44 protein-coding genes (2 of these 44 cut by a window edge) are annotated in these 57,671 nt (G+C 66.9%); 23 read left to right on the plus strand and 21 right to left on the minus strand.

Features of this window, described 5'->3' with window-relative positions:
- Both LPB04_RS18980 and LPB04_RS18985 read left to right on the plus strand, forming a co-directional pair.
- Positions 1–1,193: the 3' portion of a putative bifunctional diguanylate cyclase/phosphodiesterase gene (locus LPB04_RS18980; protein ID WP_193686043.1), read on the plus strand. Its footprint begins 544 nt before the window's first position; only the last 1,193 of its 1,737 coding nucleotides appear in the window; its start codon lies beyond the left edge, outside the window; it ends in the stop codon at positions 1,191–1,193.
- The gene (locus LPB04_RS18985; RefSeq protein WP_227496482.1) at positions 1,190–2,683 is read left to right on the plus strand and encodes an HDOD domain-containing protein; all 1,494 of its coding nucleotides are present in this window, start codon (positions 1,190–1,192) and stop codon (positions 2,681–2,683) included. Before LPB04_RS18980 ends, LPB04_RS18985 begins: the two co-directional genes overlap by 4 nt.
- A 149-nt stretch (positions 2,684–2,832) precedes the next feature.
- Here LPB04_RS18985 and aroC read toward each other — a convergent pair whose 3' ends face one another.
- Positions 2,833–3,924: a chorismate synthase gene (gene aroC, locus LPB04_RS18990; protein WP_193686044.1), complete on the minus strand. Its 1,092-nt coding sequence runs from the start codon at positions 3,922–3,924 to the stop codon at positions 2,833–2,835.
- A gap of 212 nt (positions 3,925–4,136) precedes the next feature.
- On the opposite strand from aroC, the gene LPB04_RS18995 reads away from it, so the two are divergent.
- Positions 4,137–6,386, plus strand: coding sequence for a GGDEF/EAL domain-containing response regulator (locus tag LPB04_RS18995; protein ID WP_193686045.1), 2,250 nt, complete (start codon positions 4,137–4,139; stop codon positions 6,384–6,386).
- Positions 6,387–6,434: 48 nt separating this feature from the next.
- On the opposite strand, the gene LPB04_RS19000 is transcribed toward LPB04_RS18995, so the two are convergent.
- Positions 6,435–6,887: a CBS domain-containing protein gene (locus tag LPB04_RS19000; RefSeq protein WP_193686046.1), complete on the minus strand. Its 453-nt coding sequence runs from the start codon at positions 6,885–6,887 to the stop codon at positions 6,435–6,437.
- A 182-nt stretch (positions 6,888–7,069) separates the two neighbouring features.
- On the opposite strand from LPB04_RS19000, the gene LPB04_RS19005 reads away from it, so the two are divergent.
- The 3 genes from LPB04_RS19005 to LPB04_RS19015 are packed head-to-tail and all read left to right on the plus strand — an operon-like array spanning position 7,070 to position 9,490.
- Complete coding sequence (locus LPB04_RS19005) at positions 7,070–8,380, plus strand: O-acetylhomoserine aminocarboxypropyltransferase (RefSeq protein WP_193686047.1); 1,311 nt, start codon at positions 7,070–7,072, stop codon at positions 8,378–8,380.
- Position 8,381: 1 nt separating this feature from the next.
- Entirely contained in the window at positions 8,382–9,203 is an 822-nt protein-coding gene (locus tag LPB04_RS19010; protein WP_193686048.1) for an alpha/beta fold hydrolase, read from the plus strand.
- On the plus strand, positions 9,200–9,490 hold the full coding sequence (locus LPB04_RS19015) for a DUF962 domain-containing protein (protein WP_193686049.1): 291 nt from the start codon (positions 9,200–9,202) through the stop codon (positions 9,488–9,490). The genes LPB04_RS19010 and LPB04_RS19015 overlap by 4 nt, the downstream gene beginning before the upstream one ends.
- An 88-nt stretch (positions 9,491–9,578) precedes the next feature.
- Here the strand turns inward: LPB04_RS19015 and LPB04_RS19020 are convergent, their stop codons facing one another.
- On the minus strand, positions 9,579–10,952 hold the full coding sequence (locus LPB04_RS19020; protein WP_227496483.1) for a YihY family inner membrane protein: 1,374 nt from the start codon (positions 10,950–10,952) through the stop codon (positions 9,579–9,581).
- Between the two features lie 74 nt (positions 10,953–11,026).
- Between LPB04_RS19020 and wrbA the strand changes: the two genes are divergently transcribed.
- From wrbA to LPB04_RS19060, 8 genes are all read left to right on the plus strand, one after another.
- Positions 11,027–11,650 (plus strand): NAD(P)H:quinone oxidoreductase, encoded by a 624-nt coding sequence (gene wrbA, locus LPB04_RS19025; protein WP_193686050.1) that lies wholly within the window; start codon positions 11,027–11,029, stop codon positions 11,648–11,650.
- The gene (locus LPB04_RS19030; protein ID WP_193686051.1) at positions 11,650–12,048 is read left to right on the plus strand and encodes a DUF2069 domain-containing protein; all 399 of its coding nucleotides are present in this window, start codon (positions 11,650–11,652) and stop codon (positions 12,046–12,048) included. Before wrbA ends, LPB04_RS19030 begins: the two co-directional genes overlap by 1 nt.
- A complete protein-coding gene (locus LPB04_RS19035; protein WP_193686052.1) occupies positions 12,041–13,450 on the plus strand; it encodes an FAD-binding oxidoreductase in 1,410 nt (469 codons plus the stop codon). The genes LPB04_RS19030 and LPB04_RS19035 overlap by 8 nt, the downstream gene beginning before the upstream one ends.
- Positions 13,451–13,461: 11 nt before the next feature.
- Complete coding sequence (locus LPB04_RS19040) at positions 13,462–13,899, plus strand: DUF4124 domain-containing protein (RefSeq protein WP_193686053.1); 438 nt, start codon at positions 13,462–13,464, stop codon at positions 13,897–13,899.
- Entirely contained in the window at positions 13,887–16,436 is a 2,550-nt protein-coding gene (locus tag LPB04_RS19045) for an FtsX-like permease family protein (protein WP_193686054.1), read from the plus strand. The genes LPB04_RS19040 and LPB04_RS19045 overlap by 13 nt, the downstream gene beginning before the upstream one ends.
- Positions 16,436–17,500: a lipocalin-like domain-containing protein gene (locus tag LPB04_RS19050; protein ID WP_193686055.1), complete on the plus strand. Its 1,065-nt coding sequence runs from the start codon at positions 16,436–16,438 to the stop codon at positions 17,498–17,500. The genes LPB04_RS19045 and LPB04_RS19050 overlap by 1 nt, the downstream gene beginning before the upstream one ends.
- A 43-nt stretch (positions 17,501–17,543) precedes the next feature.
- Entirely contained in the window at positions 17,544–19,382 is a 1,839-nt protein-coding gene (locus LPB04_RS19055; protein WP_193686056.1) for an ABC transporter transmembrane domain-containing protein, read from the plus strand.
- Positions 19,383–19,497: 115 nt separating this feature from the next.
- Positions 19,498–21,525 carry a methyl-accepting chemotaxis protein gene (locus LPB04_RS19060; protein ID WP_193686057.1) on the plus strand — a complete coding sequence of 676 codons (2,028 nt, stop codon included), beginning with the start codon at positions 19,498–19,500 and terminating at the stop codon, positions 21,523–21,525.
- Positions 21,526–21,570: 45 nt separating this feature from the next.
- Here LPB04_RS19060 and LPB04_RS19065 read toward each other — a convergent pair whose 3' ends face one another.
- The 5 genes from LPB04_RS19065 to LPB04_RS19085 are packed head-to-tail and all read right to left on the minus strand — an operon-like array spanning position 21,571 to position 27,218.
- On the minus strand, positions 21,571–22,455 hold the full coding sequence (locus LPB04_RS19065) for a lysylphosphatidylglycerol synthase transmembrane domain-containing protein (protein WP_193686058.1): 885 nt from the start codon (positions 22,453–22,455) through the stop codon (positions 21,571–21,573).
- Entirely contained in the window at positions 22,448–23,377 is a 930-nt protein-coding gene (locus LPB04_RS19070) for a glycosyltransferase family 2 protein (protein WP_193686059.1), read from the minus strand. Before LPB04_RS19070 ends, LPB04_RS19065 begins: the two co-directional genes overlap by 8 nt.
- Positions 23,378–24,850: a glycosyltransferase family 39 protein gene (locus tag LPB04_RS19075; protein WP_193686060.1), complete on the minus strand. Its 1,473-nt coding sequence runs from the start codon at positions 24,848–24,850 to the stop codon at positions 23,378–23,380.
- Positions 24,851–24,852: 2 nt separating this feature from the next.
- Positions 24,853–25,854 (minus strand): NAD-dependent epimerase/dehydratase family protein, encoded by a 1,002-nt coding sequence (locus LPB04_RS19080; protein WP_193686061.1) that lies wholly within the window; start codon positions 25,852–25,854, stop codon positions 24,853–24,855.
- Positions 25,851–27,218 carry a UDP-glucose dehydrogenase family protein gene (locus tag LPB04_RS19085; RefSeq protein WP_193689090.1) on the minus strand — a complete coding sequence of 456 codons (1,368 nt, stop codon included), beginning with the start codon at positions 27,216–27,218 and terminating at the stop codon, positions 25,851–25,853. The genes LPB04_RS19080 and LPB04_RS19085 overlap by 4 nt, the downstream gene beginning before the upstream one ends.
- A gap of 204 nt (positions 27,219–27,422) precedes the next feature.
- Here LPB04_RS19085 and LPB04_RS19090 point away from each other — a divergent pair, with 204 nt between their 5' ends.
- From LPB04_RS19090 to LPB04_RS19120, 7 genes are all read left to right on the plus strand, one after another.
- On the plus strand, positions 27,423–28,505 hold the full coding sequence (locus LPB04_RS19090) for a threonine aldolase family protein (protein WP_193686062.1): 1,083 nt from the start codon (positions 27,423–27,425) through the stop codon (positions 28,503–28,505).
- Positions 28,506–28,528: 23 nt separating this feature from the next.
- A complete protein-coding gene (gene thyA, locus LPB04_RS19095) occupies positions 28,529–29,323 on the plus strand; it encodes a thymidylate synthase (protein ID WP_193686063.1) in 795 nt (264 codons plus the stop codon).
- A gap of 118 nt (positions 29,324–29,441) precedes the next feature.
- Entirely contained in the window at positions 29,442–35,381 is a 5,940-nt protein-coding gene (locus tag LPB04_RS19100; RefSeq protein WP_193686064.1) for a DUF3320 domain-containing protein, read from the plus strand.
- A gap of 19 nt (positions 35,382–35,400) precedes the next feature.
- Positions 35,401–36,072 carry an MOSC domain-containing protein gene (locus LPB04_RS19105; protein ID WP_193686065.1) on the plus strand — a complete coding sequence of 224 codons (672 nt, stop codon included), beginning with the start codon at positions 35,401–35,403 and terminating at the stop codon, positions 36,070–36,072.
- Positions 36,073–36,220: 148 nt separating this feature from the next.
- The gene (locus LPB04_RS19110; protein ID WP_193686066.1) at positions 36,221–36,715 is read left to right on the plus strand and encodes a dihydrofolate reductase; all 495 of its coding nucleotides are present in this window, start codon (positions 36,221–36,223) and stop codon (positions 36,713–36,715) included.
- A complete protein-coding gene (locus LPB04_RS19115) occupies positions 36,712–37,335 on the plus strand; it encodes a DUF4337 domain-containing protein (protein WP_193686067.1) in 624 nt (207 codons plus the stop codon). The genes LPB04_RS19110 and LPB04_RS19115 overlap by 4 nt, the downstream gene beginning before the upstream one ends.
- Before the next feature lie 181 nt (positions 37,336–37,516).
- Complete coding sequence (locus LPB04_RS19120) at positions 37,517–39,772, plus strand: arginine/lysine/ornithine decarboxylase (protein ID WP_193686068.1); 2,256 nt, start codon at positions 37,517–37,519, stop codon at positions 39,770–39,772.
- Between the two features lie 66 nt (positions 39,773–39,838).
- Here the strand turns inward: LPB04_RS19120 and LPB04_RS19125 are convergent, their stop codons facing one another.
- From LPB04_RS19125 to LPB04_RS19145, 5 genes are all read right to left on the minus strand, one after another.
- Positions 39,839–40,501: a cation transporter gene (locus LPB04_RS19125; RefSeq protein WP_193686069.1), complete on the minus strand. Its 663-nt coding sequence runs from the start codon at positions 40,499–40,501 to the stop codon at positions 39,839–39,841.
- Positions 40,502–40,516: 15 nt separating this feature from the next.
- The gene (gene dcd / locus LPB04_RS19130; RefSeq protein WP_193686070.1) at positions 40,517–41,083 is read right to left on the minus strand and encodes a dCTP deaminase; all 567 of its coding nucleotides are present in this window, start codon (positions 41,081–41,083) and stop codon (positions 40,517–40,519) included.
- A 65-nt stretch (positions 41,084–41,148) separates the two neighbouring features.
- Entirely contained in the window at positions 41,149–41,982 is an 834-nt protein-coding gene (locus LPB04_RS19135; RefSeq protein ID WP_193686071.1) for an alpha/beta fold hydrolase, read from the minus strand.
- Between the two features lie 75 nt (positions 41,983–42,057).
- Positions 42,058–42,918, minus strand: coding sequence for a dioxygenase family protein (locus tag LPB04_RS24315; protein ID WP_193686072.1), 861 nt, complete (start codon positions 42,916–42,918; stop codon positions 42,058–42,060).
- Between the two features lie 15 nt (positions 42,919–42,933).
- Positions 42,934–43,452: a Spy/CpxP family protein refolding chaperone gene (locus tag LPB04_RS19145; RefSeq protein WP_227496484.1), complete on the minus strand. Its 519-nt coding sequence runs from the start codon at positions 43,450–43,452 to the stop codon at positions 42,934–42,936.
- A 183-nt stretch (positions 43,453–43,635) separates the two neighbouring features.
- Here LPB04_RS19145 and LPB04_RS19150 point away from each other — a divergent pair, with 183 nt between their 5' ends.
- Both LPB04_RS19150 and LPB04_RS19155 read left to right on the plus strand, forming a co-directional pair.
- Positions 43,636–44,325, plus strand: coding sequence for a response regulator transcription factor (locus LPB04_RS19150; protein WP_193686073.1), 690 nt, complete (start codon positions 43,636–43,638; stop codon positions 44,323–44,325).
- 11 nt (positions 44,326–44,336) lie between these two features.
- On the plus strand, positions 44,337–45,848 hold the full coding sequence (locus LPB04_RS19155; RefSeq protein ID WP_227496485.1) for a sensor histidine kinase: 1,512 nt from the start codon (positions 44,337–44,339) through the stop codon (positions 45,846–45,848).
- Here the strand turns inward: LPB04_RS19155 and LPB04_RS19160 are convergent.
- From LPB04_RS19160 to LPB04_RS19195, 8 genes are all read right to left on the minus strand, one after another.
- Positions 45,772–48,117: a DNA internalization-related competence protein ComEC/Rec2 gene (locus tag LPB04_RS19160; protein ID WP_193686074.1), complete on the minus strand. Its 2,346-nt coding sequence runs from the start codon at positions 48,115–48,117 to the stop codon at positions 45,772–45,774. The genes LPB04_RS19155 and LPB04_RS19160 overlap by 77 nt on opposite strands.
- A gap of 29 nt (positions 48,118–48,146) precedes the next feature.
- Entirely contained in the window at positions 48,147–49,877 is a 1,731-nt protein-coding gene (locus LPB04_RS19165; RefSeq protein ID WP_193686075.1) for a T6SS immunity protein Tli4 family protein, read from the minus strand.
- Positions 49,874–51,613 carry an esterase/lipase family protein gene (locus LPB04_RS19170; RefSeq protein WP_193686076.1) on the minus strand — a complete coding sequence of 580 codons (1,740 nt, stop codon included), beginning with the start codon at positions 51,611–51,613 and terminating at the stop codon, positions 49,874–49,876. The genes LPB04_RS19165 and LPB04_RS19170 overlap by 4 nt, the downstream gene beginning before the upstream one ends.
- 23 nt (positions 51,614–51,636) lie before the next feature.
- Complete coding sequence (locus tag LPB04_RS19175) at positions 51,637–54,405, minus strand: type VI secretion system Vgr family protein (RefSeq protein WP_193686077.1); 2,769 nt, start codon at positions 54,403–54,405, stop codon at positions 51,637–51,639.
- A gap of 182 nt (positions 54,406–54,587) precedes the next feature.
- Positions 54,588–55,391 carry a TatD family hydrolase gene (locus LPB04_RS19180; protein ID WP_193686078.1) on the minus strand — a complete coding sequence of 268 codons (804 nt, stop codon included), beginning with the start codon at positions 55,389–55,391 and terminating at the stop codon, positions 54,588–54,590.
- A gap of 9 nt (positions 55,392–55,400) precedes the next feature.
- Positions 55,401–56,123 carry a lipoprotein-releasing ABC transporter ATP-binding protein LolD gene (lolD, locus tag LPB04_RS19185; protein ID WP_227496486.1) on the minus strand — a complete coding sequence of 241 codons (723 nt, stop codon included), beginning with the start codon at positions 56,121–56,123 and terminating at the stop codon, positions 55,401–55,403.
- A complete protein-coding gene (locus tag LPB04_RS19190; RefSeq protein ID WP_193686079.1) occupies positions 56,116–57,393 on the minus strand; it encodes a lipoprotein-releasing ABC transporter permease subunit in 1,278 nt (425 codons plus the stop codon). Before LPB04_RS19190 ends, lolD begins: the two co-directional genes overlap by 8 nt.
- 10 nt (positions 57,394–57,403) lie before the next feature.
- Positions 57,404–57,671 carry the final stretch of a lipoprotein-releasing ABC transporter permease subunit gene (locus tag LPB04_RS19195; protein ID WP_193686080.1) on the minus strand. 1,001 nt of this gene lie beyond the right edge of the window, so only the last 268 of its 1,269 coding nucleotides appear in the window; its start codon lies beyond the right edge, outside the window; it ends in the stop codon at positions 57,404–57,406.

The following is a 57,671-nucleotide window of genomic DNA, read 5'->3' on the forward strand; positions in this document are numbered from 1 at the left end:
AGGTCAACGACGCGCTCGGCCACGCGATCGGCGACGCCGTGCTGCGCCAGGCCGCCGCGCGCCTGCGCCGGGCGATGCGCGACAGCGATACGCTGGCGCGCGTGGGCGGCGACGAATTCGTCGTGATCCTGCCCGGCACCGCCAGCGAGGCGCAAATCAAGCTGGTCACGGGACGCCTGCTGGCGACCCTGCAGTCGCCCTTCGAGCATGAGGGCCACACAATCCACCTCGGCGCCTCGGTCGGCGTCGCGCTCTATCCGCAGCATGCCGAGGACGACCACGGCCTGCTGGCGCTGGCCGACGCCGCCCTGTCGCGCGCCAAGGAAACCGGCAAGGGCCGCGCCGTGGTCTACAGCGCGCGCGAACAGGGTCCGCCGCAGCACGACATCTCGCTCGAGGCGGCCATGTTCTCGGCGGTGCGCGAAGGCGAATTCCTGCTCTACTACCAGCCGATCGTCGACGCCCGCACGCGTTCGATCGAAGGCTTCGAGACGCTGATGCGCTGGAAGCACCCGACGCTGGGCATGGTGCCGCCGGTGCGCTTCATCCCGATCGCCGAGACCAATGGCCTGATCAACCTGCTCGGCGCCTGGGCCCTGAAGTCGGCCTGCGCCCAGATCCTGCAGTTCGAGGAAGCGGCCAAGCGCGAGCTCTACATCTCGGTCAACATCAGCCCGCGCCAGTTCAGGAACGACAAGTTCCTCGGCGTGCTGGACGAGGCACTGGCCCTGTCCGGCATGCCGGGCAAGAAGCTCGTGCTCGAAATCACCGAGGGCACGCTGATGGTCGACCCGCTGCACGCGGAAACCATCCTCACCAAAATGGCCGAGCGCGGCGCGCGCATCGCGATCGACGACTTCGGCACCGGCTACTCTTCCCTGGCCTACCTGAAGCGCTTCCCGATCTCGGTGCTGAAGGTGGACCGCGCCTTCGTGAAGGACCTGCCGGACGCGCAGAAGGAGGCGGCGATCTGCAGCGCCGTGCTCGACATGGCGCGCCACCTCGACCTGTCGGTGGTGGCCGAAGGCGTCGAAACCGAGGAGCAGCTGGGCTGGCTCTCGGCACGCGACTGCCGCTACATCCAGGGTTATCTCACCGGCAAACCGATGCCGGCGCACGTGGCCCTCGCCGCCCTGCAGGACAACCATTACACGGCATTGCTGCCGCCAGATCTCCGGGCCAGTACACCATGACGCCACTTATGAATGAACGCGCGCCAGCAGCCGACGCCACCCTTGCCCTGCTGTGGGAGCGTATCCGCCGCCAGGGCGACATGCCCGGCTTCACGCGCGCCATCAATGCCATCCTGGCGTCGATGCGCGGCGAGGACGAGCGCGAATTCTCGATGACGCAGACCGTGCTGTCGGACCCGGTCCTGACGCAGAAGGTACTCAGGCTCGCCAACAGCGGCATGTACTCGGCCTTCGGCCAGCGCATCAACACGGTCTCGAAGGCGGTGCTGGTGCTCGGCACCGAGGCGATCGGCCATCTGGCGCTTGGTCTGAAGCTGATCGAGGAACTGGCGAAGAGCACGCCCGATTCGGCGCATGCACACGTCGAGATGGAAAAGGCCGTGCTGGCCGGGATGGTGGCCCAGCAGGTGGCCGCCAGCGCCGCCACGCGCGACCCCGAGGAAGCCGTGGTCTGCTCGATCCTGCATTCGCTGGGCCGGATGATGGTGACCTTCTACATGCCGGAGCGCTGGGCGCGCATGCGCGAGATCGCCGGCGCCGGCTGCGAGGACAATGCGGCGCAGGCAGTTCTCGGGCTGCCGCTCGAGGCACTGGGCCGCGCCACCGCCGAACACTGGGGCCTGCCGCGCAACCTGGTGGCGGGCATGCGTACGCTCGAGCCGGGCGAACGCGCCGAAGGCTTCGGCCATGACGACTGGCTCGCTGCCCTCGGCACCATGTCGACGCGCTGCGCAAACTCGCTCTGGAACGACGACGAGGCGGGCGCCACCCAGGTGGCCGAGCTGGCGCAAGCCTTCGCGCCGATGCTGGGCGTGGAGCCGGAACGGATGCTCGTTGCGATCGCCAAGGCGAAGCGCGAAGTGCAGGCCGACCTGACCATTGCGCCGCTCGCCAAGCCCCAGGAAACGCAGGCCCGCGTCGAGCAGGTGGCGCGCAAGCGCGAAGCCGGCAACCGGATCCTGATGAGCGGCGCGGCCGACATGCGCGACGCGGGTGTCGCCGTCAATCCGGGCCAGATGATGTCGATGGCGCTCGAGACCATCTTCCAGGGCCTGTCGTTTACGCGCGCCTTTGCTTTTCTGCGCAACCGGCGCGAGGGAAAATACCTGGCGCGCATGGGCTTCGGCTCGGCTGCCCGTGCCCTGATGCCGAACCTGAGTTTCGACGATGCCTATGGCGCCGACGTGTTCCATGCCGCGCTCACCAGCGACCGCGTGATCTTCATCGAGAATGCGCGCGACGAGAAATTCGCCGCCAAGCTGCCCGGCTGGTGGCGCGGCACCCTGTCCGAAGCGCGCTGCTTCGTCGTGATCCCGCTGTGCCTGAACGGCCAGCCCGTGGGCTTCATCTATGGCGACTGGGACGACACCTTCCCGTCGATCAGCCTGAGCCAGACGGAGTTTTCGCTGCTGAACGACCTGCGCTCGCTGGTCGTGCGCGCGATCGAGCGCCGCACGCAGTCCGAACTGGCGGCGGCCGGCAAGGCCTGATCAATTGCAGGGGTCCTCGAGGCCAATGGCCTCGAGGACGGATTCACCGGGCTGCGCCCACGCGTGAATGTCGCACTGTGTCGGCTTCGCTTGAGGAAAGACCCGCCAACGCGACGCCGGCGTCACGCGTGGGCATGCCCACCCTACGATCAGATCCGCGGCGTATCGACGTGCACGTCGCCGCACTGCGCACGGTGCATCAGCGCGTGGTCGATCAGCACCAGCGCCAGCATCGCTTCGGCGATCGGCGTCGCGCGGATGCCCACGCAGGGGTCGTGGCGGCCGAAGGTTTCGACCATGGCCGGCGCGCCCGTCTTGTCGATCGAACGGCGCGGCACGCGGATCGAGGAAGTCGGCTTGATCGCCAGCGAGACCGTGATGTCCTGCCCGGTCGAGATCCCGCCCAGCACCCCGCCGGCCTGGTTGCCCACAAAACCCTCGGGCGTGAGTTCGTCGCCGTGCTCGGAACCCTTCTGCACGACCGCATTGAAGCCGGCGCCGATCTCGACGCCCTTGACCGCGTTAATCCCCATCATCGCGTAGGCGATGTCGGCGTCGAGCTTGTCGTAGATCGGCTGGCCGAAGCCGACCGGCACGCCGGTTGCGACGACGTCGATGCGCGCGCCGATCGAGTCGCCGGCACGGCGCAGGTCGTCCATGTAGGCTTCCATCCGCGCCAGCAGCGCGGCATCATCGGTGGCGGCGAAGAAGGGATTGTTCGGCACATGCTCCCAGCCGCCGAACGGGATCTCGATCTCGCCCAGTTGGCGCATGCAGCCGGCGAATCCGATGCCGTAGCGCTCGCGCAGCCATTTCTTGGCGACGGCGCCGGCGCCGACCACGGGCGCCGTCAGGCGCGCCGATGAACGGCCGCCGCCGCGCGGATCGCGCACGCCGTACTTGTGCCAGTAGGTGTAGTCGGCGTGGCCGGGACGGAAGGTATCGGCGATGTTGCCGTAGTCCTTGCTGCGCTGGTCTTCGTTCTGGATCAGCAGCGCGATCGGGGTGCCGGTGGTGACGCCTTCATACACGCCCGACAGGATCTGCACCCGGTCCGCTTCCTGGCGCTGGGTCACGTGGCGCGAGGTACCGGGCTTGCGGCGGTCGAGATCGGACTGGATGTCCGCTTCGCTGAGAAGCATGCCCGGCGGACAGCCATCGATGACGCAGCCGATCGCGGGACCGTGCGATTCGCCGAAGGTGGTGACTGAGAAGAGCTTGCCGAAGGAATTACCAGACATATGCGTATGCGGAAGGGTGCGAAAAAGACCATTCTACCAGTCCGCGCAACGATCGGCCGACGCCCCGCTTTTTCCTCCGACAATCCGTATTATGTTTCCCCGTAGATATAAATTTTTGCTTCGAGCAACAATATTTGAGCGCCGCGTTCGGTAATGTCCGCTATACTCCGTGGGTATGAACCGCCGAGCCTAATCTTGGAGACGCAACAATAATGCCCGCATCGATGTCGCCCGGGGTCGCGTTCGACGCGCACGACGACCTGATCTTCCTGGATGAGGCGCCGCTTCCGCACCAGCATGCAGGCCGGGCCGGCACGCCCGGCTGGCGCATCCTCGTCGTCGACGACGACGCCGACGTCCACTCGACCACGACCTTCGCGCTGGCCGGCCTGGAAGTGCAGGACCGCCCGCTCGAATTCCTGCACGCCTTCTCGGCGAGCGAGGCGCGCGCCCTGCTGGCGCGCGAACCCGATATCGCCGTGATCCTGCTCGACGTCGTCATGGAGCAACCCGATGCCGGCCTGCACCTGGTACGCCACGTGCGCGAGACGCTCGGCATGCTGGACGTCCGCATCATCCTGCGCACCGGCCAGCCGGGCTACACGCCCGAGATGGAAGCGATCCGCGACCTCGACATCAACGACTACCGCACCAAGTCCGAGCTCACCCGCACCAAGCTGTACACGACCGTGGCCGCCGCCGTGCGCGCCTACCAGCAGCTGCACGCGCTGGGTGTCGGCCGCGTGGGGCTGGAGCGCATCGTCCACGCCGGCACCGAGCTGATGCGCCTGCACGGCGCGCGCGACGTCGCCCGTTCGGTGCTGCAGCAGGCGGCCGCCCTGCTCGGCCAGGAAGCGAACGGCGTGCTGTGCGCGCGCGACGCCAGGGGCTTGCGCGTGCTCGGCGGCGCCGGCAGCGGGCTCGATCTCGAGCAGCGCATCCTCGACGCCCAGCACCATGCTCCCTTCAGCGGCGCCGTCAACCGCGCCCTGGCCGAGCGCCGTCCCGAATTCACGCCCACCTGCCTGGCGCTCTACTTCCCCGGCAAATCCGGGCGCGACTTCGCCGCCGCCATCCCGCTCGCACAACCGGTCAGCGACGGCAACAAGCGCCTGCTGCACGTATTCGCCAGCGTGGTGTCGGTCAGCCTCGACAACCTGGAACTGGTCGGGCGCCTGAACAACGCGGCCTTCTTCGATCCGCTGACCAGCCTGCCGAACCGCACGCAGCTGGTCGAGGACCTCGACGCCGCGGTGGCGAACGAAGGCGGATCCGAGGCCACGCTGACCCTGGTCGACCTCGATCATTTCGCCGAAACCAACGACGCCCTCGGCCACCAGTTCGGCGACCAGCTGCTGGTCACCGTCGCGCAGCGCCTGCAGACGCAGCTCGACCCGCGCCTGAAAGTCGCGCGCATCGGCGGCGACATCTTCGCGGTGCTGGGGATGGGAAGCCTGAACACCCCGGAAGCGATCCACGCCCTGTTCCGCGCGCCCTTCTCGATCGACGGCCAGGACGTGCAGATTTCAAGCACCCTCGGCCTGGTGCGCCTGGAAGAACACGACGGCAGCGGCGCCGACGCCCTGAAGGATGCGGACATCGCCCTGAAGCGCGCGAAGTCGCAGCAGCGCGGCGGCCACTTCTATTTTTCGCGCAGCATGGGTGTCGAGATCCGCGAGCGGGTACGCCTGATGCACGCCCTGCGCAGCGGCGTCCAGCGCAAGGAACTCTTCCTCGCCTACCAGCCGCAGGTCGACCTGGGGACCGGGCGCCCCTTCGGCGCCGAAGCGCTGCTGCGCTGGCGGCTGGAGGACGGCACGATGATCCCGCCGGACCGCTTCATCCCGATCGCCGAATACTCGGGCCTCATCGTCGAGATCGGCGCCTGGGTGCTGCGCGAAGCCTGCGCCGAACTGATGCGCCTGCGCGCCGCCGGCTACCTCGATTTCACGATGTCGGTGAACGTGTCGCAGGCCCAGTTCCGCCATCCGCAATTCGTCGAGGTGCTGCGCCGCGCGCTGGAAGACAGCGGCGCCCCGCCCGAATTCATCGAACTCGAAATCACCGAATCGATGGCGATGGAAGAACCGCAGTTGCTGGCCGAGATGCTGGCCCAGGTCAAGCGCACCGGGGTGTCGATCGCGATCGACGATTTCGGCACCGGTTTCTCGTCGCTGTCGCACCTGCAGCGCCTGAAAGTCGACCGCCTCAAAATCGACCGCGCCTTCGTCACCGAGATCACGGGTTCCGCACGCGGCAGCAGCATCGCCGCGATGATCATCCAGCTCGGGCGCAACCTGGGCTTGTCGGTGATCGCGGAAGGGGTCGAGGACGAGCGCCAGGCGCAGATCCTGCACGCGCTGGGCTGCCCGCTGGCGCAGGGCTACCTGTTCTCGCGGCCCTTGTCGCCGCAGGGATTACTCGAGTGGCTGGGCGCGCAGGGCGTCGGCGACGCCGCGTGACCTCATGCGCATGGTGGGCTCAGGGCGCCCACCATGCAAATGCGCGGCTTAATCCTCGGCCGCCTGCTCCGCCGGCCAATCGCGGATATACGCCTTCAGCATCCGGTTCTCGAAACTCTGCGCCTCCAGCACCGCGCGCGCGACGTCGTAGAACGAGATCACGCCCAGCAGCGTCTTGGCGTCCATCACCGGCAGGTAGCGCGCATGCTTCTCCAGCATCATGCGCCGCACTTCGTTCACCTCGGTTTCAGGGGTGACCGTGATCGGCGCCTCGTCCATGTGCTTGCGCACGGTGCCGGCGCCGAGTGCGCCGCCGTTGGCGTGCAGTACCTTGATCACTTCGCGGAAAGTCAGCATGCCGACGAGGTCGCCATACTCCATGACCACCAGGGAACCAATGTCCTTTTCCGACATCGTATTGACGGCGTCGGCGAGCAGGGTTTCGGGAGTCACCGTATAAAGGATGTTGCCCTTCACCTGCAGGATTTCTGAGACTTTCATATTAGCCACCCCGGCTTCTGTTGGAATATTCACTAGTCGATTTCTTTGTCTAAGGCATAACACGAATGTAGCCTAAGCCTAGCAGAAAATCCAGTTACGCGAGGGAGAAGCCGCGCTCAGCCTTGCGGCGCCCGTAAAGAATGTTACGATTCCGCCCATAATTATTTCTAAACGAGACGATCATGAGCGGTCCACACTACCCGGGCTTCGATACCCTGTCGCTGCACGCGGGCGCGGCAATCGACCCGGCGACCGGCGCGCGCGCCACGCCGATCCACTTCACTTCCTCCTTCGCCTTCCGCGATTCCGACCACGCGGCGTCCCTGTTCAACATGGAACGCAGCGGCCACGTCTATTCGCGCATCTCGAACCCGACCAATGCGGTGCTGGAAGAGCGCATCGCGGCCCTGGAGGGCGGCGTGGCCGGCATCGCCACCGCCAGCGGCCAGGCCGCGATGTTCCTCGGCCTCTCCACCATCGCCGGCGCCGGCTCGCATATCGTGGCCTCGCGCGCCCTCTACGGCGGTTCGCACAACCTGCTGGCCTATACCCTGAAGCGCTTCGGCATCGAGACGAGCTTCGTCGACCCGCGCGACCTCGACGCCTGGCGCGCCGCGATCCGCCCGGAGACGAAGGTCCTGTTCGGCGAAACCCTGGGCAACCCGGGCCTGGACGTGCTCGACATCCCGCGCATCGCCGCGCTGGCCCACGAGCACGACCTGCCGCTGATGGTCGACTCGACGTTTACGACGCCGTATCTGCTGCGCCCCTTCGACCTGGGCGCGGACCTTGTCTTCCACTCGGCCACCAAATTCCTGTGCGGCCACGGCACCGCGATCGGCGGCCTGCTGGTCGACGGCGGCACCTTCGACTGGCAGGCTGCGCACGACCGGAGCGGCCGCTTCGCCGAACTGTGCACCCCCTACGAGGGCTTCCACGGCATGGTGTTCGCCGAAGAGTCGACCGTCGGCGCCTTTGCCCTGCGCGCGCGGCGCGAAGGCCTGCGCGACTTCGGCGCGGCCATGAGCCCGCACAACGCCTTCGCCATCCTGCAGGGGATCGAGACGCTCGGCCTGCGCATGGACCGCCACGTGGCGAACACGCGGCGCGTGATCGAATTCCTGTTGTCCAATTCTGCGGTCGAATCGGTGTCCTATCCTGAACTCGACAGCCACCCGGACCACCAGCTGGCGCGCACCCTGCTGCCGAAAGGCTGCGGCGCCGTGTTCACCTTCAACCTGAAGGGCGATCGGGCCGCCGGCCGCCGTTTCGTCGACAGCCTGAAGGTCTTCTCGCACCTGGCCAATGTCGGCGACGCCAAGTCCCTCGTCATCCATCCCGCCTCGACCACCCACTTCCGCGTACCCGTCGACCAGCTGGCGGCGTCGGGCATCACCGAGGGCACGATGCGCCTGTCGGTCGGCCTGGAAGATGCGGACGACCTGATCGAAGACTTGGCACGCGCGCTCAAGGCCGCGCAGAAAGGAGCCTGAGATGAAGCTCGATATCAAGGGCAAGCCGGCCTACGCCTACACCGGCGGCAAGGCTTTCGATGCGATGCTGCCGACCGTCGTCTTCATCCACGGCGCCCAGAACGACCATTCGGTCTGGGGCCTGCAGTCGCGCTGGTTCGCGCATCACGGCTATGGCGTAGTGGCGGTCGACCTGCCAGGCCATGGCCGCAGCAGCGGTCCGGCACTGGCCAGCGTCGAGGAGATGGCCGACTGGCTGCTGGCGCTGCTCGATGCGCTGGGGGTGCGCAAGCCGCTGCTGGTCGGCCACAGCATGGGTTCGCTCATCGCGCTGGAAGCCGCGCACCGCGCACCCGGCAAGGTGCGCGCACTGGCCATGCTCGGCACGACTTACCCGATGAAGGTATCGGACGCCCTGCTGGCAACGGCGCGCGACGACGAGGACACGGCGATCGACATGGTCAACATCTGGTCGCACTCGAGCATCGCACACAAGCCCTCGAGCCCGGCGCCCGGCTTTTCCGTGATGGGCGGTGCGCGCCGGCTGATGCAGCGCATGTCGGCCCTGAATCCGGCCCGGCTTTTCTACACCGATTTCTCCGCTTGTAACGCCTACGCCAACGGCGAGGCGGCGGCTGCCGCGGTACGCTGCCCGACGCTCTTCATTTTCGGGAAAAAGGACATGATGACGCCGGCGCGCTCGACCAGGCTGCTGACGGGCGCGATCGCGCACGGCAAGGTGGTACAGGTCGACGCCGGCCATTCGCTCATGAGCGAACAGCCCGATGCCGTGCTCGACGCGCTCGACGCGTTCGCGCTGTCGCTCGAGGAGCAGAGAACATGAGCTTTGCCGAGTTCTATCCGTTTTACCTGACCCAGCACGCGGACCGCCGCTGCCGGCGCACGCATTTCATCGGCAGCACGGGGGCCTTGCTGGCCATCGCGGCGGCGCTCGTGACCGGCAATGCGTGGTGGGTGCTGGCGGCCCTCGTGTTCGGCTATGGCGGGGCCTGGATCGGGCATTTCTTCTATGAGCACAACCGGCCGGCGACGTTTGCGCAGCCGTGGCTGTCGTTCAGGGCGGATTGGGTGATGTACTGGCAGATGCTGACGGGGAAGCTCAGTTTCTAGCCGAGACAGTCGCGTAACGTAGGGTGGGCACTTGTGCCCACGCGGATCGCACGTTCGGCCGCATTCCGCGTGGGCTCGAGAGCCCACCCTACGGTGCGCGGCCGTTATCGGCGAAATAGGAACTGATCGGCTGCTCCAGCCCCTGCCCCACCGCCGCCTCCACCTGCCGCGCCAGCGCCCCGGCATCGAGCGACAAATTCGACCCTTCCACCTGCTGCGCATTCGGCGCCAGCGCGGCTTTGGCGCCGCCGAACACGAACAGGCGGTAGACATCGGCCACGCGCAGCTTGTCCGGGTCGGCCAGCAGTACCCAGTCGTCGGCCCCGGCGCGGTCGACGCCGCGCCAGCGGGGCTGGGCCGGCACCTCGGGCTGCACCCGCCCGACCCAGCCGGCCGCCACCATCTGCTCGAGCAGCAGGCTCAGTTCGTCGTAGCCGATCCGGGTGTGCAGCCGGATCGCGCTCGACGACACCAGCGCCGACCCGGTCGCGTGGGCGCCGCCGTGCAGCACCTTCAGCACGGCCATCGCATCGACAAAGGCGCCGCCCGGCGCCGGCACATGCCACCAGCGCTCGTATTTCACGACCGGCAAGGCGGCGGCCACCACCGCGCCCAGCAGCGTGATCAGCCAGGACAGGTACATCCACACCAGGAACAGCGGCAGCGCGGCCAGGGCGCCGTAGATGATGGCGTAGGTCGGGAACTGGCGGATGAATAAAGCGAACAGGCGCTTCGCCAGTTCGAAGGCGATCGCCGCGCCGAGCGCGCCCCAGAGCGCGTCGCGCCAGTTGACGTAGCGGTTCGGCACCGTGACGTACAGCAGGGTATACGCGCCGGTGGTGAGCGCGATCGAGGCCAGCGTCGACAGCACGCTGCCGAGCATCGGCACCGCCCTGGTCACGCCGCCGGTGACCATGAACAGTTGGGCCGTGAGCGAGATCGAGAGGCCGAACAGCAAGGGGCCGAGGGTGATCAGGGCCCAGTAGGTCAGCATGCGCTGCATCAGCGGCCGCGGGCGGCGCACGCGCCAGATCTGGTTGAAGACGCGCTCGATCATGCCCATCATCGCCGTCGTCGTGAACAGCAGCACGACCGCGCCCAGCGCCGAGAGGCCCTTGGCCTTGTCGGCAAACTGGGTCAGGTTGGCGATGATCGTGTTCGAAATCGCCTTCGGCATCAGGGCCTGGGCGAAGTAGGTTTCCAATGCCGTGCGGAGCTGACCGAAGATCGGAAACGTGGTAAAAATGGCCAGTACGATCGTCAGCAGCGGGACCAGGGCCAGCGTCGTGGTAAAGGTGAGACTGCCCGCCACCTGGGGCAGCATCTCCTCGCGCAGGCGGCGCCGCGCGAAGCGCACCAGGTCCAGCACTTCGGCCAGCGTCAGCCCGCGGACGCGCTCGAAGCCGTCGCTGAACATCTCGTTCGTCGAGCGCGAAATTGCATGAACCGTCTTGGATAGCATGTTGTCGTTTTAGATTCGTCCTGAGCGCATTGTCGTGGCCAATGCGTAGAGCAAAGCATTCTATAATACCAACGATGAACCCGACCTCCCTGACTATTCTCGTTTTGTACTACTCGCGCCATGGCGCCACCCGCAAGCTGGCCGAGCTGATCGCCCAGGGCGTCGAAAGCGTCCCGGGCGTGGAGGCCCGCCTGCGCACCGTGCCGGCCATCTCGACGGTGGCCGAGGCGACCGCGCCCAGCATCCCGCTGGACGGGGCGCCGTATGTCGAATTATCCGACCTGGCCGAGTGCGCGGGACTGGCCCTGGGTTCGCCCACGCGCTTCGGCAACATGGCTTCGGCGATGAAATACTTCCTCGACGGTACGGCCGCCGAATGGCTGGCCGGCACCCTGTCCGGCAAGCCGGCGGTCGTGTTCGCGTCCACCGGCAGCCTGCACGGCGGCCAGGAGGCCACCCTGCTGTCGATGATGATTCCGCTGCTGCACCACGGCATGCTCGTCATGGGCCTGCCCTATACCCATCCCGAACTGATGACCACGTCCAGCGGCGGCAGCCCCTACGGCGCCACCCACTGGGCCGGCATCGACGGCGACAAGCAGGTCACGGAAGACGAAAAACGCCTGGCCGTCGCGCTCGGGCGCCGCCTGGCCGAAGCGGCCGCCAAATTGCACACACCACCCCACGGACCACGCTGATGCAAACCCAAAAGCTCTTTCATGGCGGTGCCATCGCCAGCCTGATCTGGCTGATCTGCTGGCTGGTGGCCTGGGAAATCTGGGTCGCCCCGCTGCACCCCGGCGGCTCGCTGCTGGCCTTGAAGGCCTTGCCGCTGCTGGTGCCGCTGCGCGGCGTCATCAAGCGCGACCTGTACACGCTGCAGTGGTCGTCGATGGTGATCCTGATTTATTTTGCCGAAGGCGCGGTGCGCGCCTGGAGCGATGCGAGCGAACTCTCGCGCATGATGGCCCTGGGCGAGGTGGCGCTGGTCTGCGTCTTTTTTGCCTGCGCCCTGCTCTACCTGCGTCCGTATAAAAAGGCGGCGCAGCGCATGGCCAAGGAATTGCTGGACAAGGTAAAAGTACCGCATGACTGAGGATTTCCTCGGACGCTGCCGCGCAATCGTCGGCGCGTCCCGGGTGCTGTCGGAACAGATCGACATGGCGCCCTACCTCACCGACTGGCGCGGCCGCTTCACCGGCCGTGCACGGGCCGTGCTGCTGCCCGCAAGCGTCGACGAGGTAGCGCAACTGGTGGCCGCCTGCGCGCACGCACGCGTGCCCATCGTGCCGCAGGGCGGGCGCACCGGCCTGGTGCTGGGCAGCGTGCCCGACGCCAGCGGCACGGCCGTCGTCCTCTCGCTGCGGCGCATGAGCCGCATCCTCGAACTCGACACCACCAACCGCACCATCACCGTCGAGGCGGGCGCGATCCTGCAGCAGATCCAGGAAGCGGCCGGCCGCGCCGGCTTGTTGTTCCCGCTTTCGCTGGCGGCCGAAGGCAGCTGCACGATCGGCGGCAACCTGTCGACGAATGCCGGCGGCACCGCCGTCCTGCGCTATGGGAACACGCGCGACCTGTGCCTGGGCCTGCAGGTGGTCACCCCGGGCGGCGAGATCTGGGACGGCCTGCGCGGGCTGAGGAAGGACAATACCGGCTACGCGCTGCGCGAACTCTTCATCGGCGCCGAAGGCACGCTCGGCGTCATCACGGCGGCTGTCCTGAAACTCTATCCGCAGCCGAAGGCGTCCACCACGGCCCTGGTGGCGATGGATTCGCCGGAACGCGCGTTGTCGCTGCTGTCGCTGATGCAGGACCAGTGCGGCTCGAACCTCACCGCCTACGAGCTGATGTCGGATTTCTGCCTGCAACTCGTTTCCGAACACTTCCCGCACCTGCCGCGCCCCTTCGTCCGCAGCCATGCTCAATACGCGCTGCTGGAAGTGTCGAGCAGCGAGTCGGAAGAACACGCGGTCGCCCTGCTGGAAGGCGCGATCGAAGCTGCGCTCGAAGGGGGCTTGGCCGACGATGCCGTCGTCGCCACCTCGCTCGCCCAGTCGAGCGGCCTGTGGCAGCTGCGCGAACACATCCCCCTGGCCCAGGCCAGCGCCGGCAAGAACATCAAGCACGACGTCTCGCTGCCGATCTCGCAGATCGCCGCTTTCATTGCCGCGACCGATGCCCAGCTGGCGCACGCCTTCCCCGGCTGCCAGGTGGTCTGCTTCGGCCACCTGGGCGACGGCAACCTGCACTACAACGTCGCACCATCGAACGGGGTCTCGCACGAGGCCTTCCTCGGCAACCAGGACGCCATCAACCGTATCGTGCACGACAGCGTGGCCCGCCACGATGGCTCGATCTCGGCCGAACACGGGATCGGCGCCCTCAAGCGCGACGAGCTGCAACGCTACAAAGACCCCGTCGAACTGAACATGATGCGTGCCATCAAAGGCGCGCTCGACCCGCTCGGCATCATGAACCCTGGCAAAATTTTGTGAGGGAGAAAGCGATGCGAAGGGTGTGGGCGGTGTTCGGTTGGTTCATGCTGGCGCAGGCAGCGGCGGCGCAACCGGTCTATAAATGCACGCTGGACGGCAAGGTGAGCTATGCCGAGCATCCCTGCGCGATTGGCCGGACGACCGAGCTGGCTGTGCCGCCCGCCCCCTCGGGCGCCGAGGCTGCGGCCGCCCTGGAGCGCGACAAGGCGCGCCTGGCCGCGCTGCAGAAGGAGCGCTCGACGCTGGAAGCGCGCGCGGAACGCGAGGAGCGCGGACAGCAACGCGCCGCGCGCGCAGCGGCGGCCACGCGCCAGAAATGCGAACGCCTGCGCCTGCAGGCCAGGTGGGCCGAGGAAGATGCCGCCCGCGCAGGCAAGGCGACATCGGCCGCGGCGCGCCTGAAGGCACGGCGGCAAGCGGAGGCGCTGGCGGTTCAATGTCCGGCCTGAACGTCCTGTCCCGCTGGCTGCTGGTCGGCGAATGGCGCGCCCACCCGCTGCGCGCCGTGCTGGCCGTGGCCGCGATCGCGGTCGGGGTGGCGATGGGTTTTGCGATCCACCTGATCAACGCCGCCGCCTTCAATGAATTTTCAAGCGCGATCAAGAGCCTGTCCGGCCAGGCGGACGTCCAGGTCGCCGGGCGCGAGGCCCTGTTCGACGAAGCCATCTATCCCCTGCTCGCGCAATATGAGGGCGTCGCCCTCGCCTCCCCGGTGCTCGAACTCCAGGCCGCGATCCCGAACGTCAAGGGCTCGCTGCGCATCGTCGGCATCGACCCGCTGCGCGCCGGCTATATCGCGCCCGACCTGCTGGGCGTGCCGGCCGAGGGACGCGGCAGCGACCTGCTGGCCGACGACGCGGTCTTCCTGTCGCCTGCCGCGCAGGGCTGGCTGAACCTGCGTGCCGGCGCGGCGCTGACCGTACGCGCCGGCACCGCGGACCTCCACCTGCGCGTGGCCGGCCCCGTGCAGCGTGCCCGGCCCGGCCAGCGCTTCGGCGTGATGGACATCGGCGCCCTGCAGTGGCGCTTTGGCCAGCTCGGCAAACTCTCGCGCGTGGATCTGAAACTGCGCGCCGGCGTCAACCGCGCGCAATTCGAGGCGGGCCTGAAGAGCGACCTGGAACGGCGCTTCCCGGGGCGCTTTCGCGTCCAGCAGCCGAACGACAGCGATCAGGAAAGCCGCAACAATAACCTCAGCCGCGCCTACCGCGTGAACCTCACCGTGCTGGCCCTGGTGGCGCTGTTCACCGGCGCCTTCCTCGTGTTCTCGACCCAGGCTTTATCGGTGATGCGCCGGCGCAGCCAGTTCGCGCTGCTGCGCGTGCTCGGCGTGGAGCGCGGCCAGCTGCTGCGGCAGGTGCTGGTCGAGGGCGCCAGCCTGGGCGTGATCGGCGCGCTGCTCGGGGTTGCCGCCGGCTATGCGCTGGCGGCGCTGGCCCTGCGCTTCTTCGGCGGCGACCTCGGCGCCGGCTACTTCCCAGGGGTCAAGCCGCAAGTCGTCTTCACGCCGGTCGCCGCCTGCGTCTTCTTCGCGCTGGGCCTGGGCGTGGCCCTGCTGGGCTGCCTGGCGCCGGCCCTGGAGGCGGCGCGCGCCAGGCCGGCCGTGGCCCTGAAAGCGGGCAACGAGGAGGCGGCCCTGTCGCACCTGGCGCGCGTCTGGCCATCCATGATCTGCCTGGCGCTGGCGGGCCTGTTCGCCTTCGCGCCGCCCGTGTTCGAGCTGCCCCTGTTCGGCTATTTCGCGATTGCCCTGCTGCTGATCGGCGGCATCGGACTGATGCCGCGCCTGGCCTCGGCGAGCTTCCGCCTGCTCGCGCGTCCGCTGCTGCGCATGCCGAACCCGCCGCCGGTGCTGGCGCTGACGCTGGCGCGCCTGGCGAACGCGCCCGGCCAGGCCTCGATCGCCCTGGGCGGCATCCTGGCCAGCTTCAGCCTGATGGTGGCGATGGGGATCATGGTCGCCAGTTTCCGGATCTCGGTCGACGACTGGATGCGCCACATCCTGCCGGCCGACCTGTATGTGCGCAGCAGCGCCGGCGGCAGCTCGGGCTTCTTCGGCAAGCCGGAGCAGGATGCGATCACGCGCGCCGCCGGCGGCAATCAGGTGCAGTTCCTGCGTACGCGCCCGATCTCGCTGGCGGCCGACCGTCCGGACGTGATCCTGATCGCGCGCGACATCGATCCGCTCGATCCGGGCCGTTTGCTGTTCCTGGTCGGTTCCTCGCTCCCGGTGCCGGCAGGTGCGCGGCCGGCCTGGGTCTCGGAAGCGATGCTCGACCTGTACGGCGTGCAGGTCGGCCAGACCCTGGCGCTGCCGCTGGGCGGGCGTCCTTCGCCCTTCTTCGTTGCCGGCGTCTGGCGCGACTATGCCAACCAGTCCGGCTCGATCGTCGTGCGCCTGGCCGACTACCGCGCACTGACCGGTGCGCTGGAAGTGACCGACGCCGCCATCTACGCCGGCAGCGCAGCGAACACGAACCGGATCGAAGGCGCGCTGCGCCGGCTGCCTTTCGGCCCGGCCCTGCAGCTGGCCCGCCCTGGCGAAATCCGCGCCGCCAGCCTGCAGATCTTCGACCGCAGCTTCGCCGTGACCTACCTGCTGGAAGCGATCGCCATCGTCATCGGCCTGTCGGGCGTGGCCGCGACCTTCTCGGCGCAGACGCTGGCGCGGGCGCGCGAATTCGGCATGCTGCGCCACGTCGGCGTGACGCGCGGCCAGGTGCTCGGCATCCTGGCCTGCGAAGGGGGACTGCTGACGACACTCGGCGTGGCCTGCGGTTTCGCGCTGGGCCTCGTGATCAGCCTGATCCTCGTATTCGTCGTCAACCCGCAGTCCTTCCACTGGACCATGGGCCTGCACCTGCCCTGGGGTTTATTGGGAATCGTCGCCGCCGTGCTGGTCGCGGCCTCGGTCGGCACCGCGCTGGTGTCGGGACGCTATGCATTGTCGGGCGGCCCGGTGCGCGCCGTGAGGGAGGATTGGTGATGCGCCTGCTGTTCGCTTTGCTGTTGTTCTGCGCCGGCCTGGCCGGGGCTGCCCCGCCTTCGTTCGCGCCCGTCAAACCGGGCATGGCGCTGGCTTTTCCGCGCGACTTCGGCGCCCATCCGGATTTTCGCACCGAGTGGTGGTATGTGACGGGATGGCTGACCACGGCCGCCGGCAAGCCGCTCGGCTTCCAGGTCACCTTCTTCCGCAGCCGCACCGAACACGATCCGGCCAATCCGAGCGCCTTCGCGCCGCACCAGCTGGTGATTGGCCATGCGGCGCTGTCGGATCCGGCGCTCGGCCATCTCGTGCACGACCAGCGCAGCGCGCGCGAGGGGTTCGGCCTGGCCTGGGCCAAACCGGGAGATCTCGACCTCAAACTCGACGACTGGCGCATGACGCGCGGGCCCGACGGCAACTACCGCGTCACCCTGAAATCGTCGGAACTGAGCCTCGAGCTGACGCTGGCGCCGGCCCAGCCGCCGCTGCTGCAGGGCGACGCCGGCTATTCGCGCAAGGGCCCGGCGGCTAAGCATGCGAGCTATTACTACAGCCTGCCGCAGCTGAAGGTGACCGGCATCGCGGGACGCGCCGGGGCCGCCGGACCGGTGACGGGCAGCGCCTGGTTCGACCACGAATGGTCGAGCGAAGCGCTGCAGCCCGAGGCGCAGGGCTGGGACTGGATCGGCGCCAACCTCGACGACGGCTCGGCGCTGATGGCTTTCCAGATACGGTCGAAGGACGGTGGTAAACTATGGGCGCACGCGGCGCTGCGCGGCCCCGACGGAAAAGTCGTCCGCTACACGCCCGACCAGGTGGCGTTCGCGCCGCAGACGCGCTGGAAGTCGCCGCGCACGAATGCCGAATATCCGGTCGCAACCACGATCACGACCGGCGCCACGCGCTGGCGCATCCTGCCCCTGCAGCCGGACCAGGAGCTCGATTCGCGCCGCTCGACGGGCGCCGTCTACTGGGAGGGAGCGGTCACGCTCGAACGGGACGGCGTGCCGGCCGGACGCGGCTACCTCGAAATGACGGGCTATGCGCGGCAGATGAAACTTTGAGCCACACGACAAAATCACAAGCAGAACAACAACAAGCGACACGATGACCCAGCGTTCACCCAGTTCCAGCACAAACACCAGCGCCAGCGCCGACACCGCCACGCCACGCAAGGGCAGCCTCGCCGCGCTCAAGGGTTTGCTTCCGTTCCTGCTCCCGTATCGCCGCCAGTTCGTCCTGGCCGGCATCGCCCTGCTGTTCGCGGCCGGCGCCACGCTGGCCATTCCCGCCGCGTTCAAGCAGATGATCGACCTCGGCTTCGGCGCCCAGGCCGGCGCCCACAGCATCAAGCACGTCGACGCCACCTTCCTCGCCCTGTTCGGCGTGGCCGCGGTGCTGGGCGTGGCGACCGCGGCGCGCTTCTACATGGTGTCCTGGCTCGGCGAACGGGTCACGGCCGACATCCGCAGCGCCGTCTACCGCCACGTGGTGCACCAGAGCCCGGAATTTTTCGAGACCACGCAGACCGGCGAAGTGTTGTCGCGCCTGACCACCGACACTACGCTGATCCAGGCCGTGGTCGGCACCAGCATCTCGCTCGCCCTTCGGAACACCCTGCTCTTCGTCGGCGGCCTGGTGATGCTGTTCGTGACCAGCGCCAAGCTGACTGCCATCATCCTGGCCCTGCTGGTGCTTGTCATCGTGCCGATCGTGCTGTTCGGGCGGCGCGTGCGCAAGCTCTCGCGCGATTCGCAGGACCGCATCGCCGACGCCTCGGCGCTGGCCGGCGAGATCCTGAACGCGATGCCGACGGTGCAGGCGTTCACCCACGAGAAAATCGAGGCCGAGCGCTTCGGCAGCTCGGTGGAAGGCGCGTTTGCAGCCGCCATGCAGCGCATCCGCGCGCGCTCCCTGCTCACCATGCTGGCCATCGTGCTGGTATTCGGCACCATCGTCTTCGTGCTGTGGCTGGGCGCGCATGCGGTGCTGGAAGGGACCATGACCGGCGGCGACCTCGGCCAGTTCATCCTGTACGCCTCGATCGTGGCCGGTTCGATCGGCGCGCTGGCCGAAGTGATGGGCGAAGCGCAGCGCGCCGCCGGCGCCACCGAACGCCTGCTGGAACTGCTGGCCGCGCGTTCCGACATCCGCAACCCGGCGCATCCGCGCGCCCTGCCTGCACGCTCCTCGAATGGCGCGGCCCTCGCGCTGCATGACCTCACCTTCGCTTATCCCTCGCGCCAGGACACGGCGGCGCTGTCGCACGTGTCGCTGGCGATCCGTCCAGGCGAAACGGTCGCCGTGGTCGGCCCGTCCGGGGCCGGCAAGACGACCCTGTTCCAGCTGCTGCTGCGCTACTACGACCCGCAGTCGGGCGCCATCACCCTCGACGGCGTCGACATCCGCGACCTCGACCTGCACACCCTGCGCGGCGCGATCGGCATCGTGCCCCAGGACACGGTGATCTTCTCCGCGGATGCGATGGAAAACATCCGCTACGGCCGGCCCGAGGCAACGGACGAGGAAGTCATCGCGGCGGCGAAGCTGGCTGCGGCCCACGAATTCATCGAGCGCCTGCCGCAGGGCTACTGGTCCTTCCTCGGCGAGCGCGGCGTGCGCCTGTCGGGCGGCCAGCGCCAGCGCATCGCGATCGCGCGCGCCCTGCTGAAAAATCCCCCGCTGCTGCTGCTCGACGAGGCGACCAGCGCGCTCGACGCCGAATCCGAACGCCTGGTGCAGGGCGCGCTGGAAGCGGCCATGGTCGGCCGCACCACCGTCATCATCGCGCACCGCCTGGCCACCGTGCAGCGCGCCGACCGCATCGTCGTCATGGAAGACGGCCGCGTGGTCGAAACCGGCACCCACGCCTCGCTGGTGGCGATGAAAGGCATCTATGCCAACCTGGCGGCGCTGCAGTTCCACAACGTGCATGTAGAACACTGATTTTGAACGGCTCTGTTGCGTAACGACAGCAAAGGAAGGGTTTTTTTCGTCGAATACTTGCTTGTAGGCAATTTGTAGGTATCATCCTACATATTTGTCACTGCCGCTTACAATCATGTCCAACAATCGGTATCACCCCGCCAACTGGAATGTCGGCACCAGGATCAGCGCCTTCAGCTTCGTCCTGGTCGGCGCCATCCTTGCCGCCCTGATCATGACGATCACGGTCACCACCGGCGCGATGCTCGAAGAGCGCGCCAGCCAGAACATGCAGAACGAACTCAAGGGTGTCGTCGACACCGTCGACTTGTTCAACCGCACCGTCTCGAGCGAAGCGGTCAGCTTCGGCAAGATCTTCGCCACCGAATTCGCCGGCGCTTTCGAAGCCGATCCCGCCAGGGCGGTCGACATCGGCGGCAAACAGGTACCAGCGCTGATCCACGGCGGCAAGGTACTCAACCTCGACTTCAGCGCGCCGGACCGCTTCAGCGCCCAGACCGGCGGGAATGCCACGATTTTCGTCGCCGACGGTGAGGATTTCGTGCGCGTCACCACCTCGGTGAAGAAGGAGAACGGCGATCGCGCCGTCGGCACCCAGCTCGACCGCGCCAGCCCGGCCTACGCCGCGCTGAAGGACGGCAAGGTCTACGTCGGCCTGGCCAAGCTGTTCGGCAAGCAGTTCATCACCCAGTACGAACCGGTGCGCGATGCGGCCGGCAAGGTGGTCGGCGCCCTGTATGTCGGGGTCGACATCAGCAAGGACCTCGCGGCCCTCAAGGAACGCATCCGTTCGATCAAGATCGGCGACACCGGCTATTTCTATGTGCTCAATGCGGCGCCGGGCAAGGCCTATGGCGACCTGCTGGTCCACCCGAAACGCGAAGGCGAGAACATCCTCGACAGCCGCGCCTCCGACGGGCGCGCATTCGTGCAGGAGATCCTCGAGAAGAAGACGGGCTCGATCACCTACGACTGGAAAAATCCGGGCGAGACGAGCGCGCGCGAAAAAGTCGTGGCCTTCACCCACTTCAAGGACTGGAACTGGGTCATCGCGGGCGGCACCTACCGCGACGAGATCACCCAGGAAGCTGCGCGCCTGCGCAACAAGTACATCGGTTTCGGCCTGGTCGCGCTGCTGGTATTCGCGGCCATCCTGTATGCCTATGTGCGCGCCACCATCACCCGTCCGCTGGCGGTCGCCCGCGACGCCGCCGTGCGCATCGCCGACGGCGACCTGACCGTCAGCATCGAGCGCGGCCGCAACGACGAGATCGGACTCCTGCTCGACGCGATGAACGGCATCAGCCGCAAGCTGTCCGCGGTCGTGGGCAAGGTGCGCGACGGCGCCGAGCAGATCGCGAATGCCTCGAACGAGATCTCGACCGGCAACCTCGACCTGTGCGCCCGCACCGAGCAGCAGGCCGGCAGCCTGGCCACGACCTCCTCCTCGATGGGCGAACTGACCGAGACCGTGCGCCAGAACGCCGAGCACGCGCGCCAGGCCAACACGCTGGCGATGAACGCGTCGACCATCGCCCAGAAAGGCGGCAGCATGGTCTCGCAGGTGGTTGAAACGATGGAGTCGATCAACCAGTCCTCGCGCAAGATCGGGGACATCACCGGCGTCATCGACGGCATCGCCTTCCAGACCAATATCCTGGCGCTGAACGCAGCCGTGGAAGCGGCGCGCGCCGGCGAACAGGGCCGCGGCTTCGCGGTCGTCGCCAGCGAAGTGCGCAACCTGGCGCAGCGCAGCGCCGCCGCGGCCAAAGAAATCAAGGGCCTGATCGCCGCCTCCAGCAGCGAGGTCGACGCCGGCCGCGAACTGGTGTCGAAAGCCGGCGCCACAATGAACGAGGTGCTCGCCAGCGTCGGCCGCGTGACCAGCATCATGGCCGACATCACCGCCGCCAGCCTTGAACAAAGCAGCGGCATCGAGCAGGTCAACCGCGCCATCGGCGAGATGGACGACACGACCCAGCACAACGCCGCGCTGGTCGAAGAAGCCAGCGCCGCGGCGCAGGCGATGCAGGACCAGGCCGCCGAGCTGGCGCGCGCGGTGCGTCTGTTCAGGCTGGACGAGCGAACGAACGCGGCCGCGGTGCCGCAGTCGGCACGCCCGCCGGCGCTCAGCCACGGCTGACAATTGCGGCGCATTGCGGCGCGCAGTGCGCCGCAATGCGTGCCCTCACCCTGTCGCCGCTGCCCGCAGCGAAAACCGGCCCAGGAACAGTGCCCCGATCATGGATGAGAGCACCGTGATCAAAAAGAACCAGCTGGACGCAATCACACCGTAGGTGGGGTCCAGGTGAAACAGGTTCACGCCAAACAGGAAAGTCGCTTCGCGTACGCCCAGGCCGCCCACACTCAGCGGTAGCACGGCAGCAATGGATGAAACCAGGAACATGGCGAGGAAGGCCAGGTAATAGGCCGCCGGTGTACCCAGGTAAACAAGCAGCATGCCCATGCATGTCAATTGCAGGAGCTGCACCCCTATCCCAAGCGCAAACACGCGCGCGAGTCCTGCCGCGTCGAGCTTGATGAGCCAGCGATGGGCCAGGACGAATACGGCGACGATTGCGGCAACCGATGCAAGCGCGAACACGACGGCGCCAGGTGCGTGCCAGGGAAACGACAGGGGGGGCAGCAAGGTGCACAGGATGACCAGCAGGGCCAGCATGCCGCCGACACGGTCGACCAGCGTGATCGTGACCAGTGTACGCAGCGCGACGGCATGGCGACGATGCAGCACCAGGACCTTGTAGCCATCGCCGCCTATGCCGCCTGGTAAAAATAGGTTCAGGAACATGCCTGCATAATACAAACGCAGGTTTTCTGCCTCGCTCAGCTGCACTGCCGCGTGGCGTTGATACACATTCAAGCGGAGCGCCGCCACGATCTTGGACAGATTGAATGCGATGAAGGCGGCAGCCAGGATGGGTGCGCGCTGCGGGTGAAAAGCCAGGGTCCTTACCTGGCCCATGTCGAGATTCCGAAAGACGAAAACGATCAGACAGGCCGATACCAGCACCTGTAGAACGGCTTTCCATTTCTTGCCCGGCTGCTTAGACACCGATGTTTCTCTTGATCTGGTAGGGCTTCTTGTTTTGGGATTCGTAATATGTCCTCATGATCAGATCCGCGATGAAGCCGGTGCTGATGAGCTGGATACCGGCCACGGTCAGCAGCAGGCCAAGAAACAATAGCGGCCGCCCGGCAATACTTGCTCCCATGAGCTTCTCGAACAGCATATAGGCGTTCAACGAGCAGCCCGCGAAAAACGAGACCATCCCCAGCGTCCCGAACAGATGCATCGGGCGCTGTCCGTATTTGCGCAGGAATACCATGAGCATCAGGTCGCTGGCGACCCGCAGCGTGCGGCCGATGCCGTATTTGGACACACCCGCATGGCGCGCATGGTGCCGCACCTGCATCTCTGTCATTCTGGCGCCATGCATGGTGGCCAGCACGGGAATATAGCGGTGCAGTTCGCCGTAGAGTCCCAGGTTTTTTGCGACCTCGCTCTTGAACAGCTTCAACGTGCAGCCGTAATCGCTGATATGAACGTTCGTGGCGCGCCGGATCAGCCAATTGGCCAGCTTGCTCGGCATCCTGCGCAGCAGGAAGCCATCCTTGCGCCTGGCGCGTATGCCGGCAACCACGTCCCAGTCGCCTTCCCGCATGCGCTCCATCATGAGCGGAATATCATGCGGGTCGTTTTGCATGTCGCCATCCAGCATGACGATCAGTTCGCCATGCGCGGCGTCGATGCCCGCGGCCATTGCCGTCGTCTGGCCATAGTTACGGCTCAATACCAGCGCGCGGGTTGCCGGCGTGGCAAACCGTTCTATTTCCGCGACCGTGCAATCGCTCGAGCCGTCGTCGACGAAGATCAGCTCATGCTCTACCCGGGCAAGCGCCTCTGCAATACGCGCAATCAGGGGCTCAATGTTGCCCTGCTCATTCTTGACTGGAACAACAACCGACAATAGCATTTACTTTTCCTTTACCGAGACGACTGCATAGTCGACCGCCATGGCGCCGTGCCGACCCTGTGGCTTGCCGACCTCGAGCCGCCCACGCTGGCGGAGCGCGCTCGATGGGTAAGCATTCAGAAAACTGTCCGGCCAATCTTCCGGATGGCCGCCGGAGCCGATCAGGAGTACGTCGCCACCGATGGCTGGCCGTCTCTGCAGCAGCTCGGGCAAGAGCATGACGGTCCATGCCGGATTATGCAGAGACAGGTTTCCCGCGGTCGTCAGCTCGCTTGCAACCAGTGTCTTCGCCTGCGGAAAGCGCCGCATCAGTTGGGCCGACAGTTCAGCGAACGGTACGCGCGTGTTCTTGCCCCAGTAGGCGCGGGCCGACAGGCCGGCCAGGATGAGCACGGCGAACACCCCCGCTGCCCAGAGCACGCTGCGGCATACCGTGCGCCGCGCGAGCGATGGGAAGACCGCAAAGAATGCGAGCGGCGACAGGAACAGGATCGGCTGCATCCAGCGGTCCTTGATTTTCGTGACTTCGCCGCCGAGGACCAGCGCCGTGACACATGCAAACGCCGCCAGATAAAACCAGAGAAAAAACCGGACCTCGGGACGATCGCGGGCCGCCCGTAGTTGATCCCGGCGCGGGTCCCCGTACCGCCACCAGATCCACCCGTACACGATCCACAACGGCGTGACGAACAGGAAGCTCGCGCTGAGCATGCTGCCAAGGCCGCGCGCCACGTTACCTGCATAGCCAGCGTCCTGGCCCTGCATTTTCTCCCCGGTGGAGCGGATCGCGAAATCCAGGTGATCGAGCAGCCAGAGCCCGTGCGGCGCCAGGCAAAGCATCAGCACGGCAAGCGATATCCAGGCCTTGCGGTTCCATACTGCCTGCCTGTGTTCCCGGACCAGCAGGCTCGCCGCAAGCAGGCCAAGCGCAAACAGCGCAAAGTTATATTTGGACTGCAGCCCGAGTCCGATCAGCAGGCCGAACAGCGCATAGCGCAGTTTGCCCGGCTGCCGGAGCAGGCCGACATAGCACCACAGCGCCAGCGCGGCAACGCAGGTCATCAGCACGGAGTGCGTCAGGTCGCGTTGCGATTCCCATCCAATCTGTGGAAACAAGATGAGCGAGGCGGCGACCATGATGGCGCCGGCAACGCCGATGAGCGACCTGGCCGTGTAGAACATCGCCAGGTAGGTGCAGAACAGGAGCAGGTTCTTCTGGATGGACAAGGCAAGGATGTTGATGCCGAACAGGGAAAACATGAGCCACTGCAGCCAGAAGTACAAGGGCGGCTGGCTGCCGTAGCCCAGCTGCAAATGCTGAGACCTGAGGATGGATTCCGATTCGTCCAGGTCGAGCACCGCGGGAGAGCTAACGCGCAGCACGACCTGCAACAGGAAATAGGCGGCGAGTACAAAGAGAAAATGCGTGCCGGCGCGCCTGTCGCAAGCCACTGGAATCGCGTCGTTTCGCATGTCTAGTCGATCTTGTTATGCACCATCCAGGTGACCAGCCACTCCCGGAAGCGGCCCAGTCCCTCCCTCAGCGATGTTGCCGGCGCAAACCCGACCCACTCCTGCAATTTGCTCGTATCGGCATAGGTCAGCGGCACGTCGCCTGGCTGCATCGGCAGGAACGCGATCCTTGCCTTGACCCCGACTACCTCCTCCAAGGCTGCAATGAAATCCAGTACCCGGACCGGCTGGTGGTTACCGACGTTGAACACCGTGTGCGGCGCCACGTTAGCGGCGACAACGGCGGGCTTTGCCGCAACCCGAACGACCGCTTCAACGATGTCATCGATATAGGTAAAGTCCCGTTCCAGTGCGCCTTGCGCGAATACCGGAATCGCCTCGCCCTCGAGCATTTTCTGCGCGAAGCTGAAGTAGGCCATATCGGGACGCCCCCAGGGCCCGTACACGGTAAAAAACCGCAGGCCGGTGGCCGGGAACCCAAACAGGTGGCTGTAGGAATGCGCCAAGACCTCGTTCGCTTTCTTGGTGGCCCCATAGAATGAAACGGGCTCATCGGTCCTGTCGCTTTCCCTGAAGGGCGCGTTTTCGCTTGCGCCGTACACGCTGCTGCTGCTTGCATACACGAGGTGGCGTGGCCTGAACCGGCGGCAGGCTTCCAGAATATTGGCGAACGCGACCAGGTTCGACTGCACATAGGCAGCCGGATGCTCAATTGAATAACGCACGCCGGCCTGTGCCGCCAGGTGAACGACATAGGCCGGCCGAACACGGTCGAACAGGCGGTCGACCTGCAGGGCGTCAGCCAGTTCCACGGCTTCGCAGCGGATGCCATGCGGCGCAAGCAGGGCCTGCACACGCCCATGCTTCAGATGGACCGGATAATAGTCATTGAAGTTGTCGCATGCGGCAACCGCCGCACCCATGCGAGCCAGGCGCGATGCGACAAAACTGCCGATGAAACCGGCAGCACCGGTGACCAGCACAGGGGCGCCGGCCGGGATCATTGCCGCCCCATCGGCGCGGCCCTGCCAATACCGTGGTAGACAAGCCCGAAGGACGCGACGAACTGGGGGTCATACAGGTTTCGACCGTCAAAGATGGCCCGGTGCCGGAGGGCGGCCGCCAGGAAGCTGAAGTCCGGCGAACGGAATTCCTTCCACTCGGTGGCGATGGCCAGCACATCAGCGCCTTCGACGGCGGCCGCCGCGGAATTCGCCATCCTGAACAGTGTCTGGCAGCGTGCTTCGCCATGCTCCCTGAGCAGGACGCGCCTTGCCTCGATGCCGGCGACCGGATCGTAAGCCTGCACGCGGCAATTCGCCGCAAACAGTTCCCCTATCAGGGCGAGACTGGGCGCCTCGCGCACATCGTCCGTATTCGGTTTGAACGACAAGCCCCAGAGTGCGATGGTTTTTCCTGCAAGCTGATCGGCGCCCTTGAAGAAGCGTGCGATTTTCTTGAACAGGATATTCCTTTGCGATGCGTTCACCGCCTCGATGGCATCCAGGATGCGCAGGTCCTGCCCATGGTCGGCGGACGTCTTCAACAGCGCTTTGACATCCTTGGGGAAGCAGGAGCCTCCATATCCCATGCCGGCATACAGATAATCCGGGCCGATGCGCGGATCGGAGCCGATACCACGCCGCACCTGTTCAATATCGGCGCCCAGGGTCTCCGCCAGGTTGGCGAGTTCATTCATGAAACTGATGCGCGTCGCCAGCATGGCGTTCGCACCGTATTTCGTCAGCTCGGCGCTGCGCACGTCCATTTCGACCAGCTTTTCATGATTGCGGCTGAATGGCGCGTACAGGCGGCGCATGATTGCCGTCGCGTGCGGATCGTCGCTGCCGACGACGATCCGGTCCGGGCGCATGAAGTTCTCGATCGCCGCGCCTTCCTTCAGGAACTCGGGATTGCTGACGACAGTGAAGTCGATGTGGGCGCCGCGTGCCCCGAGTTCTTCCTCGATGACCCTTTTCACCCGCTCGGCCGTGCCGACGGGCACGGTCGATTTGTTGACCAGAATGGTCGGCCGCTGCACGCGCCGGCCGATATTGCGCACCGCGGAAAGAATATGCGCCAGGTCGGCGCTGCCGTCTTCCTCCGGCGGCGTGCCGACGCACAGGAAAATAAGGTCGGCGTGCGCAACCGCCGTATCGTAGTCGGCGGTAAACATCAATCTGCCGGCCGCCATGTTATGCACCACCAGCGCATCGAGGCCAGGTTCGAAAATCGGGATGCGGCCGGCATTGAGCAGCTCGATCTTCCGTTCGTCCGTATCCAGGCATAACACGGCATTGCCGACATCGGCGAAGCAGGCGCCCGACACCAGCCCGACATATCCTGTGCCAATCACGGTTATCTTCATGTGCGTACAAGCAATTGACGACAAACAATCAGCAACCCTGGAGAATCCCGGGACCGGAAGTACTGAAGAGTAGACCGCTCGGGCCGGTGTGAAGTTCCCGCCGTCCGCACGCAGCCGTGCCGGACCCAGCGGCGAGCCCGGCGCCCCCTATTCCCTCTGCCGCGCCCCCGGTGTAAAGTGGCAAGCCCATCCCAGGAGCCCATCTTGACCGACGCTGAACTGATCCGCCGCTGCGACACCGTCTTCCCCGGCCACCGTGCCCGTACTCCCGCCGAGATGTACGCCGCCATGGCCGCCTGGTGCGAACAGCACGGCGTCGAGCACGACGTCTACGGTAGCGGCGAACTGATCGCGTCTTTCGAAGAAAAGATCGCCGCCCTGCTCGGCTTCGAAGCGGCCGTGTTCTGCATCAGCGGGACCATGGCGCAGGTCACGGCCCTGCGCCTGGCTTGTTCCGACCGCGGCAATACGCCTGCCGCGTTACACCCGACCTCACACATCTTAGTTCATGAACGCTCGAATTTCCAGATGCTGGGTCACTTCGACGCCCTGCAGGTCGGCGACCGGAATCGACCCTGGCTTGCAGCCGACCTCGAAGCGGTGCCGGACAAACTCGGCGCAATCGGTCTGGAAATCCCGATGCGCGAGATCGGCGGGCAAGTCTCGCCCTGGGAAGAACTGGAAAAGATCAAGCTGCACGCCAGAGCGCGCGGCGTGCACCTGCACATGGATGGCGCGCGCCTGTGGGAGGCGCAGGCCGGCTACGGACGCAGCGCCGCTGAGATCGCTGCCGGCTTCGACTCCGTCTACGTGTCGCTGTACAAGGGCGTCGGCGGCCTGGGCGGCGCCATGCTGGCCGGTTCGCGCACCTTCATCGAACGCGCCGCCGAATGGTTCCGGCGCCAGGGCGGCAACGTGATCCACCGCTCGCCCTACGTCGTCTCGGCGGCGATGCAGTTCGACGCGCGCCTGGCAAGCATGCCGGTTTACTTCCGCCGCACGGAACTGCTGTATGAGGCCCTGCGCGAGCATCCCGCCATCCGCGTCAACCCGGCCAGGCCGGCCGCCAACATGCTGCACCTGCACCTGCCGGTGGGCCGCGAGCGGGCGCTGGCAATCCGCGCCGAGCTGGCCGAACGCCACGGCATCTGGCTGTTCAACCGCGTGTCGAACGGCGTGCTGCCGGACACCAGCTACTTCGAGCTCTATGTCGGCGACAACCTGCTGGCCGTTCCCGAGACGCGCCTGCGCGAGGCCCTCCGCCTGTTTGCAGATAAGTTAAAATAACGGGTTTCCCCAGAAGGACAGCAATGCGCCAATACCTCGACTTCATGCGCCATGTGAAAGAGCACGGCGCCCTCAAGACCGACCGCACCGGTACCGGCACCCTGTCCGTATTCGGGCACCAGATGCGCTTCGACCTGGCCGAAGGCTTCCCGCTGGTGACCACCAAGAAGGTGCACCTGAAGTCGATCATCCATGAACTGATCTGGTTCCTGCAGGGTTCGACCAACATCGGCTACCTGAAGGAAAACGGCGTCTCGATCTGGGACGAGTGGGCCGACGCCAACGGCGACCTCGGTCCCATCTATGGCTATCAGTGGCGCAACTGGCCGACGCCGACCGGGGAACACATCGACCAGATCAGCCAGGTGCTCGAGCAGATCCGGAACACGCCCGATTCGCGCCGGATGATCGTCTCGGCCTGGAACGTGGCCGACATCCCGCAGATGAAACTGCCGCCCTGCCATGCCTTCTTCCAGTTCTATGTGGCCGACGGCAAGCTGTCCTGCCAGCTCTACCAGCGCAGCGCCGACATCTTCCTGGGCGTGCCCTTCAACATCGCCTCCTACGCGCTGCTGACGCACATGATGGCGCAGCAGGCGGGCCTGGAAGTCGGCGACTTCGTCTGGACAGGGGGCGACTGCCACCTGTATTCGAACCACCTGGAACAGGCCGAACTCCAGCTTTCGCGCGAGCCCTTCCCTCTGCCGAAGCTGGTCATCAAGCGCAGGCCGGAATCGCTGTTCGACTACCGCTACGAGGACTTCGAGTTCGTCGGTTACGAGTCGCATCCGGGGATCAAGGCGCCGGTGGCGGTGTAATCGCTGCGCGTGCCGGGTCCAGCCGTACACGATTGACAAGGCTGGACTCATCCTTTAGATTGAAGCATTGCCCGCCTCGCGCACGCCCGGCGGGTTTTCCTTTTTTCAGGATCGCATCATGACCATGGACCAGCTCGCGGAGCCAGTCTTGCCCCACCCTGCCGACGCTTCACCCCGGCCACCCGTTCTGCATATCGCCCTCCATGCGGACCCGACGACGGGATATGCGGCGATCCAGAACAACCTCCCGGTCCTGCGCGCGGTAACGCTCACCAACAACGGAGACGAGGCACTCGACGACGTCGAGGTGCTGGTCGTCTGCGCACCCGCATTCGCGCGCGGCGAACGCCTGCATTTCGAGCGCCTGGCGCCTGGCGAAACACGGCGTATCGCACCGCTCGACCTGAAACCGGACCACGACTACCTGGCCGCGCTCGACGAGTCCGAACGCGGTTCGGTGACCGTCAGCGCAAGCGTGCACGAACAGCCGGCGGCGCAGGCCGTCCACCCGGTCGAGGTGCTGGCCTACGATCAGTGGGCGGGGACGCGCGCGTTGCCGGAACTGCTGGCTGCCTTCTGCATGCCCAATTCGCCGGTCGTCGACCGCCTGATCGCCAGGGCATCGAGCCTGTTGCGCGCCAACGCGCCCGGCCTGTCGATGAGCGGCTACCAGTCGAAGAACCGCGAACACGCGTGGAAGCAGGCGTCCGCCATCTACAGCACGCTCGCCGCCGAAGACCTGCAGTATTCGAACCCGCCGGCCTCGTTCGGCGGCGACGGACAGAAGATCCGCACGCCCGAGCGCATCCTCGACACCCATGTCGCCACCTGCCTCGACCTGGTCATGCTGTTCGCGGCCTGTCTCGAGCAGGCGGGCCTGCACCCGGTATTGCTGCTCAAGGAGGGGCACGCCTGGGTCGGCGCCTGGCTGGTCGAAGCGACCTTCCCGACCGCCGTGGTCGACGACGTGCAGTCGGTACGCAAGCGCGTCAAGTCGGGCGAACTGATGGTGTTCGAGACCACGTCCATCGCCGCCGGTGCGGGAACGACGCTGCGCACGGCGTGCAGGCAGGGTGAGGACCAGCTGGCCGACGACATGGCGTTTACCTGCGCCATCGACGTGCGGCGTGCGCGCGAAGCGCAGGTCCGTCCCCTGCCCTCGCGTTCCACCTCCGCCGCGCCCGCCCTGCCCGCGCTGGAGCCCGGCGCGCCGGCGATCGAAGAGATGCCGCCCCTGCCGCCGCTCGATCCCGGCCTCCTTCCCGTGCGCGAGCTCGCAGCCGACACCCCGGAAGGCCGCCTCGCCAAGTGGAAAAGCCGCCTGCTCGACCTGACGCTGCGTAACCGCCTGCTCAACTTCAAACCATCGAAGACGACGCTGCGCGTGATCTGCCCCGACCTGGGTGCGTTCGAGGACAGCCTGGCCGAGGGCAAGGAATTCAGGATCAGGGCGACGCCGCCGCTGATGACGGGCGTCGACCAGCGCGATGCCGCCGTCTACAGCGCGCGCCATGGCGCGACGCCGCTCGACGCGCTGGCGCTTGACGCGCTCGGCCGCGGCGAGATCGTCGTCGACAGCACGGGCGACGCGCTGGAGGCGCGGCTGCTGGAATTGTTCCGGACCGCCTCGACCGGCCTGGAGGAAGGCGGCGCGAACACCCTGTTCCTGGCCTTCGGTTTCCTCCAGTGGCAGGAAAGCGCGGACGCCGAGGCGACCCACCTGGCGCCGATCCTGCTGGTTCCGGTCACGCTCTCGCGCCAGTCGGTGCGCAGCGGTTTCCGCCTGGCCCGCCACGACGACGAGGCATTGGTGAACCCGACCCTGCGCCAGAAACTGGCCCAGGACTTCGACCTGAAGCTGCCCGCGTTCGACGTGTTGCCGGGCGACGAAAAAGGCATCGACGTCGCGGCCATCCTGCAAACCTTCCGCCTGCACGTGGGCGAACTGAAGGGATGGGAAGTGAAGGAGACGGTCGAACTCGGGATCTTCTCGTTCACCAAATACCTGATGTGGAAAGACCTGCAGGACCGCCATCGGGAGCTGCAGGAAAACAGCGTCGTCGCCCACCTGATCAACAACCCGGGCAAGGCCTTTGCCAGCGAGCCGCTCGGGTTCGAGCCGCGTACGCTCGATGCGACGCACAGGCCGCACGACCTGTTCGCGCCGATGCTCTCGGACTCCTCGCAGCTGCGCGCCATTTGCGTGGCCAGCGGCGGCAAGAACCTGGTGATCGAGGGCCCGCCCGGTACCGGCAAGAGCCAGACCATCACGAACCTGATCACGCATCTGCTGGCTACCGGGCGCACCGTGCTGTTCGTCTCCGAAAAGATGGCCGCGCTCGACGTCGTGCACCGCCGCCTGAGCAGCCTGGGACTGGGGGCCTTCTGCCTCGAGCTGCACTCGGCGAAGGCACGCAAGGCCGATGTGCTCAAGCAGCTCGGCACGGCACTCGACGCCGCCGGCACGCGCACCGTGCGCGACTGGGAGCTCGAAGCCGGGCGCCTGTGGGCGCTGCGCCAGGACCTGAACGGCGTGGCCGAAGCCCTGCACCGGGTGCACCGCAACGACCTGACAATCTACGACGGCATCGGCACCACGGTCGCGCACCCGCTGTGGCGCCCCGCGCACATGAACTTCCCGTCGCTCGACGCGCATTCGCGGGAGGAACTCGATGCGCTGCGCGCCAGTTGCCGCCAGATGGCCGCATTGGCGGGCCAGCTCGCCCAGCTGGCCGGCCATCCGCTGGCGCTCATCTCGCGCCGCGACTGGACGCCGGCTTGGGAACAGGCGCTGCTGCAAGGAGCCGCCGGCCTGGAAGCGAAGGCTGGCGCCCTCCAGGATGCGGCCGGCCGCTATTTCGGCTTGCTGGGGCTGGACCACAGCGGCCTGTCGCTGGCCGAACTGGCCCTGCTCGACGAACTGGCCGATATCCTGTTGACGGCGCCGGCCGTGCCGCCGGGAGTGGCGCGCGCCGCCCACGACGAAGCGGCGCGCAGCCGCCTCTCCGTGTTGCGCGGGCACGGCCAGGCACGCGCACAGGCGTGGGATGCGCTCGGCGGTGCCTGGCGCGAAGACCTGGCCACCCTCGACGCGCAGGCGCTGCGCCTTGAATGGAGCGCCGCGACCCAGGCCTGGTGGCCAAAAAGCTGGTTTGCAAAACGCGCTGTCCTCAAGCGCATGAGCGCTTACCGCAGCGATGGACAGCGTCCGGCCGAGACCGCCATGCCCGGCCTGCTCGATACCCTTGCCACGCTTAACGCCGAGGACGGCGCGCTCGACGCGATGGCGCCCGAATCGGCAACCCTGCTCCAGCAGGATTTCGCCGGCCACAAGACCGACTGGACGAAAATCGAGGCGGCCGAACGCTGGGCGGCGCGCTTCGCCCAGGCCGTCGTGCGCCTGGGCGGCGGCGACCCCGAACTGGCGGCGGTGCTGCGCGAGAAGCTGGGCGCCCTGGTCGACGGCCAGCGCGCACTGCTGGGTGGCGACATGGCCCATGGCCGGACCCTGCTCGCCTATCGCGAGGCATGGCGCGCATGCGCCGGTGCCATGGACCAGGTGGGGCAACTGGCAGGCGGCACAGGCCTGGCGGGCGACGATTCCACCCCGGCAGCGCTGGTGCGCCTGCTCGCGATGCTCCAGGGCTGGCGCCAGGCTGCGCGCCAGCTCCAGCCCTGGAGCCTGTGGCAGCGCGCACGGTACGAGGCGCTCGGCAACGGCCTGCAGGGCATCGTCGACGCCCTGGAAGCGGGCGACACGCCGCTCGCGAGCGTGGCTGACTATTTCGAATTCAGCTACCGCAACTGGTGGGTGCGCGAGGCGATTGGCGCCGAGCCGGTCCTGTGCGCCTTTTCGAGTGCGGACCACGAGCGCAAGATCGCGGAATTCCGCCAGGCCGACGCGCGCTTCCAGACCTTGACCCAGCAGTACGTGGCGGCGAAGCTGGCCGGACAGATCCCGGCGGCCGGCAGCGTGGCGCCGGGTGCCGACTCCGAGATGGGCAAGCTGCGGCGCGAGCTGCAAAAACAGCGCAAGCACATGCCGGTGCGCCAGCTGGTGCAGAACCTCCCGACCCTGATGCCGCGCCTGAAACCCTGCCTGCTGATGTCGCCGCTGTCGGTGGCGCAGTATCTCGACGCGGGCCACGCCCAGTTCGACGTCGTCATTTTCGACGAAGCCTCGCAGATTCCGGTATGGGACGCGGTCGGCGCGATCGCGCGCGGCCGCCAGCTGGTCTGCGTGGGCGACCCCAAGCAGCTGCCGCCGACCAGCTTCTTCAGCAAGGTCGATGAAGGCGAAGGCGACACCGGGGAGGAATTGCAGGACCTGGAAAGCATCCTCGACGAGTGCCTCGGCATCGGCATGCCGCAGCTGACGCTGCAGTGGCATTACCGCAGCCGCCACGAAAGCCTGATCACCTTCAGCAACGTCACCTATTACGACAATGCGCTGGTCACCTTCCCCTCGCCCTACACCGCGGACACGGGCGTGCGCTTCCAGCGCGTGCACGGCGTGTATGACCGCGGCGGCTCGCGCACCAACCGCGCCGAAGCCGACGCGATCGTGAAAGCCATCGAGGCGCACTACCTCGATGCGGCGCGGCGCCGGCAGTCGGTCGGCGTCGTCACCTTCAACCAGGCGCAGCAAAACCTGGTCGAACGCCTGCTCGACGAGCGCCGGCGCGCGTCGCCGCAGCTCGACGCGGCGCTGGCGCAGGCCAGCGCCGAGCCGCTGTTCATCAAGAACCTGGAAAATGTGCAGGGCGACGAGCGCGATATCATCTATTTCTCGATCACCTACGGACCTGACGCCGCCGGCAAGGTGAGCCTGAATTTCGGGCCGCTGAACCTGGAAGGCGGACACCGGCGCCTGAACGTGGCGGTCTCGCGCGCGCGCCAGCAGGTCGTGGTCTACAGCACGCTCATGCCCGAACAGATCGACCTGTCGCGCGTGCGCGCCAGCGGCGTGCGCGACCTCAAGCACTACCTTGAGTTCGCCATCCGCGGTCCGCGCGCGCTGGCCGAGCAGCGCATCCCGACCGGGCGCGAGCCGGACAGCCCGTTCGAGCGCCAGGTCATCGCGCTGCTGCGCGAACGCGGCTGGGAAGCGCACCCGCAAGTCGGCGTGTCGGGCTTCAGGATCGATATCGGCGTGGTCGATCCGCGCGCGCCCGGCCGCTACCTGCTCGGAGTCGAATGCGACGGCGCGAGCTATCACTCGGCCGCCAGCGCGCGCGACCGCGACCGGCTGCGCCAGCACGTGCTCGAGGGCCTGGGCTGGGAATTGCACCGGATCTGGTCGACAGACTGGTGGATCAACCCGGAAGAACCGGCACGCCGGCTCATCGCGCGCCTGGAGGCGCTGGCGAGCCAGCCGCTCGAGAGCGAGCCCGAGGTCGTTCCCGAGCCGGACTGCAGGCCGGAGGCGCCTGGCGAGGACGCCACGCCAACGACGGACGCGGCGGGACCGTCCGAGGCCATGCCCACCTCGGGCATGGCCCCTGGCCTGGTCCCCTATTGCGCCACCCCGATCGACGGCGGCGACGCCGATCTGTTCTACGAAAAGGCATCGATTCCGCTGATCCGCGCGCAGCTTGCGAACGTGATTCGCTACGAAGGACCGGTGAGCCGCGACCTGCTCTTCCGACGTGTGGCGCGTGCCTGGGGCGTGGCCCGCCTGACCCGCCGGGTCGAGGAACACCTGGCGCGCCTGGTGCCGCATGCGCCCGTCACGGCGGACGGCGAGGCCCCGGTATATTGGCCGGAAAACGTCAACGCGGCCGATTGGGAAGGCCTGCGTGTCCCGGACGGGAATGCCGATTCGCGCCGCGCGATCGACGATATCTGCATCGAGGAACTCGGCAATGCCGCGCTGTACGTGCTGGACCGGCAGGGCGCGACCGGCAAGGATGGGCTGGCGCGGGCGGTGTGCAGGCTGTTCGGCATCAGCCGCACCACGGCCGACGCGGAAGAACGCATCGCACGCGCGCTGCTGGCCGAACCGGCGGCAAGCCGGATCGCTATCGAGGGCGGCGTCGTGCGCAGCCTGCGGCGCTAGCCTGCGTACTGCGGACGCCATGGAGATCGGTACCGTTGCCGGGCTGGCGGCGCGCTTGGCGCGCGGCGCGCCGCCACGCTCGTTCGAGCGCCTCGTTACCCACGCGGGCATCGGCATCGTAGGCGACGTCCATGCCGACGCGCTGTCCCCGCGCCAGCTGCTGCTCGCGAGCAGCGGTGCCTATGCGGACTTCGATTTGCCGATGCATGCGCTGCGCGAGAACCTGCTGATCGACGCCGACACGGCGCAGCTGGCGTCGGGCACGGTCCTGCAGATAGGCGCCGAGGTGCGGCTGCGGATGATGTTCCAGTGCGAAGCCTGCGGCCAGCTCGACGCCACGGCGCCGCGCCTGGCGCAGCGCATCGGGAAGCGGCGCGGCATGCTGGCGCGCGTGCTGGCGGGTGGCGTCATCCGGCTGGGCGACCAAGTGTGCGACCTGGGCATGCTGGAATCAGCGTGGTCCGACGATTGGCGCGAGCGCGTGCGGCAGGTGCTCGACGCAGCGCCCGACGGCACGGTGATCGAATACCGCGCGCTCGCGCGCCTGGCCGGCATCCAGTCCAGCTATTGCCGCGCTTTTCCACGGCTGTTGGCCAGGCTGGGCGAGCGCTACGCAGCGACGGCGGTGTCGTCGCAATCGCCCGTTGCGCTGCCGCGCTGGGAAGGCGCAGGCCTGTTCGAGCGCTTCTGACCCGCCGCCGCGGCTGGCGCAGCCCACAGAAAGCTTGACACGCCGCCGCGCTCGCGACACCATCTGGCCTCCCATTTGCCCAATCGACAAGGACACCCGACATGCGCCTTCCAGCCCCTGCCTTTTACCGTTCCACAGGGGATGCCCGATGAGCCGCCTGACCCTGGTCGTGGCGATCGACGCGCAGCGCGGGATCGGTATCGACAACAAGCTGCCCTGGCACCTGCCCGAAGATCTCGCCCACTTCAAGCGCGTCACCCTCGGCCAGCCGATCATCATGGGCCGCAAGACCTTCGATTCGATCGGCCGCCCGCTGCCGGGCCGGCGCAACATCGTCGTCACCCGCAACGGCGACTGGAGCCACGCCGGCGTGGAGGCGGTGACCTCGCTCGAGGCGGCGATCGCACTCGTCGGCGAGGAACCGGCCAGCATCATCGGCGGCGCGCAGATCTTCGCCCAGGCGATGGACGTCGCCGAGCGCATGATCGTCACCGAGATCGCCCACAGCTTCGCCTGCGATACCTTCTTCCCTCCGCTCGACCCGGCGGTCTGGCTTGAAACCGCGCGCGACACCCATCATTCGGACGCGAACGGCTACGACTACGCCTTCGTGACCTACGAGCGCAAAGGCAGCGCACAGTGAAGCCGCCAGCTTCGCGTGCCGGCGACGGCTTCGCCGGCAAGGTCGCGGTCCTGATCGCGGTGCTGGCCACCATCGGCACGCTGTTCGGTTTCCTCGGCAGCAGCATGCACAACGACGCCTCGCTCTACAAGAGCAATGCCGCGATCGACAAGACCAGCGCCACCAACGCCTGGAACCATTACCAGGCCAAGTCGAACAAGCAGAACCTGGCGGAACTGGCCACCAATATTCCCGGCGTGGACAAGGCGCGCTACCAGCTCGAGGTGGACCGCTATCGCCTCGAAAAGGAAGAGATCCGCAAGGAGGCCGAGCGCTGGGAAGCTTCGTCGAGCGAGTGGAACGCCAGATCCGAACGTGCGCTGCACCGCCATCGCCAGTGGCTGCTGGCCTCGGTGGTCCAGCAGGTCGCGATCTCGCTGGCGGCCGTCGCCCTGCTGGCGCGCCGCACCTGGCTCCTGACCGCCACCTGCGCGGTGGCGACCTTCGGCCTGACCCTGGGCGTGTTCGCCGCCCTGCGCGCCGATCCGATGCCGATGATGGTCGCCCCCTTCGGCGCGGCCTTCGGCGCCGTCGTGCTGGCCGCGCTGTTCCAGCGTTTCGGGCGGGGCCGCCGGGGCTAGCTCACTGCATGGCATACTGATGTGCGCCATGCCGGGCCGCATCCCTATAACCTAGTAAAAAAATCTACACCGGACAGCGGTTTTTCTGCGAAAATCCGCTTCTTATTTTTCGGTGCCGTGCGTGGCAGGCCGTCCAACCCGGGCGCCCCTGCTCCCACGGCGCTTCGCATTGGAGCTGTCAATGAAATTTCGTTTCCCCATCATCATTATTGACGAGGACTTCCGGTCCGAGAACACCTCGGGCCTGGGCATTCGCGCCCTCGCCGCCGCGATGGAAAAGGAAGGCATGGAAGTGCTGGGCCTGACCAGCTACGGCGACATGTCGTCGTTCGCCCAGCAGCAGTCGCGCGCCTCGGCCTTCGTGCTGTCGATCGACGATGAGGAATTCGGCGGCGGCTCGCTCGAGGAGACCGATACCGCGCTGACCCGCCTGCGCGCCTTTGTGGAGGAAATCCGCCACAAGAACTCGAACATCCCGATCTACATCTACGGCGAGACCCGCACCAGCCGCCACATCCCGAACGACATCCTGAAGGAGCTGCACGGCTTCATCCACATGTTCGAGGACACGCCGGAATTCGTCGCGCGCCACATCATCCGCGAAGCGAAAGCCTATCTCGATTCGCTGGCGCCGCCCTTCTTCCGCGCCCTGGTCAACTACGCCTACGACGGCTCGTATTCCTGGCACTGCCCGGGCCACTCGGGCGGCGTCGCCTTCCTGAAGTCGCCGGTTGGCCAGATGTTCCACCAGTTCTTCGGCGAGAACATGCTGCGCGCCGACGTCTGCAACGCGGTCGAGGAACTGGGCCAGCTGCTGGACCACACCGGTCCGGTCGCGAAATCCGAGCGCAACGCCGCCCGCATCTACGGCGCCGACCACTGCTATTTCGTCACCAACGGCACCTCGACCTCGAACAAGATGGTCTGGCACTCGACGGTGGCGCCGGGCGACATCGTCGTCGTCGACCGCAACTGCCACAAGTCGATCCTGCACTCGATCATCATGTGCGGCGCGATCCCCGTGTTCCTGATGCCGACCCGGAACAACCTCGGCATCATCGGTCCGATCCCGCTCGAAGAGTTTACGGAAGAGTCGATCGCCCGCAAGATCGAAGCCAATCCGTTCGCGCGCGAAGCCAAGGACAAGAAGCCGCGCATCCTGACGATTACCCAGTCGACCTACGACGGCGTGGTCTACAACGTCGAGACCCTGCGCGAGATGTTGGACGGGAAGATCGAGACCCTGCACTTCGACGAAGCCTGGCTGCCGCACGCGACCTTCCACGACTTCTACAAGAACATGCATGCGATCGGCCGCGACCGCCCGCGCGCCAAGCAGTCGATGATCTTCTCGACCCAGTCGACGCACAAACTGCTGGCCGGCCTGTCGCAGGCTTCGCAGGTGCTGGTGCGCGAATCGGAAACCGTGAAACTCGACCAGGACGCCTTCAACGAAGCCTTCCTGATGCATACCTCGACCTCGCCGCAGTACTCGATCATCGCTTCCTGCGACGTGGCCGCGGCCATGATGGAAGCGCCGGGCGGCACCGCGCTGGTCGAGGAATCGATCCTGGAAGCGCTCGACTTCCGCCGCGCCATGAAGAAGGTCGACGCCGAATTCGGCCAGGACTGGTGGTTCAAGGTCTGGGGTCCGGATGTGGAGTCGGAAGAAGGCATCGGTACCCAGGACGACTGGATGATCCGCGCCGAGGACGACTGGCACGGCTTCGGCAACCTGGCCCCGGGCTTCAACATGCTCGACCCGATCAAGTCGACCGTCGTGACCCCTGGCCTGTCGCTCGACGGCCAGTTCGGCGAGACCGGCATCCCGGCCTCGATCGTGACCAAGTACCTGGCCGAACACGGCGTGATCATCGAGAAGTGCGGGCTGTATTCGTTCTTCATCATGTTCACGATCGGGATCACCAAGGGCCGCTGGAACACGCTGGTGACGGCGCTGCAGCAGTTCAAGGACGACTACGACCGCAACAAGCAGATGTGGCAGGTGATGCCGCAGTTCGCCGCGGCCAACCCGCGCTACGAAAACAGCGGCCTGCGCGACCTGTGCAACGGCATCCACAGCTTCTACAAGCAGTACGACGTCGCGCGCCTGACGACCGAGATGTATCTGTCGGACCTGGTGCCGGCCATGAAGCCGTCGGACGCCTTCGCCAAGATGGCGCGCCGCGATATCGAGCGAGTCGCCATCGACGACCTCGAAGGCCGCACCACGGCGATCCTGCTGACGCCTTATCCGCCGGGCATTCCGCTCCTGATCCCGGGCGAGCGCTTCAACAAGATCATCGTCGACTACCTGCGCTTCGCGCGCGACTTCAACGAGCGCTTCCCGGGCTTCGAGACGGACGTGCACGGGCTGGTCAAGCGCGAGGTGAACGGCAAGCGCGATTACTTCGTGGACTGCGTGCGCCAGGATTGATCGGCGCCATACCGATGTGAAAAGAGGAGCCGCCGGCTCCTCTTTTTTTTGGGGGCCACGCAGAGGTCAGCGGCGTTTCAGCTCGACGACCGGCGCCGGCGCTGCAACTGCCGGCGCCGCACTGATCTCGCTTCTGGCCTGCACGATCACGCTGCGCGCCGCGGTCAGCCCGAGTACGCCCATCACGCTGGCCACGAACAGGTCCGGCAAGCCGCTCCCCGCCTGCCACACGCCCAGCGCCGCCAGCAGCACGGCGACGTTCCCGATCATGTCATTGCGCGTGCACAGCCAGACCGAGCGCATGTTGGCGTCGCCGTTGCGGAATGCGAACAGCAGCAAGGCGACCAGGCCATTCGCCGCCAGGGCGGCGACGCCGATCGCGCCCATGGTCTGCGCCGCGGGCACGGTGCCGCTTGCCAGGTGCGACAAGGCGGAACCGATGACGAAGACGCCGTAGGCGCCCATGGTCGCGCCCTTCACCAGCGCGGTGCGCGAACGCCAGACCGGCGCCAGGCCAAGCACGAACAGGGAAATGCCGTAGTTGGCGGCATCGCCGAAGAAGTCGACCGCATCGGCCAGCAGCGAAACCGAACCCGCGGCCCAGCCGCCGAGCAGTTCGACGCCGAACATCAGCGCGTTGACGACCAGCGCTATCCAGAGCACCCGCCGGTAGCGCGGATCGACCGGCGGTTTATCGAGCGAGCAGCCGCCGCTGCAGCAATCGGCCATGGCAGGCCTCCCGGATCAGGTTTTCGGCAGCGTCACGCCGCGCTGGCCCTGGTACTTGCCGCCGCGGTCCTTGTACGAGGTCTCGCAGACTTCGTCGGATTCGAAGAACAGCACCTGGGCGCAGCCTTCGCCGGCATAGATCTTGGCCGGCAGCGGGGTCGTGTTCGAGAACTCGAGCGTCACATAGCCTTCCCATTCGGGTTCGAAGGGCGTGACGTTGACGATGATGCCGCAGCGCGCATAGGTCGACTTGCCGAGGCAGACGGTCAGCACATTGCGCGGGATGCGGAAGTATTCGATGGTACGCGCGAGCGCAAACGAATTCGGCGGGATGATGCAGACGTCGCTTTTGACGTCGACGAAGGAGTTCGAATCGAAGTTCTTCGGGTCGACGATGGTGCTGTTGATGTTCGTGAACACCTTGAATTCGTCGGCGCAGCGGATGTCGTAACCATAGGACGAGGTGCCGTAGGAGATGATGCGCCGGCCCTCTTCTTCGCGGACCTGGCCAGGGGCGAACGGCTCGATCATGCCGGTTTCTTCCGCCATGCGGCGGATCCATTTGTCGCTCTTGATTGCCATGCTGGATTCTTTCAGGATTGCTTGGAATCCCGCGATTTTACGCGAAAAGCGGCGCGCGGTCGCCCTCAGGCTTGCCGCTTCGCCAGCATTGCCCTGGTTTTGACTTCGTGTTTCAGGAGGCGTGTAATCATCTCGTGCGTCAGCCGGGCGGCGCGCGCCGGGTGCTCGAGCGGATACAGGTGGCTGCCCTCGGTCATGACGAAGTTCTCGCCGACCAGCTTGCGGGTCGAGCCCAGCCCCGCCTGGCGCAGCTCTTCCGAACGCGTCGCGCCGATGAACCCGACCGGCACCGGAAAGCCGCGCCCGATCAGGTCGCCCAGGTGGTGCGGCAGCGAATTGTAGATGGCCGTCTCGACGCCGCGGTCGAAGCGCAGCTGGACGCCTTCCGGGTGGGGCTTGAGGCCGACGTCTAGATAGTCGTCCAGCACCCCCGGCGCCCAGGCCTTGAAAATATCCTTCGACATGAAATGCGCGTGCGCGGCGGCGCGATTGGGCCAGACGTTGCGGCGCCGTTCCGAAAAGCGCGCCGGCGAGAAGCGCGTGCCCTTCCCCAGCAGTTTCACGAAGCGCCATGCCAGCGCGCGCCAGCCCGCCACCACCGGCGAATCGAGCATCACCACGCAGCGCGCCAGGTCCGGCCGGCGCGCGGCCGCCATCGTGCCGAGCATGCCGCCGAGCGAGTGGCCGACCAGGATCGCCGGCTGGCCATGGCGCTCGATGTCGGCAATCAGCTCGTCGACCAGGTTGCTCCAGTTGTCGTCGACGGGGTAGCGCGGATCGTGGCCGACCATGTCGGTCTGGCGTACCTCGTAATGCGCGCCGAGCGCGTCGAGCATCTGGCGGTAGGTGCCGGAGGGGAAGCTGTTACCGTGACAGAAATGCAGCAGGGGCTTGGTCATGAAGCGCGCCGGTGGGTCGAAGGAGCTTCGATTGTAAGGTCAGGACAAACTTCCCTGTCTGCTCGCGGGCCTCCTTTAGAGGGAAACACCTACAGTCAGGTCGGCCGTGTAGCCGTTGACGGTGTCGCCCCCCATGCTTGCCATCTGCAGCGCCGTGCCGTCGCTGAACACGTTGTCCGTGGCATAGCTCATGCGCGCGAGCTTGCTCACGCTGGCGCTGTAGCCGGTCGCCGTGTAGACCGTATTGAGGGTGGCCAGCGGGAAGGTGAACTGCGAGGTCTTGACCCGGTTGGCGGCGCCCGTCGCCTTGGCCAGCGTCGGGTAGACCTCGAAGTGCACGTGCGGCATGCGTCCGTCGTAGCAGCCCGGGAAGATGGTGGTGAAGGTGACGTAGCCGTCGGCGTCCGCCTCCTGCACGCCGCGCAGGTAGTTCTCGCCTTGAACCGCGCTCGAATACATCGAGTAGTTGCCGTCGCGGTCGCAATGCCAGAGGTAGACCGTGGCGCCGGCGGCGGCCGCGCAGCCGTTCGCGACGTTGACGATCTTTAAACGGATCGTCAGCGGCACGCCCATCGCCACGCCCGCTGCCCCGGCCACGCTCCAGCGGATGTCCTTGCGCACGATGCCCGACAGGGTCAGGGCATTGGCGACCTTGCCGTTGCTCGAATTGGTGCCGTCGGCCGGGTACGGGCCGCCGGTCTCCTCGGGGATGAGCGAACAGGCCGTGCCGGCGGCGGTGTTGGTGGTGGTTGCCGGCGTGCTGACGGCAACGGTGGCCGTGCTGCCGCTGTCGGTGGACGCGCCGCCGCAGCCATGGAGCGGCACGGCGGCGGCGCCGGCGAACAGCCAGCGCAGGCTCTGGCGCCGGCTGGCGGCCGTGTTCAGCAGTTTGTCGAGGTCGGACTGCAGGTCGCCGTGATGGTGATGGGTGCTCATGATCCCTCCTTTCGATCAGCGTTGCGCGCGAGGTGCGCGTTCCTGTTTGAGCTGCGCGCGCTGCTCCGGCGTCAGCAGCGCCATGATCTGGCCGGCGGTACGCACGCGCAGCAGCTCGCGGGCGGCGATCGCCTGGCCCAGCGCCTTCGTCTGTGCCGACGCCTTTGCCTCGTTGAAGTCCCCGGCCTCGAACATCGCGCGCAGCGCTTCGTGCGCCTTGCGTTCGGCCTTGTCCTGTTCGCGCATTTGCGGCGCTTCGGCATGCAGGATGACGAACAGGCGGTCCTGCTGGGCTTCGCTCAGGTCGATGCCGCGCAAGAACGGCAGGCCGGGACCACTCATGCCGGCATGGGGACGGTGGCCGCCCGGGCCGTGGCGTTCGCCCGGGCCCGGTCCGGCGTCTGGTGCGCGATCGCCATCCGGCGCGGCCATGTGTCCGCCCGGCGGCGCCGGCAGCGGGTCGGCAAATGCGCCCGGCACGGCGCTGAAGGCGGCGGCGGCCAGGATCGTGGCGGTGATGCGAAAGCGGTTCATTGTGGCTCCTTGACGGTGTCTCGAAAAGCTTCATTCTCCGGCGGCCGCCTGTAAATCGCTGTAAATCGAAGGTAAAACCGCGTAAGGAACGCGCCGGGATCAGCCGCAACCCGCTTTGTAAAGATCGGTAAAAGCGCCCTGCCGCCGGGCTCCCGCGCGCCCGGCTTTGTTATCATCCCGGGGATGAATACCGTGCTGCTGATCGACGACGACACCGAGCTCGTCGCCATGTTGACCGAATACCTGGAGCAGGAAGGCTTCACGGTCGCCTGCGCCCATGATGGCGTGGCGGGAGCGCGCGAAGCGCTGAGCGGGCGCCATGCGATCGTGGTACTGGATGTGATGATGCCGGCCCTGAACGGCATCGAGACGCTGCGCCGCATCCGCGCTGCCAGCAAGATCCCTGTCCTGATGCTGACCGGGCGCGGCGACGATGCCGACCGCATCCTCGGGCTGGAACTGGGCGCCGACGACTACGTCACCAAGCCCTGCACGCCGCGCGAACTGACCGCCCGCGTGCGCGCCATCCTGCGCCGCACCCACGACGCCCAGCCGAACGCCAATGCCGGCGTCGTGCTCACCGTCGGCAAGCTGACCATGCTGCCCGAGCAGCGCCGCGCCACCTGGGACGGCGCCAACCTCGAACTGACCAGCACCGAATTCAACCTGCTGGAGGTGCTGGCGCGTCACGCGGGGCGCCCGGTCAGCAAGAACGAACTCTCCGAACAGGGCCTGGGCAGGCCGCTGGCGCGCTTCGACCGGAATATCGACGTCCATCTTTCGAGCCTGCGCCACAAGCTCGGCCTGCTCGACGATGGCCGCTCGCCGCTGCAGACGGTCTACCGTCTCGGCTACCAGCTGATCCGCCTGTGACGATGGCGCGCTTGCGCAAGCGGCCGGCGGGACGGCTGTTCTGGAAGTTCTTCCTCTCGATCCTGCTGGCGCAAATCGCGGCGGCGGCCGGCATCGGCAGCTATTTCTGGCTGCGCGAGCAGGCGCACCTGAAGAACAGCGTCATCGGCATCGAGACCGGACCGCCGGCCGCCTTCATGCTCGATTCGGCCGCCGTCGCCCTCAAGTATGGCGGCCTGCCGGCGCTGCGCGAGATCGTCAGGCCGGGCAGCCGGCATACCGTGCTCGTGGTCGACCCCAAGGGCCGCGAGCTGCTCGAACGCGAGGTCGCGCCCGCCGTGCTGGCGCAGGCGCGGCGCGAACTGGACGCCGACCGCCCCTTCCAGCCGGTGCGTGAACTGGTCGCGCCGGATGGCCGGCGCCTGCTCGCCTTCGTGCCGCGCCAGTTGCGGGCCGGGCCGGACGGCGTACCGCTGGCGGATCGCCCGGGAGCCGACGCCGGACCACGCTCTCATGGCGACGCTCACACTGGTGCCGGCGGTCCGCGCGGGCCCTTCGGGCCGGGCTGGCAGTTCAGCAAGCCGATTCCGCTGCTGGCCAGCGTGATCGTCAGCCTGCTGTTCGCTTTTCTGCTGGCCTGGTATTTCTCGCGCCCGATCCGCGCGCTGCGCAATGCCTTCGAGGCCGCTGCGGCCGGCGACCTGGCGCCGCGCTTCGCCGACGCGCGGCGCGGCGGCGACGAACTGAAGGACCTTGGCCGCGACTTCGACCGCATGAGCGCGCGCCTGCGCGCCCTGATGGACGGCCAGCGCCGCCTGCTGCACGACGTCTCGCACGAACTGCGCTCGCCGCTGGCGCGGCTGCAGGCGGCGATCGGCCTGGCCCACCAGCAGCCCGACAAGATCGCCACTTCGCTCGCCCGCATCGAACGCGAGAGCGTGCGCATGGACAAGCTGGTCGGCGAGCTGCTGACGCTGTCGCGCCTGGAAGCCAACCCGGAGCTGCCGAAGGCCGAATCCATCGACATGGCCGAACTGCTCGACGGCATCGCGTCGGATGTGCGCTTCGAGGCGGGCGAGGACGGCCCCGCAATCCATGTCGATATCGAGGGCGAGGCACAGGTGGCCGTGCGCGGCGAACCGGACCTGCTCTGGCGCGCCATCGAAAACGTGGTGCGCAACGCCGTCAGGCACGGCGGCGCCGGCGGCAGCGCGGAGATCAGGCTGCGCGCCGACATGCGTTTCGTGCAGGTCGAGGTGCTCGATCGCGGCCCCGGCATCGCGCCCGCGGACCTGCCGACGATCTTCCAGCCCTTCTTCCGCTCGAATCCGTCGAACAACAACGTCGACGGCCATGGCCTGGGCCTCGCGATCGCCGAGCGCGTGGTCCACGCGCATGGCGGGACGATCCAGGCAAGGAATCGGGAAGGCGGCGGGCTGCAGGTGGCGATCGCGCTGCCGCGGACGCCTAGGGCTCGTACCAGTAACGGGCGTACTGGCGGCGGTATTCCTCCGCGCCCACCTGCGGTCCGAAGTCGAGCGTGATCGCGCCCGATTCGTCGGTGCGCAGGCGGCGGATGTGCAGGTCGCCATAGCGCTCGAACACCTCCTTTTTCGGATGACGGTAACGGTTGCGGTAACCGACCTGGAAGATGCCGATCGACGGCCCGACCGCTTCCAGAAAGGCGGGCGTCGACGAGGTGCCGCTGCCGTGATGCGGCGCCAGCAGGACGTCGGCGCGCAGCTTGTCCGGCTCCTGGCTGACCAGGGCCGCTTCCTGCACCGCTTCGATATCGCCCGCCAGCAGCAGCGCCCTTCCCCGCGCCTCGATGCGCAAGGTGCAGCTGCGCGCATTCGCCTTGAGCTCCGTATCCGCATAGCTGGCGGGCGCCGGCTGCAGCATCTCGAAGACCACCCCGTCCCATTCCCAGCGCTGACCCGCCACGCAGCGCTCGTGCCGGCGCGCCGCATGCACGACCCGGTGCCCTTCTCCCAGCGAACTGCTCACCCGGTCGACCGCGAGCGCCTCCAGCAGCGTCAGCGCGCCGCCCACGTGATCGACGTCGCTGTGCGAGACGACGACCGTGTCCAGGTGCTTGATGCCGCGTGCGCGCAGGTAGGGCAGGATCACGCGCCCGCCCGCATCCTGGCCGGGCGCGTACTGCGGGCCGGTGTCGTAGAGCAGCCGGTGGCCGCTCGTCTCCACCAGCAGCGCCATGCCCTGGCCGACGTCGAAGGCGGTCACGGCAAACCTGCCGGGCGCCGGGTGCGTCGGCTGCAGCAGGAACAGCGGCAGCCAGGCGGCCGCGCCGGCCCAGCGATGCGGCCAGCCGCGCGGGGCCAGCATCCAGCCGGTGCCGGCCAGCGCCAGCACGAACAGCCAGGGCGGCGGCGCCGGCGCGCTCCAGACCGCGAGCGGCAGCGTCGCCAGCCAGCCCAGCGCCGCGGCCAGCCATTCCAGCACGCGGTGTGCGCACCACAGCACCGGGCCGGCCAGGGGCGCCGGCAGCAGGCTGCCGAGGAGCGCCAGCGGCGTGACGACGAAGCTCACCACCGGAATGGCGAAGGCATTGGCGATCGGACCGACGAGGGACACTTGCGAGAACAGCAGCAGCGTCAGGGGCACCAGTCCGAGCGTGACCGCGTACTGAGTGCGCGCCGCGAGTGCCAGCGTGGCCCGCCAGCCGGCGCTTGATTCGTCCAGGCGCCCGAGTCCCGCGTACAGGATCACGCCCACGGCGCCGAAGGACAGCCAGAAGCCCGGCCACAGCACGGCCCAGGGGTCGAGCAGCACGACCAGTCCCAGGGCAAGGCAGAGGATGTGCGTCACGCTCGTCAGGCGCCCCATCCACAGGGCCGCCGCGACCACCGCCAGCATGTAGAGGGTGCGCTGGGCCGGCACGCCGAAGCCGGCCAGCAGCACGTACACCAGCGCCGCGCAGGCGCCGCTGAGGGCTGCCACCTTCTGCGCCGGCAGCAGCAGGGGCAGCTGCGCGTTCGTGAAGAATGAGCGACGCCACAGAAACGACAGCGCCAGCGCGGCAAGTCCTGCCACCATCGTGATGTGCAAACCGGAGATGGCGACCAGGTGGCTGACGCCGGTGCGGTTGAAGACATCCCAGTCCGGCTGCTCGATTCCGCGCTGGTCGCCGACGACGAGCGCCACGATCACGGCGGCATACGGCTTGCCCTCCAGCGCCGCGAGGATGCGGGCGCGCAGGATATCGCGGCAGCGCTCGACGAGGTGGCCGGGCGTGACGACGAACGCGTCGAGGCGGCGGTTGCCTGGCGCTGTGCGCACGTAGCCGGTGGCGCGGATGCCTTGCCCCAGCAGCCAGGCTTCGTAGTCGAAGCCGTGCGGGTTGGCATTGCCGTGCGGGCGCTGCAGGCGCACGGTCAGGCGCCAGCGTTCGCCGGGGTGCAGCTGCAGGGCTTCGCTCCCGGCGCGGTACCAGGACAGGGCGAGCATCGGCGGCACCTTCGCGTTGGTCGTCATGACCTGTCCGACCGCGAACTGGAAGCGCACGCCCTGGCCGAAATCGTGCGGGAGTCTGGCGACAGTCCCGACGATTTCGATGTCGCGGCCTTCGTCCGCCTTGTCGAGCCGGGGTGCGAGCGTGAGGTGGGCGACGATCGCCGCCCAGGCGAAGCCGGCCAGCGCGCCGGCGACCGTTGCGCGCACCGGACCGCGCAGGGCCAGCAGCAACGCCAGGGACGCGCACAGGCAGGCGGCGATCTGCCAGGCGGCCGGGAGCGCGGCGCGCGTTTGCAGGAAAGCGGCGCCGGCAACGAAGCCGAGGATGGTGGAGCGCATCGTGCGCTGCGGGCGGCGGCGTGGCAGGCTCAGGCACCGGGTCCGTCGCCACTCCCGGCCTGCCGGGGTGCATCGGCAAGCCGCACCAGGCGCCAAGCGCCGCGGCGCTCGATCGACCTGGCTCCGTGGGCCGGGCGGCCGAAGGCGCCGGGCGGAAGTACAAAGGTTGCGGACGGCAGCAAGCTGCCCTGCGCGAACCAGCGCGTGCCGTCCAGCGCGCGCGGGTCCTCGCAGCGCCACCAGCCGCTCGCCGGACACGGCACGCCGGTGGCGGCGAAGCTGCCGACCGCGACGCCCTGCTCTTCCATGATGCGCGGCCCGATGCCGGACCCGCTGATGCCGGCAGCGGCCACCGGCGTGGCCGGCGCCAGCGGCACGGGCGACGGCACGCGTTTGCGGTTGCGCTTGTCGACCAGTTTCCAGGCGGTCTGGTTCTTCGACTCGTAACTCGGCTGCATGCCCCTGAGCTTTTCCCACAGGGTCTGCGGCGGCAGCAGCAAGGCCTGCGGCATGCGCTCGCCCTTCCTGATGTACTGGCGCTGCCCGCCCAGCACGCCGACGCCCTTGCCGCCGTCGCCGCACAGCCACCAGCCGCTCTCGGGGCAGCGCTCGCCGGCCAGGGCGTAGGTGCCGAGCTGCGTCGGCGGCGGCTCGGCCGCGACTGGCTTGCGTTCTTGCGTAGGGCGTAGCCGGATGCTGGACGAAATCTTGTCCCATAAGGCCATGGCGGCGTCCTGCGACAGTGACGAGGGAACTGGTCCATTGTTGCTCTTGCCGGTCTCCATCGTAAAGGAAAGGTGCGGGAGCAAAACATTGTCGGCAGTCCCATTTACCTCCCACCAAAAGGTGTAGACGATTGCATCGTTTTTCTCTGCGAATCGCGTAATCAGCTCGTCACCCGCGATGCCGCTGATCGTTCGTGGCGCTTCGCGCAAGTTAGAAACATGCATCCTGTCGGCGGCCGACAATTTCGCGTCCGTCTCCGCGCTCCTCTCCAGAAGGCTTTGCCTGTCAGGCTTGTTCCCCGCGGCCAGAATGAGCATGAATTGCATGTCGGGGTGATTGGGCAACCCAGCGCGCATAATGATTTCTTCACCCTGTCCGGCGCTCAGCGGATCGCGAAACCAGGCCCGATGGACACAAAAACCCGATTCGGATGGCGCCCGATTTTCCGGGTTCGGGACGAGCTTGGCGACGAGCGTGGGCAGGTTTTCGATAAGGTCAGGATCATAATCGGATGCTGACACATCGAAACTCATGCCTTGTCCATGCACGAGGGCTTCGACTGCGACGCCTTCGTCGCGGTAGCGCTCCAGCTCCTGTCCCCTCAGACGGGTTCCTTCCGCGACGTTTCGGCTGTGTACGAAAATTTTGCCGCTTACACCGTTTTCCGTCTTGACCTCTCGGACAGATTCGAGGTTCTTGTTTCCGCCGAGCCGGTCCGGGGCGGCACGAAGGCGCGCCTCGCGTTGCGCAAGTCGGTTCCGGAAGTCCGCCTCCGGCTCATCAAATGACGAAATATCGAAGCCATCGACGCGCGGCCGGACCAGCTCCAGCCTTGCCTCTTCCGGCATGTCGAGAAGAAATCTGCCGATACACACCGTTTTCATTCCCTTGGTCATTCGCGCTACCTCTTGTTCATCCCGACGTGCCGTCTCCCGCTTTTCCCGAACCTCTCCGAAGGCCCAGGCGCCTGTTAATCCGACGATGACGATCCCGGCCAGCAGTTTGGCCAGCCCGTTACGGAACCAGTGCGTCACGGCGTCTCCTGAACGATCTTCACAATCAAGCGGAGCGTCAGCTTCAGCATGTCCTGGTTGTTATAGGATCCTTGATGGTCATATCCTTGCGTCGCGAAAGTCTGCTTGACCTTTCCGCTCGGCCCCATGCCCGATTCGCGAGGGACCGTACCGTCGCCTCGGGCATCTTGCTCCTCCAGCTCGAAGAGCAATTCCGCTTTTTCTTCCACCCGAACGCGACGCTGGCCGGCAGGGGTGCACCCAAGGAAACGCGCAGCGCCAAGGTTGGCGGCTGTGACAACGGCTGCAGCGCTTCTTTGCTGCCTTGCGACCCAACGCACCTGCCCATAAGATCGTTTGTGCCGGTCGTCGCCGTAAAACGCGTAGGTGTTCGGGTGGTAATAATCGCCCAAGGATCGGTGAAATTTTTCTGCGGTTCCGATCGCCGACCTGATCGCTTTTTCCACGCCGTCCCGTGTTTCTCGATACTTCCCAGCGGGGTCGGCCAGGGCCGGGTTGATCAGGCGATACCAGGGCGTCATATCTCGGTAAAGATCATATGGATTCGGAGCCCTCGCGTTCGGAAAGTGCAAATAGTCGCCGCGGACAGGACCGCTGGCGGAGGCTTGGGCGTTGATTTCCCGACCAGCATGCTGCGGTTTTCCATCTGCCGCTGTCACCCGGACGTGAAGCCACGGCCCAGGATAAAGGTGATTCGGAAGCAGCTCGAGCGCGCCGGGCGAGGTCGCCAGCACGGCAGTGGTTTTCTCGGTCGTATCTCCCAGGATTTTCGCCAGTGCGGCAGCGGCCAGGTTATCGAGCGGCCCATTATCGGGACTCGACCTTTCTGTCCCACAGGCCATTCGGCGGTATGCAGCCGGCGCTCCAAGTGCAGGCATGACACCGTGGATTACGCCCGCAATCTTGCCAGGGATGCGCTGGGCGCATGCTCGTGCGACCAAGCCCCCCATTGAGTGCGTGACCAGGATGACCTTGTCGCAGCGACGTTTAGCCGTCGTCCAGAATTCGATAATCTCGAGAATGCGCTTTTCCAGCCGCTGGGACGACTCCCCGCAATCTTCCAGCCAGTTGTAGCCAACCGCGTAGACGGGAAAATAGTGCTTCGCATGTTTCTTGAGATGATCTTCCTTCAAGGGTTCAAATTCTCGCAGCCCCCACTGCTGCGGCGTACAGGCCATCACCTCCTTCCAATGCGGCTGGATAAAAGGCTTTTTTTCATGGTCATCAAAACCGAAGGTCTGGTTCAGGCGCATTTGCAGCGCATGCAGCAATGGGCCGTATGAATCGGCGTGTACTTCCCCCCAGCCGCGTTCACGTACCTCCGCGTCCGTGAGTTCGTATCCGTTGACCGGATCGGGCAGGATGATGGCGCCAGTGTCGTCCACTTCCAGGGTGGGTCCATCGAACAGTTTCTGGCGGACGGCCGGCGCGCGTTTTTCCCATATGAGCGATTCCTGGTACCCGTCCGTCAATCCATTAGGCGGGCGCCATACCGGCACTCCTGCGTCGACCTGCCGGTTCTTTTCATTGATCAGTCTTCCCAAGCGGGGCTGACGCTTCGCCCTCAGATTCGTCCCCATAATCCCGGGCACCACGATCACCGGAATAATATGATTCGCCGGCCTGAGTCCCAGCCCCCGGATTTTGTACTCGGTCGACGACATGAACGAATTGACTTCCCAACCGCCGTTGGACAAGGGGATCAGCGGGGGTAGCGGCCGGGTCGATTCACTCATGGGATGCGTGAGAATGCTGGCGTTCAGGGCAGAAGCTCGAAGCGCACCGGCCCGAGCGTGGCGCTCTGGACCAGTGAGGTACGTCCGCTCTCGTCGCTGACGCCATCGATGGTGCTGCCGTCCTCCAGATGCGCGATATAGCGCTGGTTCGGGATCGGTTCGCGTGTCTGCAGGTCGCGCACCACCATTCGCTCATCGGTGCGGATGCTGGACTTCGCGAAATCGAGGGTCGCCGGCGTGCCGCCGCCCGGGCCGCCGTGGACGACCGAGGACGCTTTGACGACGTGCTTGCCGCTGCCCTGCTGGGTGATCGTGCCCTCGGCCCATTCGGTCTGCGCGCCTCTGGAGACGATCCGCACCAGCGGCGCCTCGATGTGGATCGCTTCGGCCGAAATCAGGCTGATGCGGTTCGAGGACTTGATCTCGACATTGCCCTGGTGCGCCTCGAGCGTCACGTTGCCGCGCGCCGCCACCAGCTTGATGCCGAGTTGATGCGCAAAAGCACTGATACCGCGCGCCGCGCGCAGGAAGACGTTGCGGCCGGCCGAGACCTGGGCGTCGCCGCCGCTCGCCAGGTCGACCTGCTTCTCCGAGCCGAGCGCCACATTGTCCTGGCTGGCCAGCACGATGCCGGCGGGTGCCGTGATGGCGACGATCGGCGCGGCGCCGCCGCTCCCCGGCGCGACATTGGTGCCGCTGTCCCAGCCTTTCAGCTTGTCGACCAGCTCCGCCAGCCGTCCGCTGCCTGCCTCGTCGCCAGCATGCTGCCCGGCCAGTTTCGCCATCTCGTCCACCACGCTCTGCATCAGCTCCGCCAGGCCGATCAAGCCGGCGCGCGACAGCTGCTGACCTTCGTCGGCAGGCGATGCCTCGGCAGTGACCAGCACGCCTTTACGACCGCGGATCGCCACCGCCTGCTCGCTGCGCAGTTCCGCGCCCTCGCCGCGCGGCTTGCCCTCGCCGTTCGCGCGGGCACGCGCCAGCCAGCCGAGGTTCAGTTCGGACGCGCCATGGTCGCTCGCCAGCTGCACGCCGATCTCGCCGTGCGTGTCGTCGAAACGCAGCTGGCTGCCGCGCTGCCCGTTCACTTCGCGGCTGCGCAGGCCGGACAGGTAGCGGTTGCCCGGCAGCTCGCCGTTCGGGCTCAGCGCCGGTGGAAGCGCCTGTCCGTTGAACAGCTGGGCCAGCACGATCGGCTTGTCCGGGTCGCCCCCGAGGAAGGCGACCAGGACCTCGCTGCCCACCCGCGGCAGGCCGAGGGCGCCGCATTGCTGGTGGCTGCCCGGGCCGTTGCCGGCCCAGTTGGAGGCGACGCGTACCCAGGCCGAATCGAGCGGCGAGCCTGACGCGCCGGCGCCGTGCGCATGTTCGTGGTCGTGCGTGCGCATGCCGGGAAAGCGGATTCTTACGCGCCCCAGGCTGTCGCAATGCACTTCTTCGCCCGCCGGGCCGACGACCAGCGCGCTTTGCAGCTGCGGATGCGGCAGGTCGGTGCGCTCGTCGAAGGCAGGGACGACCGGCACGCCGCGCCGCACGGCAGTGAAGCGTACCCGCACCGGACCGTCTGCCGGCGCGGCGGGGACAACCCAGCCGCTGCGCGCCAGCAGGCGTTCGATACGTGCCGTCATGTCGCCCGGCAGGTTGTTGCGCACGCTGGCCTGCAGCTCGGTGATCAGGAATTCGCGCTCGGGCGCGGGGTGGGTATCGATCTCGGGATGTTCGGCCAGCGTGAAGTACTGGCCCGCGCAGAAGTCGCGCACCGTTCCCTCGCCGTGGAAGCACTTGGCCTCGAAGCCGTGGCGGGCGATGCGCAGCTGGCCGAGACGGGTATGGTCGTCGACGTCGTTGCCGGCGTGGGGCGCCTCCACCAGGTAGTCGTCGAGGCTCGCCGCCAGGGTGTTGCCGTGCCCACCCTGGTCGAACCCGGCGCGCGCGCTCGTTTCCATGAAGCGCGCGCCGCCCGGGTGCTTGTAGTCCCAGCTGTGGCGCGAGGCGGAGCCCGGCTGCAGGCTACGGGCGGCGCTCCAGGCGGTGATGGTGTCGCGCTCTTCGGTGGCGTCGTCGCGGTGGTAGCGCACGGTGCCCGCCTTGTTGACGGGGAGCTTGGCAGCGTCCGCGAACAGCACCAGCGTGTGCGCCGGGATGCGGTCATCGGCTGCTTCGACCGTGCTGCCCCGGCTGCGCCCCGGCCGCACGCACCAGCAGATGCCGCGCCGGCGCAGCAGGCGCCGCACAAAAGCGGCGTCGGATTCGTTGTACTGCATCGTCTGCTCGCGCGCCGGGTACGCGCTGAGGTCGAGCAGCGGATCGAGTTCGTATTCGAAGGCGCCGGCCAGCACCGCGTTCGCATGGCGCCACTCGTCGAACAGCACCTGCACGATCGCCAGCTCGTTCTGGTTGCGGAAGATGCGGCTGTTGACGCGCTTTTCCATGATCGCCAGCGCGTCGCGCAGCACCAGCTGGTAGGTGGTCAGGGACCCGTCGCTGTCGCCGGCACGTGCCTCGGTGACGATGCCGCAGATGCTGCGCAAGTCGCCGCGGTCGGTGACGATCTGGATTTCGGCGGGCAGCGCGATGAAGCTTTTCAGCGGCAGCGCCGGGTCGCTCGCGACGCAGGCGACGCGGTATTCGAGGCCGCCGCAAACCGACTCGCTGCCGACGATCTGCTGCGGCAGCAGGGCCTCGGCTTCCAGGCCCTGGGCATGCGCGAGGCGCAGGCGCAATGCGCGGTGTGCCGTACTGAGCGACTGTTCATGCCGCAGCACCCGCAGGAATGCACTCGCGCTGTCCACATCCGTCTCCCAGGCCGAAAGAGCCATGGTCCCACGAACCCGACAATACCCGGTTGCGCCGTCTCATTGTGTCCAGGCACAATGTGGCGAACTTCGCACTGTCTGGATCGTCGTCTGTATGCCTGCACAGCCGAGTCCGGCCAGCGCAAATAGTTCCGCTCGAGGCCGATTTGAGGGCAGTTTTATTCCGCGACCAGGGCCGCCAGGCGCGGCAGCGCGGCCAGGGAGCTGCGCCAGGCGGCGGCGCTGATCTCGGCCGGGTCGACGCCGCGCAGTCCGGCCAGCGCCGCGCCGATCGCGGGCAGCTGCTCGGGGCTGTTGCGCGCCGGGTGGATCCAGCTGGGCGAGATGTCCGGTGCATCGGTCTCGAGCACGATGCGGTCGAGCGGCAGGCCGGCCGCCAGCCGCCGGATCTGGAGCGCCCTCGTAAACGTCATAGCGCCGCCGAACCCCAGATGCATGCCCAGCTTGATGAAGGACTGTGCCTGCTGCTCGCTACCGTTGAAGGCATGGGCGATGCCGCCCGGCGGCGCGATCTGGCGCAGGTGTTTCAGGACCTGGTCCTGCGAGCGGCGCACATGGGTCAGCACCGGTAAATCGAAGTCGCGCGCGATGCGCAGCTGCTCGCGAAAGAAGCGCTCCTGCTTCTCGCGCATCGCCGGCTCGCACAGCATCGGGATGAAGAAGTCGAGCCCGATCTCGCCGATGGCGACGAAGCGCGGATCGCCCAGCGCCGCTTCGACGGCAGTGCGCAGCAGCGCCAGGTCTTCGTCGCGCGCCTGCGGTACGTAGATCGGGTGAATGCCGAGCGCATAACTGGCGTTCGGCGCGGCATGGGCAAGCGCAGCAACAACGTCGAAGTTACCGCGTTCCACCGCCGGGATCACAATCATCGACACCCCCTGCTCAGCGGCGCGGCCCGCCACGGCGAGCGAGTCCGCGCCGAATTCGTGCGCGTCGAGATGGCAGTGGGTGTCGATCCACATCGTCGAACCTCAGTCCTCGAGCGGCACCAGCCCGTGTTCGGTCAGGCGCAGCGCACGGTCGCAGCGGCGTGCCAGTTCCATGTCGTGGGTGACGATGACGAAGGCCGTGCCGAGGGTGCGCGACAGTTCCAGCATCAAATCGAAAATGACGAGCGCCGTCGTGTGGTCGAGGTTACCGGTAGGCTCGTCGGCCAGCACGCAGGCGGGTTGCGTGACCAGGGCGCGGGCCAGCGCCACGCGCTGGCGCTCGCCGCCGGAGAGTTCGCCGGGACGGTGCACGACGCGCTTGGCCAGGCCGACTCTGGCGAGAATCGCTTCGGCCTGTTCGACCGCCCGCGCGCGCTTCTCGCGCCGGATCATCAGCGGCATGGCGACGTTGTCGAGCGCCGAGAATTCCGGCAGCAGGTGGTGGAACTGGTAGACGAAGCCGAGCGACGAATTGCGCAGGTCGCCGCGCCGGGTCTCGGACAGGGTCGCGAAGTCCTCGCCCAGCAGCGTCACCGCGCCGGCGCTCGGCGTATCGAGCCCGCCCAGCAGGTGCAGCAGCGTCGACTTGCCCGAGCCCGAGGCGCCGACGATGGCGACGCGTTCGCCGCGCCTGATCGCGAAATCGATCTTGTCGAGCACCTGCACCTGGTAGTCGCCCTGCTTGAAAGTCTTGCTCAGCCCGCGGCAGGCCAGCACCGGCGCATCTGTCTTCACCTCGGCCATCACCTTCGTTGCATCATTCATAGCGCAGCGCCTCCGCGGGCTTCACGCGCGACGCCGACCAGCTCGGGTAGAGCGTGGCGGCAAACGACAGGAACACGGCGACGACGCCGATGCGTGCCACGTCCGGCCAGCGCAGGTCGGACGGCACGGACGTGAATTGGTAAATATCCTTGGACAAGAACTGCACTCCCAATAACTGTTCAATGAATGGAACGATGACGTCGATGTTCAGCGCGACCAGCACCCCGCCGCCGACGCCGAGCGCGGTGCCGAGCAGGCCCGCGACTGCGCCCTGCACCATGAAGATCTTCATGATCGAACGCGGCGACGCACCCAGCGTGCGCAGGATCGCGATGTCGGCCTGCTTGTCGGTCACGGTCATCACCAGCGTCGACACGAGATTGAAGGCGGCCACCGTCACGATCAGCGTCAGGATAATGAACATCATCTTCTTCTCGGTCTGTACGGCGCCGAACCAGACGGCGTTGAGCTTGGACCAGTCGCGCATGACGAGATCGCCCGACATCGATTTTTTCAGTTCGTCGGCCACCTGCGGCGCGGCGTGCATGTCCCTGATGCGCAGGCGCAGGCCGGCGGGCGCGCCAAGGCGTTCCATCTTCTCCGCGTCCTCCAGGCTGATGAAGGCCATGCCGGAATCGAACTCGGTATGCCCTGCCTCGAAGATGCCGGAGACGGTGAAGCTGCGCATGCGCGGCAGGAGGCCGGCGGGCGTGGCCTGGGCCTGCGCCAGCAGCATGGTGACCTTGTCGCCCACGTGCAGGTTCAGGGCGCCGGCCAGCGCGTAGCCGAGGACGATATTGAAACTGCCGGGCGTGAGCGAATCGAGCCGGCCCTGGCGCATGGTGTTGGCGATCTCGGAGACATTGCGTTCGGCTGCGGGAAGGATGCCGCGGATGATGGCTGGACGCATGGCGCCATCCACCTGCTGCAGCAAGGCGTCGCTCTGCACGAAAGGCGCGGCGCCGAGGACGGCCGGATTGCGCAGCGCTTCCTGCGCGGACTCGCGCCACTGCGGCATGTCGCCACGCGCGTCGAACACCTCGATATGCGCCAGCACCGACAGCATGCGGTCGGTGACCTGTTTCTGGAAGCCGTTCATCACCGACAGCACGATGATCAGCGCCGCCACGCCGAGCGCGATGCCGGCCACCGAGATCAGGGAGATGAAGGAAATGAAGCCGCCGCCGTTGTTGCCGTCGCCGCCCTTGCCGGCGCGCGTGTAGCGCAGGCCGACCAGCCATTCGAACGGGAGTGTGTGGATGATGCTCATGCTTTTCTTCTCATTCGTAGCGTAATGCCTGCGCCGGTTTCACGCGCGCAGCGGCCCAACTCGGGTAAAGCGTCGAGAGGAAGGCCAGCAGCACGGCCAGGCCGCCGATGCTCAAGACGTCCGGCCAGCGCAGCTCGGACGGGATCTCGCTGATCAGGTAGATCTCCTTCGAGAGGAATTGGATCCCGAACAGGCGCTCGATGAAGGGCACGATCACGTCCACGTTCAGCGCCACCGTCACGCCGAGCAGCACGCCCAGCGCGCTGCCGAGCAGGCCG

It is taken from the genome of Massilia litorea (assembly GCF_015101885.1).
GTDB classification, from domain to species: Bacteria; Pseudomonadota; Gammaproteobacteria; order Burkholderiales; family Burkholderiaceae_D; genus Telluria; species Telluria litorea.

Coding starts and splice junctions, on each gene's coding strand:
- LPB04_RS18985 (WP_227496482.1), top strand. CDS start 1,190: ATGACGCCACTTATGAATGAACGCGCGCCAGCAGCCGACGCCACCCTT.
- aroC (WP_193686044.1), bottom strand. CDS start 3,924: ATGTCTGGTAATTCCTTCGGCAAGCTCTTCTCAGTCACCACCTTCGGC.
- LPB04_RS18995 (WP_193686045.1), top strand. CDS start 4,137: ATGCCCGCATCGATGTCGCCCGGGGTCGCGTTCGACGCGCACGACGAC.
- LPB04_RS19000 (WP_193686046.1), bottom strand. CDS start 6,887: ATGAAAGTCTCAGAAATCCTGCAGGTGAAGGGCAACATCCTTTATACG.
- LPB04_RS19005 (WP_193686047.1), top strand. CDS start 7,070: ATGAGCGGTCCACACTACCCGGGCTTCGATACCCTGTCGCTGCACGCG.
- LPB04_RS19010 (WP_193686048.1), top strand. CDS start 8,382: ATGAAGCTCGATATCAAGGGCAAGCCGGCCTACGCCTACACCGGCGGC.
- LPB04_RS19015 (WP_193686049.1), top strand. CDS start 9,200: ATGAGCTTTGCCGAGTTCTATCCGTTTTACCTGACCCAGCACGCGGAC.
- LPB04_RS19020 (WP_227496483.1), bottom strand. CDS start 10,952: ATGCTATCCAAGACGGTTCATGCAATTTCGCGCTCGACGAACGAGATG.
- wrbA (WP_193686050.1), top strand. CDS start 11,027: ATGAACCCGACCTCCCTGACTATTCTCGTTTTGTACTACTCGCGCCAT.
- LPB04_RS19030 (WP_193686051.1), top strand. CDS start 11,650: ATGCAAACCCAAAAGCTCTTTCATGGCGGTGCCATCGCCAGCCTGATC.
- LPB04_RS19035 (WP_193686052.1), top strand. CDS start 12,041: ATGACTGAGGATTTCCTCGGACGCTGCCGCGCAATCGTCGGCGCGTCC.
- LPB04_RS19040 (WP_193686053.1), top strand. CDS start 13,462: ATGCGAAGGGTGTGGGCGGTGTTCGGTTGGTTCATGCTGGCGCAGGCA.
- LPB04_RS19045 (WP_193686054.1), top strand. CDS start 13,887: ATGTCCGGCCTGAACGTCCTGTCCCGCTGGCTGCTGGTCGGCGAATGG.
- LPB04_RS19050 (WP_193686055.1), top strand. CDS start 16,436: ATGCGCCTGCTGTTCGCTTTGCTGTTGTTCTGCGCCGGCCTGGCCGGG.
- LPB04_RS19055 (WP_193686056.1), top strand. CDS start 17,544: ATGACCCAGCGTTCACCCAGTTCCAGCACAAACACCAGCGCCAGCGCC.
- LPB04_RS19060 (WP_193686057.1), top strand. CDS start 19,498: ATGTCCAACAATCGGTATCACCCCGCCAACTGGAATGTCGGCACCAGG.
- LPB04_RS19070 (WP_193686059.1), bottom strand. CDS start 23,377: ATGCTATTGTCGGTTGTTGTTCCAGTCAAGAATGAGCAGGGCAACATT.
- LPB04_RS19075 (WP_193686060.1), bottom strand. CDS start 24,850: ATGCGAAACGACGCGATTCCAGTGGCTTGCGACAGGCGCGCCGGCACG.
- LPB04_RS19080 (WP_193686061.1), bottom strand. CDS start 25,854: ATGATCCCGGCCGGCGCCCCTGTGCTGGTCACCGGTGCTGCCGGTTTC.
- LPB04_RS19085 (WP_193689090.1), bottom strand. CDS start 27,218: ATGAAGATAACCGTGATTGGCACAGGATATGTCGGGCTGGTGTCGGGC.
- thyA (WP_193686063.1), top strand. CDS start 28,529: ATGCGCCAATACCTCGACTTCATGCGCCATGTGAAAGAGCACGGCGCC.
- LPB04_RS19100 (WP_193686064.1), top strand. CDS start 29,442: ATGACCATGGACCAGCTCGCGGAGCCAGTCTTGCCCCACCCTGCCGAC.
- LPB04_RS19105 (WP_193686065.1), top strand. CDS start 35,401: ATGGAGATCGGTACCGTTGCCGGGCTGGCGGCGCGCTTGGCGCGCGGC.
- LPB04_RS19110 (WP_193686066.1), top strand. CDS start 36,221: ATGAGCCGCCTGACCCTGGTCGTGGCGATCGACGCGCAGCGCGGGATC.
- LPB04_RS19120 (WP_193686068.1), top strand. CDS start 37,517: ATGAAATTTCGTTTCCCCATCATCATTATTGACGAGGACTTCCGGTCC.
- LPB04_RS19125 (WP_193686069.1), bottom strand. CDS start 40,501: ATGGCCGATTGCTGCAGCGGCGGCTGCTCGCTCGATAAACCGCCGGTC.
- dcd (WP_193686070.1), bottom strand. CDS start 41,083: ATGGCAATCAAGAGCGACAAATGGATCCGCCGCATGGCGGAAGAAACC.
- LPB04_RS19135 (WP_193686071.1), bottom strand. CDS start 41,982: ATGACCAAGCCCCTGCTGCATTTCTGTCACGGTAACAGCTTCCCCTCC.
- LPB04_RS24315 (WP_193686072.1), bottom strand. CDS start 42,918: ATGAGCACCCATCACCATCACGGCGACCTGCAGTCCGACCTCGACAAA.
- LPB04_RS19145 (WP_227496484.1), bottom strand. CDS start 43,452: ATGAACCGCTTTCGCATCACCGCCACGATCCTGGCCGCCGCCGCCTTC.
- LPB04_RS19150 (WP_193686073.1), top strand. CDS start 43,636: ATGAATACCGTGCTGCTGATCGACGACGACACCGAGCTCGTCGCCATG.
- LPB04_RS19160 (WP_193686074.1), bottom strand. CDS start 48,117: ATGCGCTCCACCATCCTCGGCTTCGTTGCCGGCGCCGCTTTCCTGCAA.
- LPB04_RS19170 (WP_193686076.1), bottom strand. CDS start 51,613: ATGAGTGAATCGACCCGGCCGCTACCCCCGCTGATCCCCTTGTCCAAC.
- LPB04_RS19180 (WP_193686078.1), bottom strand. CDS start 55,391: ATGTGGATCGACACCCACTGCCATCTCGACGCGCACGAATTCGGCGCG.
- lolD (WP_227496486.1), bottom strand. CDS start 56,123: ATGAATGATGCAACGAAGGTGATGGCCGAGGTGAAGACAGATGCGCCG.
- LPB04_RS19190 (WP_193686079.1), bottom strand. CDS start 57,393: ATGAGCATCATCCACACACTCCCGTTCGAATGGCTGGTCGGCCTGCGC.